The following is a 55309-nucleotide window of genomic DNA, read 5'->3' as shown; positions in this document are numbered from 1 at the left end:
TGCTGATACCGCCGGAGAAATCGCCGGCACGGAAGGCCGGCACCATGTCGCTTTCGATGATGAGCTTGGTATGCAGGTCGGTCAGCGTACCTTCCAGCCCATAACCGACCTCGATGCGCATCTTGCGGTCGTTCGGGGCGACCAGCAGGAGCACGCCGTTGTTTTCCTTCGCCTGGCCGAGTTTCCAGAAGCGGAACAGCCGGTTGGCGTAGGGCTCGATCTCCTCGCCGTCGAGGCTCGGGATCGTCGCGACGACGATCTGGTCGGAGCCTTTTGTCTCGAAGTCGGCGAGCTTCCGCGTCAGCGCCGCCTTGGTCGCGGCATCGAGGATGCCGGCATTGTCGACGACACGGCCGGTCAGGACGGGGAGATCGGCGGCGATGGCGAGTGGCAGGAAGAGGAAGCTGAGAATGACAGCCAAGAATGTCAGGCTGGCGTTTCTTGGCACCCCCCTCTGTCCTGCCGGACATCTCCCCCGCAAGGGGGGAGATTGGCTGTCTTCACTGACGGCTCTTTTCCTGTGATGTTGAAAATTGGCCAATCCGCCAAAGCAGCCGATCTCCCCCCTTGCGGGGGAGATGTCCGGCAGGACAGAGGGGGGTGTGAAGGAACACAAGGTCGACAATGACCAAGCTCACCATGCGTCCTTCACCCGCCCTGCTTCGTGCCGAAATCGACCTTCGGCGGCTGCATCTTGTCTTCGGCGACGGTGAAATTGGCAAAGGGCTCGTTGCCGCGGAACCAGAAGGTCGCCCACAGCACCGAGGGAAAGGTCCTCAGCGTCAGATTGTAGTCCCTGACCGCCTGGATGTAGTCGCGCCGCGACACCGCGATGCGGTTCTCGGTGCCTTCGAGCTGGGCTTGCAGCGCCAGGAAATTCTGATTGGCCTTGAGGTCGGGATAGGCCTCCGAGACCGCGATCAGCCGCGACAGCGCGCTGGTCAGCCCCGCCTGGGCATCCTGAAACTTCTTGAGGGCTTCGGGATCCTTCAGCGTTTCCGGTGTTACCGTGATCTGCGTTGCCTTGGCGCGTGCCTCGACCACCGCGTCGAGCGTATCCTTTTCGTGCGAGGCATAACCCTTCACCGTCTCGACCAGGTTGGGGATGAGGTCGGCGCGGCGCTGATACTGGTTCAGCACCTCGCTCCATGCCGCCCTGGCGTTTTCTTCCGCTGTGGGGATGGTGTTGTAGCCGCAGCCGGCAAGCAGCGGCAGCACGATCGCCATCATCAGGAAGGCGGGCAGCGTGCGGAACGTGGACGGCGAGGCAAGGCGCTGGGCAAACATGATGGGGTCCCTCGGTAGAAGTTGCACGCGAAGCATTACCACAATCAGCGCGCAAGAAAACCGCCCGGGCCGGCAGCCCTCGCCTGGCATGCCCAATGCCGCTGCAAGGCTCTGTGATTGGCCGTACGAACGCGATAAGGTCCTGCAAAACGGGACATCATCATGGCGGAGCACCAGGACAGCGAGAAGGAATCGCGCCGTATCCTCGAGCGCATCGCGCACGAGACGGATCCGGCCGGCAACTCGTTTGTGTCGCGGGCCGGGAAAGGCATGCACGATCACGTCACTGCGGCCGATGCCGATCGTGCCGATCCGATCGAGGTCTGGGGCACCCGCTTTGGCCGCACGCTCGGCCTGCTGCTGGCGCTGGGCCTGATGGTCTGGCTCGTGCTTTACGTCATCCGGGGCAGTTAGGAATCAAACGACAATGAGCGCCGAACAAACCGACGCGCCGCGTGCGGTCATCGTCATTTCCAGCCATGTCGCGCGCGGTTCGGTCGGCAACCGTGCCGCCGTCTTTGCGCTGGAGACCCTGGGTTTCCCTGTCTGGGCGGTGCCGACCGTCATCCTGCCCTGGCATCCCGGCCATGGCCGGGCAACGCGCATCGTGCCGCCGCTCGACCAGTTCAAGGCGCTGATGGCCGATCTCGAGCGGGCGCCATGGCTGGGTGAGGTCGGCGCCGTGTTGTCCGGCTATCTCGGCGAGGCCGGCCAGGCCGAGGCCGTCGCTTCGCTGGTCGCCGCGGTGAAAGCAAGGACGCCCGGCGCCGTCTATATCTGCGATCCGGTGATGGGTGATTCGGGCGGCCTCTATGTGCCCGAGCCCACCGCCATAGCCATGCGCGACCGGCTGATGCCGATCGCCGACATAGCCACCCCCAACCGCTACGAACTGGAATGGATGGCCGGCGCCGCGTTGCCCGACCTGAAATCGGTGATCGCGGCCGCACTCCACGCCGGGCCATCGACCATGCTGGTCACCTCGGCGCCGTCGATGATGACGGGCGGCACCGGCAATCTGCTGCTCGATAGCAGCCAGGCGCTGCTCGCCGAACATCGCCTGATCGACAAGCCGCCGAATGGCCTGGGCGATCTGACGGCGGCCGTCTATCTGGCACGTATCCTGTCCGGCCAGCCGCCGATCAAGGCGCTGCAATCGACGACGGCGGCGGTCTACGAGATCCTGGCGCGCACCGCCAAGCGCGGCGGCGACGAACTGCAGCTCGAAACCGATGCGCAGAGCCTGTCGCATCCGATGGCGATGGTCCAGCTTCGCCACCTCACGCATCCGGGGCGGGGCCGCCGGGCGTGACGTCGACTGAGGCCGTGCTTGTCGGCGTCGACGGCTGCAAGGCCGGCTGGATCGCCGTCCGGCGCGCTTCTGGCATGGCACCGTCGGTCGGTGTCTTTGCAACCTTCACTGCCCTGCTCGCATCGCTTCCCACAGATACTGTCATCGCTGTCGACATGCCGATCGGCCTGCCCGAGTTTTCGGGCAAGGGCGGTCGCGGCCCCGAAGCGCTGGTGCGGCCGCTGCTCGGGGCACGCCAATCCAGCGTCTTCTCGATCCCCTCCCGCGCCGCGCTCTATGCCGACACCAACGGCTTCACCACCATCGAAGCCTGGTATGCCGCGCACATCAGGGCAAGCGAGGTGGCTATGACCACATCCGACCCGCCGCGTGGCGTCTCGATCCAGGCCTTCGGCATTTTTGCCAAGATTCGCGAGATCGACGCCCTGCTGATCGCGCGACCCGATTTGCGCGGCCGCGTCTACGAATCACATCCGGAAGTCGCTTTCTGCCGCTTGAACGGCGATCAGGCCATGCAACTGCCGAAGAAGATCAAGGGCAGCGTCAATCCGGCCGGCATGACGGAACGCAAGGCTCTGCTTTGCCGGCATGGCTATGAGACGGGCTTTCTCGACCAGCCGCCACCGCGCGGCGCAGCCGCCGATGATTTCCTCGACGCGGCCGCAATGATGCTGATCGCCGGTCGCATCGCCAGCGGCGAGGCACGGCCGCTGCCCGACCAGCCGGGCCGCGACAGCTTTGGCATTCCTGTCGCCATCTGGGCGTAACGCTGTTGGCCAAGGTTGCGCTCGATGCATGGCATTTCTAGCCAGCCCTCATAATTCTGCATTGCTCGCGACCGGCTTTTGCCGCTAGAGCCTCTCTAGACCGCAACGAGCTGCCGCATCCAACCCGGAAAGGCTCCAGACGCCGCCCATGTCCCATCTCCCTGAACATCTTCTCGCCGGCTACCGCAATTTCATGAATGGCCGCTATCTCACAGAGAGCGGGCGCTATCGCGATCTCGCTCGGGAAGGCCAGGCGCCGGAGACGATGATCGTCGCGTGCTGCGATTCGCGTTCGGCGCCCGAGGCGATCTTCGACGCCGGGCCCGGCGAACTCTTCGTGCTGCGCAATGTCGGCAATCTGGTGCCGCCCTATGCTCCCGACGGCGAGTTCCATTCGACCTCGGCGGCGCTTGAATTCGCCGTGCAGAGCCTCAAGGTCAAGAACATCGTCGTCATGGGCCATGGCCGCTGCGGCGGCATCCGTGCAGCGCTCGACACCAACTCCGCGCCGCTGTCGCCGGGCGACTTCATCGGCAAGTGGATGAGCCTGATCGCGCCGGCGGCCGAAACCGTCTCCTCCAGCACCTTCATGACCGCGTCGGAGCGCCAGACCGCGCTGGAGCGCATCTCGATCCGCTATTCCATCGCCAACCTCAGAACCTTTCCCTGCGTCTCGATTCTCGAGGGCAAGGGGCGACTGTCGCTGCATGGGGCCTGGTTCGACATCTCGACCGGCGAACTCTGGACGATGAACAAGGAGACCGGCGATTTCGAACGGCCGGAGCTGGGATGAACACAGCGGCGCGCAAGGTGGTGAACATCAGGTCGGCCGCTTGGACGGCGGCCGCGCTGCTGATAGCGATTATTGCCGCCCGCGCCGATGATCGTGCTCTCATCAGCCGCTGGTATTCGGCGCTGCTGGTCGCCGACCGCACCGAACTGTCCGACCTGCTCGCCGACGATGTCCGCATCAAGCTGGACGACCTCGGCATCGTGCAAAGCAAGCAGGAATTCATCGCTTCGATCGACGAGTGGAAAGGTGCGGTTGCCGGTGCGGCAATCCGGCACAGGGTCGAGAAAAGCGAAGATGGCGTCACCACGGTGGTCGCCTGCTACGATTTCCCCAACAACGACATGCTGATGCACGAAACCTTCGCGGTAAGCGACAACCGCATCACCGCCAGTTCGCAAGCCACGATCGCCGAGAACTGCGACGGCTTCTGAGGCCGATATCGGCCAAATCCGCATATTGCGGGCCCGCCAGCCGCGCCCTACATCGGGTACCATCCACCTGCCTGCCCTCACCAGCGAAAGACTGTCCATGCCTTCCACGAAAGCCGTCGACCTCGCCGCCCATCCGCTGACCGCGTGGCAAGGGCCGCTCGGCCTGCCCGATTTCACGCGCATTGGTGACGGCGACTTCTCCCCGGTCTTCGACGCGGCGCTGAAGGCGCACGAGGCCGAGATCGAGGCGATCGCCGGCTGCAAGGATGCGCCGACCATCGAGAACACGCTTGCCGCGCTGGAACTCGGCGGCGAAGCGCTCGACCGCGTCTCGTCGATCTTCTGGTGCCGCGCCGGCGCCTACACCAACGAGACGATCCAGGCGCTGGAGCGCGACATCTCGCCGAAAATGTCCAGGCATTTCTCGGCGATTTCGATGAATGAGCGGCTGTTTGCCCGCATCGACGATCTCTACCAGCGCCGCGAGAGCCTGAAGCTCGACGCAGAGACCCTGCGGGTGCTGGAAAAGACCTGGAAGGGCTTCGTCCGTTCCGGCGCCAAGCTCGACGCCGACGGCAAGAAACGGCTGGCACGCATCAGCGAGGAATTGTCCTCGCTCGGCACGACTTTCGGCCAGAATGTGCTGGCCGACGAGCGCGACTGGGTGCTGTTCCTCGATGACGCCGACCTTGCCGGCCTGCCGGATTTCGTGAAAAGCTCCATGGCCGAGGCCGCCGAAATGCGTGGCCAGAAGGGCCGCTATGCCGTCACTCTGTCGCGCTCGATTTATGAGCCGTTCTCGACCTTCTCCGAACGCCGCGACCTGCGCGAGATCGCCTTCCGCGCCTTCACCATGCGCGGGCAGAATGGCGACACCACCGACAACACGAACGTGGTGCGCGACATGCTGCGCCTGCGGGCCGAAAAGGCAAAGCTGCTCGGCTATGCCTCCTTCGCCGCGCTGAAGCTCGACGACACCATGGCCAAGACGCCGAAGGCGGTACACGCGCTGCTCGATCCGGTGTGGGAGAAGGCGCTGGAGAAGGCAGCAAGCGACCAGATCGAATTGCAACGGTTGGCGACGGAGGCCGGCAGCAACGAAAAATTCGCTGCCTGGGACTGGCGTTTCTACCAGGAGAAACTGCGCGCGGAAAAATTCGCCTTCGACGAGGCGGAACTGAAGCCCTATTTGCAGCTCGACCGCATCATCGACGCTTGCTTCGATGTGGCGACACGGTTGTTCGGCATCACCTTCGAAGAGAAAAAGGGCATCGCGGCCTGGCATCCGGATGCCCGCGTCTTCGTGGTGAAGAATGCCGATGGCAGTGAGCACGGCCTGTTCCTGGCCGACTATTTCGCCCGGCCGTCAAAGCGCTCTGGCGCCTGGATGAGCGCGTTGCAATCCGGCTACAGGCTCGGCCACGGTGCGAGCCCGGTCATCTACAACATCATGAACTTCGCCAAGCCGCCGGCCGGCGAGCCGGCGCTGCTGTCGGTGGACGAGGCGAAAACGCTGTTCCACGAATTCGGTCATGCTCTGCACGGCATGCTGACCGACGTCACCTGGCCCTCGGTTTCGGGCACCTCCGTCAGCCGCGATTTCGTCGAACTGCCCTCGCAGCTCTACGAACATTGGCTGACCGTGCCGGCGGTGCTGGAAAAGCACGCGCTGCATGTGAAGACCGGCAAGCCGATGCCCAAGGCGCTGCTCGACAAGATGCTGGCCGCGCGCACGTTTGGCGCCGGCTTCGCAACGGTAGAATTCACCGCCTCCGCCTTGATGGACATGGCCTACCATGCACGGCCTGATGCCCCGCAGGAGCCACTTCGTTTCGAGGCCGAAACGCTTGCGAAGCTGCACATGCCTGACACCATCGCCATGCGCCACCGCACCCCGCATTTCGGCCATGTGTTTTCCGGTGACGGCTATTCGGCCGGCTATTACTCCTACATGTGGTCGGAGGTGCTCGATGCCGACGCCTTCGCCGCCTTCGAGGAGACCGGCGACCCCTTCAACCCGGCGCTGGCCGAACGGCTGAGGAAGCACATCTATGCCGCTGGCGGCTCGAAGGACCCGGAAGAGCTCTATACGGCATTTCGCGGCAAGATGCCGTCGCCGGAAGCAATGATGGTGAAGCGCGGGCTGGTGTAGCGCTGGGGGTCGGTTTGACCGGACTCGACCTGCTGCGGCAGAAGAAGGTTGGCGCTTCACGCGCGACGACCCCCTCTGTCGCCTTCGGCGACATCTCCCCCGCAAGGGGGGACATTACCCAGCCACCTTCCACGGATCCGCAATCCTTGGCCACACCGGCCGCGTCAGCTTCTTGTAATCGGTCACCGCCGGATTGCTGGGATATGAACTTGGCGCCGAGACATAGATGATCGCGGCGGCGATCGGCTCGAAGCCGGCGTAGAAATGGTTGGTCGACTTGATCAGCAGCACGTCCTTGGCCAGCGGATCGACGCCGATGTTGGAAAAGATATCCGGCTCGAAGGTCTGCGTGCGATTGGTGTTGAGGATGATGTCTACCTCGGTGCCTTCGAGGCGGACCAGCGCCGTCGGCCCGAGCGTCACCCGGCTTGGCCCGAAACTCTGCCAACCCTCCGGAACCGCCTTCAGCACGCGCACGCGCGCATCGATCGGCTCGCCGGCCTGCGGCCCGGCCTTGCCGCCGAAGCGCAGGTTGATGACCGCGCCCTCGCCGGCCGCCAGGCAGAAGGTGACGGCGATCGGATCCCAGATCGTCGCCACGGCGAATTTGTCCAGGCTACGCGCCAGCATCTGGCGCAGCACGAAGGTGCCGTCGCCGGGCACACCGCCGCCGGGATTGTCCCAGATATCGGCGATGACCACCGGCTTGCCCGGATTCTCGGCGCGCACGGCCAGCGCCCGATCGATGCCGTCGGCGGCGCTCAGCATCGTCATCGCCGTCTTTTCGCGCAGCGCGTAGAGTTCCCGCCCGAGCCGTTCCGCCAGCGCGTCGCCCTTGGCCTTGTCATTGTCGGTGACGACCAGGATGCGCGTGCCCATCTCGGCCACGTCGGCCGCCATGAAGCCGTGGATGACGGAGACCGACAGCACGCCGTCCTTGCCGTGCAGCGCCTTGATCCGGTCGACGAAAGAGCGCATCGGCTCGCGGCTGGTCGGCAGGACCTGGATCATGCGGCAATCGAAGGTCGAAATGACCGGCTTGATCTCGCCCCTCGCCGCCGCAAGCCCAAGCTCGACGACGTGTTCGCCGCGCTCGTAGAAATCGGTGTGCGGAAATTCGAGGAAGTAGGCGAGGATGTCGGAGGCCGCCACGCGCTTCGGTGTCAGATGGCTGTGCGGATCGAGTTCCACTGCGATCACCACCTCCGGCCCGACCATTGCGCGAACCCGTTCGAGCAGGTCGCCTTCGCAGTCGTCATAGCCTTGCGCCACCATGGCGCCATGCAGGCCGAGGATGACAGCATCGACCGGCAGCGCGGCCTCGAGCTGGCCAAGGATCTCGTCGCGCAGAACCTCATAGGTCTGCCGCTGCACCAGGCCGCCCGGCTCCGCCCAGGTTGCGGTGCCCTCGATGACATCGAGGCCTTCGGCCGCTGCCCGCCGGCGCAGCGCCACCATCGGCGAGGAGCACAGCGTCGGCGTGTCCGGATGTTTGCCGGGCCCGGCATAGAAGGCCATCTCGAACGAGGCCCTATCGGTCGGCACCGGCGAGAAGGTGTTGGTTTCCGTCGCCAGCGAGGCGGTGAAGATGCGCATGAAAGCTCCGTAGAAAGATAGCGGCTACTTGACCGCTCCGAGCGCCAGCCCGCGAACGAGATAACGCTGTAGCCAGATGAACAGGATGGCCACCGGCAAGGTCGCCAGCAGCGTGGCGGCCATGACGTGATGCCATTCGATGGTGTAGCGGCCGGCGACCAGCGAGAACACCTGGATCGGCAGCGTGTAGCTTTCCTGGCTGCGCAACATGGTGAGCGCCACGACGAATTCGTTCCAGGCATTGATGAAGGTGAAGATCGCCGTCACCGCGATCGCCGGCAGGCAGAGCGGCAGGAACACCTTGCGCAAGGTCAGCCAGCGGCCGGCGCCTTCCATCCAGGCCGCCTCCTCGAGATCGCGCGGAATGGTGTCGAAATAGCTCTGCAGCATCCACACCGTGAAGGCGACGTTGAAGGCCATGTAGATGAAGCCGAGCGCCGTCGTGCTCTCGACCAGGCCCCAGGCCGCCATCAGCCGGAACAGGCCAAGCACCAGCACGATCGGCGAGATCATCTGCGAAATCAGCAGGAACTGGCGCAAGGCGCCGTAGCCGGCAAAGCGGAAGCGCGACATCGCATAGGCCGCCGGAACCGAGATCAGGATGGCGCCGACTGTGGCGATCACAGACACGTAGAGCGAATTGAGCAGCGCCTGGCCGAAGCCGGTCGCCACCCACATGTCGGAAAAATTCGACCAGCGGAATTCGCTCGGCCACCAGGTCGGCGACAGCACTTCCTGCCTCGGCTTGACCGCGGTCAGGAACATCACCGCGAAGGGAAAGAGCGTCACCACGATCAGCGGCGCCAGCAGCAGCCAGGCGATGATGGAGCGCTTCAGCTTGCCCGTCATGAGCCGATTTGTCATGTGCGTTGCTCCCGCATCGCCAGCCGCACATAGATCATGGTGAAGACCAGCAAGATGGCGAACATCACCAGCGACACCGCCGATGCCTCACCCAGCTTGCCGATGCGGAAGGCCAGCTTGTAGAGATGGGTGACCAGGATGTCGGTCGAGTTGGCCGGCCCGCCCTGCGTCATCACCCAGATGATCGGGAAGGAATTGAAGACGTAGATGGTGTTGAGCACGATGGCGATGTTGATGAACGGTTTCAGGAGCGGAAAGGTGATTTCGCGGAACTGCTGCAGCGGCGTCGCCCCTTCGAGCGCCGCCGCCTCGTAGAGATCGTCCGGAATCGACGACAGCCCGCCGAGAAAGATCGTCGTCGTGAACGGCACCGTCACCAGGATGCCTATCAGCACCTGCATCGGGAAAGCGGTCTCGGCACTCGCCAGCCACTGGATGTTGTGGTCGATGAGACCGAGGCCGATCAGCGCCGAATTCAGCATGCCGCTTTCGCCGCTCAGCGCCCAGCGCCAGACCACCGCGGTCATGGTCAGCGACACCGCCCAGGGCAGCATGATGATGACGCGGGCGATGCCGCGGCCATAGAAATCGGTGTTGAGGATCATCGCCACCGGGATCGACAAGAGAAGCGCACCGCCGACCACCATCACCGTCCATTGGCCGGTGCGCCAGAGCGCGGCCGTGAAATCGGGATCGGCAGCGAGTGCCGCGAAATTGGCGAAGTCGTTGAAGTCGCGAAGCTGGCCGAAGCGGCTGACCTCATGCGTCGAGATATGGATCAGGTCCCAGACCGGCCAGAAGATGACCACCGCCGCCAGAAACAGGCTGGGCAAGGTCAGGAGATAGGGCAAGAAACGGTTTTGCATCGGCTGGCCTGCAACCTCGGTGCGCTGGATCAGAAGGTCTGCTTATGCGAATTTCGGATCCGCGGCACCGGGCCGGGAACCAAGGGGTGGCGCGCCCCGCCTGAGTGGAGCGCGCCACGGGCGCAGGGAGATACGCCCTATTTCTTCAGCACGGTGTTGGCCTTGGCGGCTGCGTCCTTCAAGCCCGCCTCGGGGTCGCCGCCGAGATAGATCTTCTGCATGGCGTCCGACGTGATCTGGGCAACTTCTTCCCAGCCCGGAATGACCGGCGCGAAGCGGGCGTCGGGCAGGAGTGCGGTGAACGCCGCCAGATCGGCATTGTTGACGTAGTAGTCCATCTTGGCCTCTTCCTTGTTCACCGGCAGGAAGCCTTCGCCTTGCGTGAACTTGGCGCGCTGCTCCGTGGTGAACAGGAAATCGAGCAGCTTCCAGGCTTCGTCCTTGTTCTTGGAGTTCTTGAACATGATGATGGAATCGGTCACGCCATAAGTGCCGCGCGCGCCGGTCGGTCCAGCGGGAATGGCCGCCACACCGTATTTCAGATTCGGCGCCTCGTCCTTGATCTGGTTGGACAGGAACGGTGCGGTGATCATCATTCCGACCTTGCCCTGCTTGAACAGGTTCTGCACGTCCTCGCGGTTGTTGGAGGTGACGCCGGGTTCGGTCAGGCCTTCGTCGATCATCGACTTGTAGAGCTTGGCGGCCTCAAGCGCACCTGGCGTGCTCAGGCCCGAAGTGCCGTCCTTGTTGAGGATTTCGGTACCCTGCGACCACATCGCATAATAGTAATAGACGTCGGTCTCGATCTCCTTGCCCTGCAGGCCGAAGCCGAACGTGCCGGACCCCAGCGCCTTGATCTTGCGCGCGTCTTCCTGCAATTCGGTCCAGGTTGCCGGCGGATTGGCGATGCCGGCCTTCTCGAACAGCTCCTTGTTGTAGTACATGGCGCGCGCCGAGGCCGCGATCGGCAGGCCGTAGGTCTTGCCGTCCATGATCGAGGGCGACAGGAAGGTGTCGATGAAGCGGTCCTTGAAGTCAGGCTTGATGTAGCTGTCGAGAGGCTCGGCGACATCCTGCTGGACGAAGTCGATCAGCCAGCGCGTGCCGATGATCGACAGATCGGCATTGGTGCCGGCGGTGATGTCGGTGGTCAGCTTCTGCAGCAGCACGTCCCATGGCACCACCTCGAACTTGACAGTGATGCCGGGGTTCGCCGCCTCGAATTCCTTCTTGACGTCGGCGAAATAGGGAGCAGTCTTGGCGCTGTACTCGGCCACGGTGACCCGCACCTCGCCCGCATCCGCCTGCGCCGCAATTGCCAGCATGCTCATTCCGGCCATCAGGCCGACAGTCCATTTTGCAAGGCTCATTTGATCTCTCCCATTTGATTTTGCGCCTGCGCGCTTCTTCGTGCCGGAGCAGAAGATTTATGTGACTTTCCTACATTATCGATGATTTGAAGGCTTGCAAGAAGATTATCCTGTTGCTTAATTACATTTACAGGCCTAGGCCTTATGCGATCTGTCAGAACTCCCGGAGGATGACGCACGGTGGTTTCGCAATCCGAGTTCGAAGGCAGGGCCGAGTTCGAAGGCAGGGCCAAGTTCGAAGGCCGGGCCGAGTTCGAGGGCAAGACCGTCGTGGTGACGGGTGCCGGCGGCGGCCTCGGCACGGCCATCGTGGCGCTGATGGCGCAAAGAGGCGCCAGGGTCGTCGGTTGCGATCAGTCAAGCGAGGCGCTGAACAGTCCGCACCTTGCCTCCCGCCACGTCTTCGATCTTCTCGACAAGGCATCGATAGCCACGGCGGTCGCCGCGATCCTCGACCGGGATGGCGTGCCCGACATTCTCGTCAACAATGCCGGCTGGACGCGCGCCGAGACGATTTCAGCACTCGATCCCGACAGAATAGAGCAGGAACTCGACCTCAACCTGACTGGCGTGATGAACTTCGCCGACCCGCTGGTCAAGGTGATGGCAGGCCGCGGCTCAGGCAGCATCGTCTTCATCTCGTCGGTCAACGCCATCGCGCATTTCGGCAATCCCGCCTATGCCGCCGCCAAGGCCGGCATCAACGCCTATGCCAAGGCGATCGCCGTCGAGCTCGGCCGCAGCGGCCTGCGCGCCAATGTCGTCTGCCCCGGATCGATCCGGACCGCCGCCTGGGACCATCGCCTTGCCAAGGATCCCGAAATCCTCGGCAAATTGCAGCGGCTGTATCCGCTCGGCCGCATCGTCAACGCCGCGGAAGTGGCGGAAGCCGTCGCCTTCCTTGCGTCCGATCGCGCATCGGGAATAACAGGCGTGGTGATGCCCGTGGACGCGGGGCTGACCGCCGGTTGCCTGCCCTTCATCGACGACATATTGGGAGCGTGAGCATGACCGACGTCGAGTTCCGCGGCCTGTCGAAATCCTTCGGGCAGCACAAGATCCTCGAGAACATCAGCCTCGATATCAAGAGCGGCGAGTTCGTCGTCCTGGTCGGCCCGTCCGGCTGCGGCAAGTCGACCTTGCTGCGCATGCTGGCCGGCCTGGAGACGATCACCTCCGGCGACCTGTTGATCGGCGGCGTGTGCGCCAACGCGCTGCCGCCGCAGCAGCGCAACATCGCCATGGTGTTCCAGTCCTATGCGCTGTTTCCGCATCTGAAGGCATCAGACAATATCGGCTTTGGCCCGAAGATCCGCGGCGAGACGCGCACGGTGATCGATGAGAAGGTCAAGAAGGCGTCCGGCGTCCTTAATCTCTTCTCCTATCTCGACCGCTATCCCCGCCAGCTGTCGGGCGGCCAGCGCCAGCGCGTCGCCATGGGCCGCGCCATCGTGCGCGAACCGTCGGTGTTCCTGTTCGACGAGCCACTGTCCAACCTCGACGCGCAATTGCGCGTGCAGATGCGCGTCGAGATCAAGGCGCTGCACCAGCGCCTGAAATCGACGATCGTCTACGTCACCCACGACCAGATCGAGGCCATGACGATGGCCGACCGCATCGTCGTGATGGACCGCGGCAGGATCCAGCAGGTCGGGGCGCCGCTGGAGCTCTATGACAGGCCGGCCAACAAGTTCGTCGCCTCCTTCCTCGGCTCGCCGTCGATGAGCTTTGTGTCCGGTTCGCTCAAGGCGGCAGCTCAGAAAACCTGGTTCGAATCGGCCGGTGGCGGGCGGCTTGCGCTTGCCGGCAAACAGGTGCCGGCGGACAGCGCGGTGGAGGCTGGCATCCGGCCCGAGCATTTTATCATCGGCGAGGCTGTCGATGCGATGGCGATCAGGGTGGATGTCGTCGAGCCCACCGGCTCCGAAACACATGTCTATGGCGCTATCGGTGCTGATACGGTACGCGCCGTGTTCCGCGACAGGGTGCCGGTCAGGCCGGGAGACCTGCTGCCGGTCTCTGTCGACCCCGGCAACATCCATCTGTTCGACAAGGCGACGGGCCTGCCTCTATGAAAATAGCAGCATGAAGACGCCGGCCGACATCATCACGCGCCTGCAGCTGATGTCGCAGGACGGAACCAAGTCGGATCGCAAGCTGGCCGGCTTCGTCCTGGCAGACCTCGATTTCGTTTCCAAGGCGGCGATTTCGGAAATTGCCGCGCGCGTCGGTGTCAGCGAGCCAACGGTGACGCGGTTCTGCCGCAACCTCGGCTGCGAGGGCCTGCGCGACTTCAAGTTCTATCTGGCGCAGGCCATCGCCATCGGCGGCCAGTATCTGTCGCCGGAACCGTTGAGCCGCGATGCCCGCGAACAGCGCATCGCTTCCGCGATCACCGAAGCGGCGATATCGGCCATCCAGCGCGCCAGCGAAAACCTCGACATGACGACGCTGGTCGCCGTCGCCGCACGCATCGCTGTTTCCGGTAATGTGCTGTGCATCGGCTCCGGTGGCATTTCGTCCATGATGGCGACCGAAATGCAGAACCGGCTGTTCAGGCTTGGCGTGTCGGTGCTGGCGCAGATCGACGGACAGTTGCAACGCATGTACGCCGCCGTCGCCACCCCTGACACCACGCTGATCGCCTTCTCTGTCTCCGGCTATGCGCGATCGGTCATCGATGCGGTGCAGGTCGCCCAGCAATATGGCGCCACCACGATCGCCATCACCCCGCCGGACTCCGCACTCGCCAAGGTCGCCGACACGGTCATCCATTTCCAGTCGCTCGAGGACGGCAATATCTACAAGCCGACATCGTCGCGCTATGCGCTGCTGTCGATCGTCGACATGATCGTCACCTCGGTCGCCGAGACGCGCGGACCAAGGGTTCTGGAGAATCTGCGCCGCATCAAGCAGAGCGTGAACACGTTGAAAGTCGACGATCCGCGTTTGCCATTGGGCGATTGAACCCTCCGACAAGGACATCAGGACTGATGGCCGAGCGCCTCGATGCTATTCGCCAACGTCGCCGGATCGCCTTCAATGCGCACGGTCTTCAGCCGCGCGGTGCCGCCGGCGACAACCGAGACAGCGGACCCGGGCACGCCCAGAGCCTTGGCCAGCAGCTTTTCGAGCGCATGATTGGCGTTGCCGTTTTCCGGTACGGCGCGGACGCGCGCTTTCAGATGGCTTCGCCCGTCCGCCGTGGCCTCGAAGCCTTCGAGCCTGTCCAGCGCAGCTTTTGGCGTCAGCCGGACAAACAGCTCGGCGCCGTTTTCGCGCAGGCGAAACGGCGTGCTCATAAGGTCATCCTGCTCACAGGATCAGAGGCGCCACCGTGGTGAGCAGAAACTGCCGCAGGAAGAACAGGATCAGAAGCAGGATGATCGGCGAGATGTCGATGCCGCCAAGGTCCGGCATGAAGCGGCGGATCGGCCGCAACGCCGGCTCGGTCAGCCGGTAGAGCATGTTCCCGATGCTGCCGACGAACTGGTTCTTCGAATTGACGACGTTGAAGGCGTAGAGCCAGGAAAAGATCGCCGAGGCGATGATGATCCACCAGTAGAGGTCAAGCGCCATGACGATTGTTTGAATGAGGGCGAGCATGCCGGTCTCCAATTGTTGCCGACATGTAGCCATTGCACGCGAAACCGGCAAGGGCCGCCTTTCTGTGGGGCGCCAATACCGGCTCGGTCTGACCTGTAGGGCGGCATGTCGCCGACACCCCAACGAAGGCGCGAATACACAAAACCGGCAAGGGCCGCTATCCGCCGGCGCCAACTCGACGCTTGACGGCACTGGATTTCGGCAAACCTCTGCCTTGACAGGAAACCGCGTCGCCCGATAAATGCGCCCATCCGCTGGACGGGGCTGTAGCTCAGCTGGGAGAGCGCGTCGTTCGCAATGACGAGGTCAGGAGTTCGATCCTCCTCAGCTCCACCAGTGGAATAATTCTCCACTCTCCGCGCCAGATGCAGTCCGCGACGCTCGTCCCGGCTTGCCCCCGCGGGTGGCATTTGCTGTGCCAGCGCGCCTTAAAAGGCCGCGGGTGCACCGCCTGTTTTCGCGATATCCGGTAAGACTTTTGTCAATTGGACTTATGGCGGAAGCGCTCACTGATTGTTTCCGTTTTTTTTGGAAACCGCCCCACTAAATTGACGCCACCAAATCAGTTTTTCTGTGCGTTGTGACCAGGGCGTTTCGGCTGGGGCGGCCGGAGACGCTATATGGATTTCGAGTCGAAATGAAAAATCCGCCTGCGGAAGCAAAGACGTGTCAATTCGCGAGAACCTCGCTGCAAACCTTAGACGGCTGTGCAAGGACCATGCCTCCGTAAGTGCGGTATGCCGTGAGCTGCACATCAATCGCACGCAGTTCGAACGCTACCTGCAAGGGCAGACCGTTCCCAACAAGGCCACCGCCAAGCTGATATGCGATTACTTTCGGATCGACGAGGCCGAACTGTACCAGGATCCCGGCGCACCCGAGCCAGCGATGCGTGGCCTGCCGCCGGTTTCCGAGAGCCTGTTCAACCAGATGATCCGCCCTCCCAGTCCTTCGATCGCGGGCGGCACCTATTTCACCTATTTCTCGATCCCAGGCCGCCTCGACCTCCTGATGCGCTCGGTGACCTTCGTGAGGCGCGAAGCCGAACTGGTCACCTTCCGAAGGGTCACCGGATGGTCGGAGCGCCGGGGATCGACCTGGGCACGGGCGCGCGGCAATCACTATGGCGTGGCGATCTCGCGGCTGAACTGGATTTATTTCAGCGGCATCAATCGCCGCCAGACCGGAGAGCCGTCGCTGATCTCCGTGCAATGGGCTCCCATCTCCGAACCGGTGCTGATGGGCAAGGCCATGCTACTGACGGAGGCCGGCCCGGCATTCGTGTCCGTCATCATGCGGCGCGACATCGCCAACATCCACCCAAGGGATGCCATCAGCATGGCGCATGTCATCAATCTCGACGATCCGGGCGTCGATCAACTGGTTGTCAGCCTCACCCGGGATGGGTTGGGCTAACCCCTCGGATCGCCGTGTCTTACGCCGAATAAGAATAAGCGTACGCCGATAAAGCGTATGCCAACGATTGTCTACTCTGTATCTGAATAAAATCGATATTTTACACTTTAATGCCAGGAAAGATAATCCACGGGTCCGTCTTAGGCTCGTGGTTTTACTATAATTTTAACAAACCATTAACTCTTCCGACCTTACCTTTCTTCACGCGGATCCCGTTCTGGGGGTCTTTCAACGGATCCCAAATCGGGGTCAGGAAAGGGATGAAAATGGCCAAGAAAGTGACCAATGCTCCGAAGCTGACGATTGCCGCCGGCACACAGACCGTCTTTTTTTCGCAGGGCATGCACTACAACAAGCGCTGAAGCCGTTCTGCGCCGACGAGCGTCTTGCTTGTCGGCGCCTCGGCTCCGCAGATGGCAACCAGCTTCATGAAAATGCGCTCTTCGAAAACGCTTGTTTTCTACCCCGGACCGAACAAGGTCACGGCATGCAACTTCCTGACCAGAAGCGTGTTTGAATGCAGCCCCGAGATGGTCGGCCTTCTCGCATCGTGGGACAAATGGGCATCGACGGCGGACATTGCCCGCGCCCATGGATGGTCGAAGTCCGAGTTGAAGGCTGTCGTTCCCCAGTTGCTCGATTTCTCTGCGCTGGTCACAGCCGGATCGCCTCTCGCCGAGCAGGAGGAACAGTTTTCAGGACAATGGAGTTGGGGGCTTCCGACGGCGCTGATGCATTTCTGCGTCCAGGACAGCGAATACATGACCATCGAGCAAGCGGAAGAGCGGCAGATAGAACGCGCCGGCCATACGCCGCAGCCGAACCTCATGCTCAAGAATTCCGCGGGCGCCATCCAGCTGCCGAATGCACTGGAAGACAATGAACTTCTCAGCTTGATGGCGCGGCGCCGCACCAACCGCACGGCGGCTCAGCCCACCATCACGGCCAAACAGCTTTCCGATTGCCTGTTCGCAGGGCTCGGCATCATCGGCGAGACCGCCAATTGCGTTGGCACCCTGCCGCTCGGCATGACCCCTTCAGGCGGCGCGCGAAATCCCTATGAGGCCTATGTGGTCGCGCTCGGCGTCGATGGCCTCGAACCCGGTGTCTATCACTATTCCGCCGCGGATCACGACCTTGGCAGGATTTCTGCAAACCATCTGCCGAAGATCTCCGAACTGGTCGGCGGACAGGAGTGGGCCGACGCCATGCCGTGCCTGGTCCTGCTTTGCGCCAGGCTCGATCGCACGATGTGGAAATATGAGGACGCCAACGCCTATCGTGTCGTGCTGATCGAGGCCGGCCATATCGGCCAGAACATCATGCTGGCGGCGACCAACCATGGCCTGTCGGCATGTCCGACAGCCGCGCTCAGTCATTCCGCGATCAAGCGGCTGCTTGGTCTCGACAGTTTCACCGACGCACCGATCTATGCCTTGACCCTCTCGACCCCGGAAAGAGATCCCTCGACGGCGGGCCAATCCATCAATTAGTCGACCAACTATGTGCATCGCGGCCAGTAACGCGTTCCCTAGGTATAACCAGAGACAGGAGCAGCACGTGCCAAATCAATCCTTACGCCAGTCGGAAATCGATAGTCTTCAATATATTTCGTCGATGACCAATGAGCTCGTGCAAATGGCCGAAGCCAGCCGTTTTCCGATGATCTCCTATCTGCTCGGCATGGCCTATGCAGAGGCCTTCGACGTTCTTCGCGGCGCACGGCCGGCCAGGCATGCGCAGCTCAGCGGCAACCCGCTGCACCCCAAGGCGCAGGCAAAAGACACTCGGGCCGTCCAGCCACGGAGAGCGTAGCGACATGCAATCGTCAGCCGCATGCGCGGTGGCCGGCTCGACCTCCCCAAACCGGTGGGAGACACTGTGCGCGTTGCAAAGCCTGCTGCCCTTGCTGAAGAAGGCCGCGACGGACCTGCGCCGCGCCGACATGGTCTACTGGTTCGAGCAGGCCGATGCCGAGGTCGCCAACATCATCAGGGGCCACCCCTCCGATGCAACCGCCATCCCGGCCCTGATTGCATCCTGCCCGCAGGACCGGCGGTCGGTCGCTCAAGCTTGATGCATGTCGCCCGCCCAAACGCGACGCGTTCATTGGCGCCGCTGAAAATGCTCCGATCACCAGTTTTTCAATTTCGGACCGGAACCTATTGCGCGTCTGGAATGCCAAGGGGGACCTGCACATGAACATGATAGCCAACATCAGAAGCGTCGATGCCAGGGAAAGCATTTTCAGCCGGCTCGACGTCTTGATCGCCAGGCGGCCGCCGTCGCCTGACGCCGCGCGGATCGAGGCCCGCCAACTCGTCTCGATGGCGATTGCCGACAGCTGCCAGGCCGACAGTCTCTGGGGTACAGTGGACGCTTTCCACGCCCATTTCGACTTCATGATGCAGACCGTCGAGATCAACGGCGCCGATGACCCGGGCCTCGGGCCCTTGCGCACGAAATGCCGATTCTATCTCGAACAGGTCGAGGCCCTGAGCCTGTCACTGGCCTATTGACAGGCCGGCCCGATCAAGTTCGGCTCTAGAGCAATTCTAGGGAAAGCGCTACGCGCTTTTCCCGGGAAAGGCGCGTAGCGCTTTCCCTAGAGAATTGCGTCAAAACAAAGAGTTAGAGCAGCTCGCCGTTTCCGTGAAACGGTGAATGCTCTAGTTGCGCAGGCTGAACACGAACGGCGCTGTACGGCTCAGACGCGAACCAAGTTCCGGTGGCGGTGCCGGCACCGTGGCGCCTTGCAGCACGGCGAGCGCCGCACGGTCCAGATCCGCATCCCCCGAGGAACGAGAGAGCCTGGCGGACAGGACCCGGCCGGACGAGTCGACCGTGAAGGCGACATACGGCCTGCCTTCGACGCGTCGGGCCTTGGCAGAACTGGGATAGCGCGTGTGCCGCTTGATCCAGGCACCCAGACGGGAGTCCCATTTGCTGGAGTCGCCGGAGCGAGACGTCGATTCGGCCGACTTCGGCGCGGCGGTCCTGGCCGCGGGCCGTGCGTCGGCGCTGGTGGCGGTTGCCGTCTTCGGCGGGGCTGCCTTCTCCTTCTTAGGCCGCGGCTTGGGCTTCTCGAGAGGCTTTTTCGCCTTGGCCGCGACCGGTTTCTTGTCTTTGACAGCTTCGACCGGTTTCGGCTGCGGCAAGGGAATGACGACGTCGGGCGTGACAGCCTCGGCAACATCGGGGACGACCTCATCCGGCGGCGGCTGATCGACCTCTTCAATCGTTTCGGTCTGGGTGGGTTGGGTCTCGTCTGGCGCGACCGCTTCCGGCGGCTCGACAACCGGCTCCGCCTTTTCGACCGGTTCTTCAGGTGTCGGCTCGGTCGTCGGTGTCGGTTCGGTCTGATCTGGCGTCACCGCATCCAGCGCGGCGACCTGTTCTTCCACGGCCGGCATCACCACCATCGGTGCCATCTCGATCATCTGCGCGGGGGGGGGACCGCCATCCGCTTCGGTGACCATTGTGAGGTTCTGCACTGCATAGGCGACCGCGACATGGGCTCCAAGGACCAGCGCGGCAGCACCGGCCCACAAGCCAAGGTCGCGCCAACCGAAGCGCGACAACTGGACCGAGGGCACAGCGACCGCCTGCGTCATGGCGTCGGCGCACCCGTGGCTGCGGGCGCCGGAGAATTGGACGCGGGAGCCGTCTCCAGGCCGACCAGCGCGATCTTCAGATAGCCGGCACCGCGCAATAGGTTCATCGCCTCCATCAGGTCGCCATAGGCGACCGCCTTGTCGGCGCGCAGGAAGATGCGCGTCTGCTTGTCGCCCTTGGTCTTGGCGTCCAGCGTCGTGGCGAAAGCCGGGCGCGGCACGCTGTCATTGCCGATCGCCAGCGTCAGATCGTCCTTCAGCGTCAGGAACAGCGGTGTCTCGGGCCTCGGTGCGGGCGTTGCCGTCGAACCAGGCAGATCGACATTGACATCCACCGTGGCCAGCGGTGCCGCGACCATGAAGATGATCAAGAGCACCAGGATGACATCGATGAACGGGGTGACGTTGATCTCGTGGCTTTCCTCGAGATCATCATCCATGGCCTGTCGGATTCTGCTTCCCATGGCGCCTACTCCGCCGCCAGTGGCGTTGCCGGCGCAACGGTGCGGAAGTCCAGGTCGCGGCTGACCAGCCGTTCGACCCCGGCGGCGGCATCGGCGAGGATCTGCCGATAGCCGGCTATCGAGCGGGCAAAGACGTTGTAGATGACAACGGCCGGTATGGCCGCGACCAGGCCCATCGCGGTGGCCAGCAGCGCCTCGGCGATGCCCGGCGCGACCACTGCGAGATTGGTGGTCTGCGCCTGCGAGATGCCGATGAAGGCGTTCATGATGCCCCAGACCGTACCGAACAGGCCGACGAAGGGCGCTGTCGAGCCGATCGTCGCCAGCACGCCAGTGCCGCGCGACATGCGCCGCGCCGCCGCCGCCTCGATGCGCGACAGGCGCGACGTGACCCGTTCCTTGAGGCCGTCGCCCGAGACATGATCGAGCGCGCCGGCCGAGAGTGCGGTCTCCTCCTCGGCCGCCCGCACCAGCAGCGCGCCGGGACCGCCGCTGCGGTCAAGGGTACGGCTGGCCTGCTTCAGCGTGGCGGCCTCGCTGATCGCCCGCACGGCGCGACGGATGCGCAGTTTGCCGCCGAAAAGCTCCAGCGACTTGGCCAACCATATCGTCCAGGTGACGAGGGAGGCAAAGGCCAGCCCGATCATCACTGCCTTGACGACGATATCGGCCGCCATGAACATGCCCCATGGCGACAGGTCATGCGGCAAGGTCATCTCCATCGCCGTCGAAGGTCCGGTCTCGGCCGGCGCGGCCGTATTCGGCTGCGTGCCTGGCTGCGAAGGCGCCATTGTGGCCGGCGGAGCGACTGCCGGTGCGGCGGGTGCGGGTGCAATCGGCGCTGGGGCTGCGGGCACGGCGGGGGTTTCGATCGCCGGCGCGGCACCGGCGGGTTGCTCCTGGGCCATCGCGCTGCCGGCCGACAGGATGACGGATGCGACCAACGCCGCCAACAAACCAGTTCTCGACAACAGCTTCTTCCTTGTTCTCACAGCGGCCTGCCGCCTTTTATTTCCCGCCGCCGCATCAGATATTGTCACTGCACATAGCCGACAGGCTGGCCGGTGACGGGGTGCGCGAACACGCCCATCTCCACACCGAAAATGCCTTTCAGCACATCGCTGCGCATGATTTCGCCGGGCGTGCCGCGCGTCAGCAGCTTGCCGTCCTTCAGCGCGATCAGTTCGTCGCAGTAGCGCGCCGCCATGTTGGGATCGTGCAGCACGACGACGACACATAGGTCGCGTTTGCGGCTGAGCTCCTTGACCAGCCCGAGCACCTCGACCTGATGGGCGATGTCGAGTGCCGAGATCGGCTCGTCGAGCAGCATGACGCCGGCGTTCTGCGCCACCAGCATGGCGAGCCAGGCGCGCTGGCGCTCGCCGCCCGACAATTCGTCCACCAGCCGGTCGGCAAAACCCTCCATATCGGTCAGGGCCAGCGCCTCCTCGACATGCTGCCTGTCCTCGGCGCGGAAACGGCCAAGCGCGCCATGCCAGGGATAGCGCCCGAGCGTCGCCAGTTCGCGCACGGTCAGGCCGGTCGCCGCAGGCGTCGTCTGCGGCAGATAGGCAAGCGCGCGGGCAAATTCGCGGGCACCCCATTGCGGCAACGGACGCCTGGCGAAAGTGATGGCGCCTGAACTCGCCGGCTGCTGGCGCGCCATGAGCTTGATAAGCGTCGACTTGCCCGAACCATTGTGGCCGATCAGCCCATAGACGCGCGAGCGCTCCAGTTCGAGCGAAACCGGACCGAGCAGCGTCCGCTCGCCGACGGCAAAGCGTACGGCATCGATATGGAAGGCAGTCTGGGCATCAATTCCAGCCATGCTCATGGCTTTTCTCCAGTGCGGCCGCCCGCATTTCCAGATCCGGCTTTCGACAGGTCATGCCCGGTTGACTATGAAACATGACCTTACTAGTCAACATTGAAGATGACTGCAATGATCAACAAATCGTCGCGACCGGCGATATCGGCACGGAATTGGGAAATAGGAGGCGCACCGGATGATTTCAGGACATGGACCGATTTGGCAGAACCGGATGGCGCGCAAGCGCCTGCTGATCGCAACGGTGTCGCTGCCGGCCCTGCTTGGCTGCGGCCATGCACTGGCCCAGGAGACGGTCACCACCACCCTGGACCCGATCAACGTCCAGGAACGTGTCGAAAGCGCATTCGGGCCGGTTAAGGGCTACGTTGCCACCAAGGGCTCCACCGGCACCAAGACCGACACGCCGCTGATCGAGACGCCGCAATCGATATCGGTCATCACCAGGGACCAGATGGAAGCGCAAGCCGTCGACAGCCTGAACAGCGCGTTGCGCTACACACCCGGCGCCACCGGCAATCTCTACGGCACCGACAATCGCGGCCTCGGCCTGCAGTTGCGCGGCATTTCGAACGCCAGCGGCGTCTTCTACAGGGACGGGCTGCAGCTCAAGGAGAGCAATTTCACCCTGTTCACCGCACTCGATTCCTATGGCGCGGAACGCTACGAGGTGCTGCGCGGACCGGCGTCGGTGCTTTATGGCCAGGCAAGCCCCGGCGGCATCATCAACTATGTCAGCAAACGGCCAACCGAGGAAAACCTGCGCGAGGTCGAATTCGGTGGTGGCAGCTTCAACCGGTATGAAGGCAGGTTCGACTTCAGCGGTGCCGTGAACTCCGACAAGTCGCTGCTGTTTCGCCTCACCGGTGCCGCTCACATGGGCGACACGCAGACCGATTTCGTCAAGGACGACCGCATCTTCATCGCGCCGGCGATCACCTGGCAGCCAGATGCCGACACCAGCCTGACCATCCTCGCCAACTATCAGCGCGATCGCTCGGGATGGGCGATGCAGTATCTGCCTGCCTACGGCGCGGTCATACCGGGCAAGGACGGCAAGTACCTGCCGAACAGCATGTTAGTCGGCGAACCCGGCTTCGACTCCTACAACAACGACCAGGCCTCGATCGGCTACGAATTCGATCACCGTTTCAACGAAACCTGGCAGGTTCGACAGCATGCCCGCTACGTCCACCTTACCCACTCCGAGGAAGGCGTCTTTGGTGGCGGACTGACGGACTCGAACGGCCTGGAACCTTCAAGCGGCGACTACTACCGTTATGCAGATGCCGGTGGCACCAAGCTCAGCGGCGTCACCATCGATAACCAGGCACAAGCCGATTTCGACACCGGGCCGCTTGCCCACACGCTGCTCGTCGGCCTCGACTACAAACGCTACACTTACCGCGACTATGCCTCGGAAGGGACCGTCGAGGACGGTTTCAACGTCTTCGATCCGATCTACGGCTACAAGATCGGTGATCTGACGCCCTATACCGATACCGACACCACCCAGCAGCAAGTTGGCCTCTATGCGCAGGATCAGATCAAGCTCGGCAACTGGCGGCTGACCCTTGGCGGCCGCCAGGATTGGTCGGACGCCAAGGTCTACGACAATCTGGCCGGTGGCTACATTCCCGAGCAGAAGGACAACGCCTTCACCAGCCGGGCGGGGCTCGTCTACCTCGCCGACAACGGGCTTGCGCCCTATGTCAGCTATTCCGAATCGTTCCAGCCGGTGGCGGGCGCCGACAGCGACGGCAATCTGTTCGTGCCCGAGACCGGCAGACAATACGAGATCGGGCTGAAGTACCAGCCGACCGGCTGGAATTCCTTCATCACGGCCTCAGTTTTCGACTTGACCCGGCAGAATGTCGTGCGTTCCGGCAATGAGGGCTCACCCAACGATCTGTTCCAGACCGGGGAGATCCGTTCGCGCGGCGTGGAACTGGAAGCCGTGGCGAGCCTGGATGCGGGCCTCGATCTGAGAGCGGCCTACACCTACCTCGACACCAAGATCACCAAGGCGACCGCTGTCGAAGACGTCAACGGCGTCTGGGTCAGCAACGAAGGCAACATGCCCTTCGGCGTGCCGGCCCATTCCGCATCGCTTTGGGCCAATTACACCTTCATGAGCGGCAAGCTCGAAGGTCTCGGCCTGGGTGCCGGCGTCCGCTATGTCGGCTCGACCTATGGCGACGACGCCAACAGCTTCAAGGTTCCGTCGGTCGTGCTCGCCGACGCGGCGGTGCATTACGCCTGGCAGAACGCCACGCTCAGCCTCAATGCCAGCAATCTGTTCGACAAACGCTACGTCGCCTCCTGCTTCTCCTCGGGCTTCGGCTGCTTCTACGGCGAGGGCCGCAGGATCAACGGTTCGGTGAAATACACATGGTAGAAGCAAGGTGGCGGGCCGACCCAAAATGGCGGCGCTGACACGGCGCCAGTATCTTGCCGGCCTCGCCGCGACCGGCCTCGCCTTGCCGGGCGGCATGGCACGCGCGGCACCTGCCCGCGTCGTCTGCCTGGAATGGACATCGGCCGAAATCGTGGTCTCGCTCGGCCTGTCGCCGCTCGCCGTCGGCGACATCAGGGGTTATGGCGATTGGGTGCAGGGCCCGGCACTGCCGCAGGCCACCGTCGACCTGGGATCGCGCGGCGAACCCAATCTCGAACTGCTCAGGGAATTGCGACCCGACCTGATCGTCGGCGCCTATGGCTATGGCTTGGACGAGAGCAGCTTCACCAGACTGGCGCCGACCTTCAACGTTCCGTTCTACAGCGGCAAGGCTCCACCTTACGCGCAGGCGCAACAGGTGACGCTGCAGCTTGGCGACATGCTTGGCCGTGGGGCGGAAGCAGAAAACCTTGTCGGGCGCATCAAAGCCTCGATCGCGCACGCCCGCGCCAGGCTGGAGCGGGCGGTGCAAAAACCGGTCTGCGTCGTCAGCATGTTCGATGATCGCCATGTCCGCGTCTACGGCGCCGGCAACCTGCTGCAGGATGTCCTCGACCGGCTCGGCCTCGTCAACGCCTGGACCGGCGCCACCAATGAATGGGGTTTTTCGACGGTCGGCATCGAGGAACTGGTCGCCGTCGGCGAGGCGCAGCTGATCTCGCTCGATCCTATCCCGCCGCACATCAGGATCAGGATTGCCCGCAGCTCGCTCTGGGCCAATCTGCCCTGCGTCCGGAACGGCCAAGTGCGGACCATTCCGCCGGTCTGGCCGTTCGGCGGTCTCACTGCTGCCGCGCGTTTCGCCGAATTCGTGGCAGCGGCATGATCGCCCAGGCAATGTCCCTGCCGCGACAGAGCGACGGCATCGGCGCGCTTATCCTGTTGGTAGCCGTGCCTGCGGGGCTGGCGCTGATGCTGACCGTCTTCGATCTCATCCACCTTCTGCCTACGCACCTGTGGTGGCAGGCGCTCACCGCCCCCGACACATCCGATCCAGCGCAGTTGCTGTATCGCTATGCCTTCCTGCCGCGTGTCGCTGTCAGCATGCTGGCCGGCGCTGCACTTGGTCTCGCCGGTGCCATCATGCAGCATGTGCTGCGCAATCCGCTGGCCGAGCCGACCACGATCGGCACCAATGCCGGAGCGAGCCTCGCTCTGGCGGCCGCCACTCTTTACGCGCCGTGGCTGCTGGAAGGTGGGCGCGAAGGCGTGGCGCTGGCCGGCGGCGCGCTCGCCACATCAGCCGTTTTCGCACTGGCGCGCGGGCGCAGCTTTTCGCCAGTGTCGATCATCATCGCCGGCCTCGTCGTCAGCCTCTCTTTCGGCTCGGCCGGCGCGCTGCTGATGGCGCTCAACCGCGAATACACCGAGGAGCTGTTCATCTGGCAGAGCGGCTCGCTGGTGCAGAATGGCGACGCGGAGGTCGTTGCTCTGGCGCCGTGGCTGCTGGCCGGCATCTGCGCCGCGTTCCTGCTCTGGCGACCCCTCCGGCTGCTCGATCTCAGCGACGACGGCGCGGCATCGCTCGGCACCCGGCCGGCCGTCATCCGCCTTGCCGGCATGGCTGTCGCCGTCTCGCTCAGCGCGCTGGTCGTCGCCGAGGTGGGCGTCATCGGTTTCGTGGCGCTCGCCGCCCCGGCGCTGGCGCGGCTGGCCGGAGCGCGCACGCTTGGCCGCCGCCTGGTCTGGTCGCCGCTGGGCGGCGGCACCCTGCTCTGGCTCACCGACCGTCTGGTGCAGCATCTGCCGTTCGCCGGCGAAATCCCCGCCGGCACCGCGACCGCTTTGCTCGGCGCGCCGCTGCTGCTGTTCCTGTTGCCGCGAATGCGAACCACTCCCGAAAGGCAGACCGACATGGTGTCGTCGGTACGCCTGCCGTCAAACGGCCTGCCGTTGATCGCGGGCCTGCTGGCGCTCATCCTCGCGGTTGTTCTCGCCATCGGCTTTGGCCGTGGCGCAAGCGGTTGGCACTGGATCGCATCCGAGGATTTGACCGAGCTGCTTGCTCTGCGAGCGCCTCGCGTCGTCGTCGCCCTGTCGGCGGGCGTCCTGCTCGCCGTCGCCGGCACGCTGATGCAGCGCATGACCGGCAACCCGATGGCCGCGCCCGAGGTCCTGGGCATTTCCGGCGGCGCCTCTTTCGGCGTGCTGGCGCTGCTGTTGCTCAGCGACGGCTTCAACCGCGCGGCAATGCTCGGCGCCGCCCTCGCCGGCGCCATGCTGGCGCTGACGATCGTTGTTTTGACCGGGCGGCGCAATGCCCTGTCGCCGGAACGGCTGCTGCTTGCCGGCGTCGCCGTTGCGACGGTCGCGTCCGCCTTCGCCGCGCTGCTTCTGGCCAGCGGCGATCCGCGCATGGACTTCCTGCTCACCTGGCTGTCGGGATCGACCTATCGCGCAACACCCAATGATGCCCTCACCGCCGCAACGGTCGCGGTCGCCGTCCTCGCGCTGGCGCCGCTGACCGCGCGCTGGCTCGATATACTGCCGCTCGGCGAAACCGCCGCGCGTGGCCTTGGCCTGCGACTGGGACGTGTTCGCGCCACATTGCTTGCGCTCACCGCATTAGCCACCGCAACCGCGACATTGGTCATCGGCCCGCTGAGCTTCGTCGGCCTGATGGCGCCGCACCTCGCACGCATGCTCGGCTTCCGCCGCGCCGTGCCGCAGCTTCTGGCCTCGGCCATGACAGGCGGGCTGATCCTCGTTGCCGCCGACTGGGCAGGGCGGACGCTGATCTTTCCCTGGCAAGTGCCGGCCGGCCTCATCGCCGCCTTCGTGGGCGGCCCCTATTTCATGGCGCTGATGTGGAAAGGCAGGCAATGAAGTCGGCCCTGGCATATTGCCGGCCCTGCCCTGCCGATTGTAAGCAGCGCCCATCGATGGCGGCCGGCGCCCTCGCCGCGTCCATCAAGACAGCTTGCGGTTCACCTCGATGATCAGACGTTTCCTTTCCTACTACGCGCCCTGGAAGGGGCTGTTCGCGCTCGACTTCTCCTGCGCGGTGCTGGCCGGTCTGCTCGAACTCGGCTTTCCCATGGCGGTCCGCACCTTCGTCGACCAGCTGCTGCCGCAGCAGGACTGGACGCTGATCATCATCGCCTCGACCGGGCTGCTGGTGATCTATCTGCTCAACACGGTGCTGATGGCGGTCGTCACCTATTGGGGCCACATGCTCGGCATCAACATCGAGACCGAGATGCGGCGCAAGAGCTTCGATCATCTGCAGAAACTGTCGTTCCGCTTTTACGACAATCACAAGACCGGCCATCTCGTCGGCCGCGTCACCAAGGATCTCGAGGAGATCGGCGAGATCGCGCATCATGGCCCCGAGGACCTGTTCATCGCCATCATGACCTTCGCCGGCGCCTTCGTGCTGATGTTCACGGTCAACATGCATCTGGCGTTGATCACGGCGGTGATCGTGCCTCTGATCGCCTGGGTGACGATGCGCTACGGCGACCGCATGGAGCGCAACTGGCAGGCGCTCTATCGGCGTGTCGGCGATTTCAACGTCCGCATCGAGGAGAATGTCGGCGGCATGCGCGTCGTCCAGGCCTTCGCCAATGAGGAGCATGAGCGCACGCTTTTCGCGCATGACAACCAGCGCTACCGCCAGACCAAGCTCGACGCCTACCGCATCATGTCGGCCAGCAATTCCCTGAACTATATGGGCATCAGGCTGATCCAGCTCGTGGTCATGATCGCCGGCAGCTACCTCGTCATTACGGGAGGCCTGAGCAATGGCGGCTTCGTCGGCTTCCTGCTTCTGGTCGGCGTCTTCGTGCGGCCGATCGAAAAGATCAATTCGGTGATCGAGACCTATCCAAAAGGCATTGCAGGCTTCCGCCGCTACACCGAGCTGCTCGACACCGAACCCGACATCGCCGACCGGCCTGATGCCGTTACCGCCAGCGGGCTCAAGGGCGACATCGAATATCGCGGTGTGAGCTTCGGTTATGGTGACGGCAAGCCGGTGCTCAGGGATATCGATCTCGCCATTCACGCCGGCGAAACCATCGCCTTCGTCGGCCCGTCGGGCGCCGGCAAGACCACCATATGTTCGCTGCTGCCGCGGTTCTACGAAGTCAGCGCCGGGCGGATCAGCATCGACGGCATCGATATCAGGGACATGACGCTCGCTTCGCTGCGTGGCCAGATCGGCATCGTCCAGCAGGATGTCTTCCTGTTCGGCGGCTCGATCCGCGAAAACATCGCCTATGGCCGTCTCGGCGCCTCCGACGAGGCCATCACCGATGCCGCGCGGCGGGCGCAGCTAGACGGCATGATATCGGGCCTGCCGGCCGGCTTTGACACGATCATCGGCGAGCGCGGCGTAAAATTGTCCGGCGGCCAGAAGCAGCGGCTGGCGATCGCCCGCATGTTCCTGAAGAACCCGCCGATCCTCATCCTCGACGAGGCGACGTCGGCGCTCGACACCGAGACCGAGCGCGAAATCCAGAAGTCGTTGGCCGAACTTGCCGAGGGCCGGACCACGCTGGTCATCGCACACCGGCTGGCCACGATCCGCGGCGCCGACCGCATCGTCGTCGTCTCGGAGTCCGGCGTCGTCGAACAGGGTTCGCACAGCGAACTGCTCCGCGCCGGCGGCATCTATCGGCGCCTGCACGACGCCCAGCATCTGGTGTCGTCGCGCTGATCCACTATGGTGGCGGCCCAAAGCAGGGAGCCCCGGATGATCAAGGCAACGCCCTTCGATTTCCCCTATGACGGCAGGCTGGTGGCCGAAAACACCGCGCTGATCGTCATCGACCTGCAGCAGGATTTCCTTTCGACATCAGGCTACTTCGCCAGGCAGGGCTATGACCCGTCGCCTCTAAGGGCGATCCTGCCGACGGTGAGCCGGCTGATCGCGGCCGCGCGCAAGGCCGGCGTCAGGGTCATCCACACGAGGCAGGGCTAGCGGGCCGATATGGCCGATATGACGCCTTACGAAAAATGGCGCCGCAAGCGCGCCGGTCTCGACGGCACCGATATCCTGCTGCGCTCGGGCACGGGGTTCCAGATCGTTCAGGAGATCGATGTGGCGCCGCAGGACATCATTGTCGACAAGACCTGCAACAGCGCCTTCATTTATACGGATTTCGAGCTTGTCCTGCGCGCGCAAGGCATCACGCATCTCATGTTTTCCGGATGCACGACGGATGTCTGCGTCCACACCACGCTGCGCGAAGCCTGCGACCGGAATTTCCAATGCCTGACGATCTCGGACGCTTGCGCCAGCGGCGACAGACAAGCGCACGAAGCAGCGCTTCACATGGTGACGGTTGAGGATGGCGTCTTTGGCGCGCTCGCTGATTCCAGCGCTGTCATTGAAGGCTTGTCGCGATTGTCGGGCATGGCGAGTTAGGGCGCCAAGATCAATGCCGGCGGGACAGCACCCCTCTCTGGCCTGCCGGCCATCTCCCCCGCAAGGAGGGAGATTGGCTGTCATCTCGGCTTTCACTAATCGCCAACGTGGCAAGACGAGCGCTGCGGGTGAAGCTGTCGATCTCCCCCCTTGCGGGGGAGATGTCCGGCAGGACAGAGGGGGGTGTGAAGGATCTCGGCGTTACCGGAATAGCTTTCATTCCGTAGGCCAGAACTCAGCCCGTTGCGCGCGTCTCCAATCCTGCACGAGACGCATATGCCCCAGGCTGGAATGCCTCGTGTTCGCGACGCGCCAGCGAATTGCGCAGCAGGGCGATGGTTTCCCGGCCGACCGTTGCGATCTCACGCGGCGTGTCGACGCCGACAATCATGAATTCATCGATCCCGAGGGCTGCATAGGCAAGCAGCGACAGGGCGGCCTGGGCTGGCGGCCCGGCAACATCGATCGCCTTGTGGCCGGAGGCGGAAGCACCTTGGTGAATCCCGACCGGAAGCGCGAAGCGCAGCTTGCCGGCCCGGCCATGTTCGGCGGCCGAGCGGCGCACCCGCTCCATCAATTGCCGGATCTCATCGATCGAGCCCGGTGCCAATTCAAAGACATCGGCATGCCGGCCGGCAACTTTGAGTGCCGTTCCGGACTGCCCGCCCATGCGGATGACCAGGTCGGCGCCGTGCGGTCCCTTGCGCGGCACGTAGCCGCCCTTGATGCTGTAGAACGTTCCTTCGTGGTCGAAGGGCCGGTCGTTCGACCACAGCCGCTTCAGCAACACCAGATATTCGTCTATGCGCTGCCAAATGACGGTGTGCCCGACCGGCCGTGTTTCGGCGTCGGCGTCGCTCAGCGGCTCGCTGATCATCCTCAGCGCCAGGCGTCCGCCGCTTTTCCTGTCGATCGACGCCAGTTGGCGGGCTGCCACGGTCGGTTCGACCACGCCCGCCCAATGGGTGAGCACGACTTCCAGCGACGAGGTGCGATCGAGCACTTGGGCCGCAAGATCCATGTTGGTCAGCAGCCCGGCCGAATCGTCGACGACGATCTTGCGGAAGCCGCCATCCTCGATCAGCCCGAGCTTGGTCGCGGTCTCGGCAAAGTCGTAGAAAAAGGGAACCGCGGCATCGGCGGTCTTACCCGGAATATGCGTGAACTCGATCGGCATTGCCATGTCCTCCGTTGTGTCGGGCGCGCGAAAGCACGCCGAGGATTCGGTTCATTCAACTCCGATTGCCTGAAAGCGGTGGGCAGCTAACCCCGGTCGATCTGACGACTCAGGGAATAAGGCCCAGAACAACTGCCCCGGTGAACACGAACGCAAGGGCAAAGACGAGATAGGCGAAAGCCCCGGCATAGGCCGGGCGAAAGGCCTGGGCATTGGCCGACCGCTGAGCGCTGCGATCCGTCTGGGCGTTCTGGATGTAGGACATATCGACCTCCGTCTCGGCGATTAATCTATAAAACTGGTAGACTTTGTCGATTGCTATTTTTGGGCTAAAGACAGAATAATTTTCTCCTATGATGCCGGAAGTTGGTAGGCACTTGCTTAGAGGGAGCGCTCGGACGGCCGATCCATATGGCGCGTCCGTTTTTTGCTTCTGCGTCCGAATGGACCTATGGCCTTGCCCTCGCTGCGCTCAATTCGTGGATTGGCCGCCCGGCACGGGCGCGGTAGCATCGCCCAACCAGCAAAGCGAAATCGTCACACAGGGGCAGAAAAATGGGCACAAGACTGGCCGGCAAGGTCGCCATCATTTCGGGAGGAGCGACGGGAATGGGCGGAGCGGCTTCGGAGCCGTTCGCCGCCGAAGGCGCCAAGGTGGCGATCATCGACCGCAACGGCGAGGCGGCCGCCGCAACCGCAGCGGCGATACGCGCGCGGGGACAGATAGCCGAGCATTTCATCGCCGACGTCTCCGACGAAGCCCAGGTCGAAACGGCGGTGAAGGGTGCTATCGAAAAACTCGGACCGGTCACCGTGCTGTTCAACCACGCCGGCACCATCGTCATCAAACCCTTCCTGGAGACGACGGTCCAGGAATGGGACTGGCTGCATGCCGTCAATGTGCGCTCGATGTTCCTGATGACGCGCGCCGTTTTGCCCGGCATGATTGCGGCCGGCGGCGGCTCGATCGTCTGTACTTCGTCGATCTCGGCGGTGGCGGCGACTCCCAACGAAGTGCTCTATGACACCACCAAGGGCGCTTGCCACATGTTCGCCCGCGCCATCGCCGTCGAGTTCCGCGACCGCAACATCCGCTGCAATGCGGTCTGCCCCGGCTTCATCCGCACGCCGCACGGCCTGCGCGAGGTCGCCGACCTCGGCAGGCTCGGCGTCGACGTCTCCGACGCGGCGCTGGCCGCGCAGCAGGGCCGCATCGGCGAACCGGAAGAGGTGGCGAGGGCAGCGCTCTACCTGGCCAGCGACGAGTCGAGCTTCGTCAACGGCACGCATCTGTTTGTGGATAACGGCTTTACCGCGATGTGAGACGCTCAAAGAAGGCGCGAACTTGGCAGGATGCGGGTTCCTCGCCCCCACGAATGGGGGGAGAGGTGGCTCGGCGAAGCCGAGACGGAGAGGGGGAATGGCTCGACCTTGCCTTGCTTCGGCGACAACTCGCCAGCGTCGCAGGCCTCTCTCCGACCGCTTCGCGGCCACCTCTCCCCGCTTTGCGGGGCGAGGAACCCAAGCTTTGCTACCGCTCTTCCCGCCGAAACGGCTTGAGCAGCGCCGACGGTGCCACCGCGTTGCGCGACATCACCGCCATGGCGACGATGGTGAAGATGAACGGCAGCATCAGGAACGCCTCGTAGGGGATGTGTCCGAGCCCGCTGGCCTGCATGCGCAGCTGCAGCGCATCGACGAAGGCGAACAGCAGTGCCGCACCCGCCGAGCGCCACGGATCCCAGCGGCCGAACACGACCAGCGCGATCGCCACCCAGCCGCGCCCCGACACCACGCCGAAGGTGAAAGCGTTGAACTGCGCCATCGACAGGAAGGCGCCGGCCAGCCCCATCAGCGCCCCGCCGAGGATGACTGCCTGGAAGCGCGTGGCGGTGACACTGACCCCCGCCGAATCCGCGGCGCGCGGGTTTTCGCCGACCATGCGCACCGACAGGCCCCATGGCGTGCGGTAGAGCACGAAGGCGGCGAGCGGAATGGCGAGGATCGCCATGTAGACCAGCGCGAACTGGTTGAACACCGCCGTCCCGAGCACCGGGATGTCAGACAGGAGAGGGATCGGCAGCGTCTGAAAACCCTTGATGCTGGGCGGCACTGATTGCTGGCCGAAGATCAGCCGGTAGAGGAAATAGGCGAGGCCCGACGAGAACAGCGTCACGCCGATGCCGCAGACGTGCTGGCTGAGGCCGAGCGCCACGGTGAACAGCGCATGCAGCGCGCCCATCAGCATGCCGGTGAGCACCGCCGCCAGCACGCCAAGCCACAGGCTGCCGGTGAGGCTGGCGGCGGTGAAGCCCGTCATCGCCGACAACAGCATGATGCCTTCGATGCCGAGATTGAGCACGCCGGCCCGCTCGGAAAACATTTCGCCGAGCGTCGCGAAAGCCAGCGGCGTGGCAATGCGGATGATCGCGGCCAGGAAGCCGACCTGGAATATTTGTTCGAACACCGCGCTCATCGGGCAACTCCGACGCGACGGATGCGATAGGCGGTGAACAGCAGCGCCACAAGCATGGCAAGCAATGCGGTGCCCTGGATGACGTCGCTGAGGAAGGCCGGCACGCCGGTCGCCCGCGACATCGCCTCGGCGCCGGTCATCACGGCGGCAAGGAAGATCGCCGCCGGCACGACGCCGAGCGGATTGAGCCGCGCCAGCATCGCAACGACGATGCCGGAATAACCGTAGCCCGGCGAGATGTCGCTCATCACCTGGAAATGCACGCCGCCGACCTCGCCGACGCCGGCCAATCCGGCCAGCGCGCCGGACAGCAGCGCCGTCGAGATCAGCACCCGCTCGACGTGGATGCCGCCATATCTGGCGGCTTCCGGGTTTTCGCCGGTGACCCTGATCCTGAAGCCGAGCGTCGTGCGCACGATCAGGAACCAGATCAGCGGCGCCGCGATCAGTGCCGCGACGACGCCGAGATGCAGCCGCGTGCCTTCGAGCAGCACCGGGAAATTGGCCGAATCCTCGATCGGCGGCGAGATCGGATAGCCGCTGAAACTGTCCTTCCACGGCCCCTCGATCAGCGCCATCAAGGCGTAATAGATGACCGAGTTGAGCAACAGCGAACTGACGACATCATCGACCTTGAATTTTACTCTGAGCGTCGCCGGCACCAACGCGACTGCGGCTCCCGCTGCGGCGCCCGCCACCGCCATCAAGACCATGGCGAGCGGCCCCGGCATTGGAATGGCGCCGACAAAGCAGCTGGCCACCGCGCCGGCAAGCAATTGCCCTTCGGCGCCGATGTTCCAGAATTTTGCTCGGAAGGCGACCGCGACCGCCAGTCCGGTGAAGATCATGGGTGTTGCACGCACCATCGTTTCGGTGATCGCATAGCTGTCGCCCAGCGACGCCGTGAACATCACGCCATAAGCTTCGAGCACGCCGGGGCCGGCCAGCGCAATAAGGCCGCTGCACAAGATGAGCGTTGCTCCGATCGCGAGCAATGGCAGAGCGAGGTTGAACCAGGTCGGCGTCGAGCTGCGGACCTCCAGGCGAAACATCAGCTGTGGCCCTCCGCCCCGGTCATCATCAGGCCGAGCCGTGCGATCGTTGCATCGGCGCTGTCGAGCGTGCCGACGATGCGGCCCTCATACATCACCGCGATGCGGTCGCAGAGCACCAGCAGTTCTTCGAGATCCTCGCCAATGACGACGATGCCGCAGCCCTTGGCGCGCATGTCGAGGAATTTTTCGTGGATGAAGCGGGCGGCTCCGATGTCGAGGCCGCGCGTCGGCTGCGAGACAACAAGCACCTTCGGATCGAAGGCAAGCTCGCGTGCCAACAACGCCTTCTGCAGATTGCCGCCGGACAGCGCCCCGGCGCGGGTCATCGGCCCGGGGCACCTGATATCATAGGCCTTGATCTGCGCCTCAGTGAAGGCGCGGATCGCATCGGGCTTGAGCAGGCCCCTGCTGCTGAACGCTGTGGTGCCGATGCGCGGCAGCACCATCGAATCGGCCAGCGGCAGATTGGTCACCAGTCCGGTCGTCATGCGGTCTTCCGGGATACGGCCAAGTCCGAGCGCCTGCACCTCGCGCGGCGAGAACCGCGAGACCTTTTGGCCGGCAATCGTCATCCGGCCGGCATCGGGCGCCCGCACGCCGGAGATCACCTCCGCCAGCGCCCGCTGGCCATTGCCCGACACCCCGGCAATGCCGAGGATTTCGCCGGCACGGACGGCAAGCGATACGTCGCGCAGCGCCGTGCCCGAATGATGCGAGGTTGAGATACCGTCGAGCGTCAGCACATCAGCACCCGGCGCCGATGGTCCCCGCGCCGGCGGCACGATCTCATGGCCGCACATCAGTGTTGCCATCTCCGAGGATGTCGTGTTGGCCGGGTCATCGACGCGGCCGGCAACGCGGCCATGCCGCAGCACCGTGCAGCGATGCGTCAGCGCCCGCACCTCGTTGAGCTTGTGCGAGATGAAGATGATGCCGAGACCTTGCGCCGCCATAGAACGCAACGCCGAAAACAGCCCGTCGACCTCGCTTGGCGCCAGCACCGCCGTCGGCTCGTCGAGGATCAGCAGCCTGGCGCCACGAAACAGCGCCTTGACGATTTCGAGCCGCTGCTGCTCGCCGACCGACAGCGCCGAGACCGGCAGGTCCGGGTCAAGCACCAGCCCATGCTGGCGGCCGATCTCGGCCAGCCGCGCCAGCCCGCCGGCGCGGTCGATCCGTCCTGTCTTGCCGGGAATGCCGATGAGCAGGTTTTCCAGCACCGTCAGCCGCGGCGCGAGGTGAAAATGCTGGTGCACCATGCCGATGCCGGCGGCCAGCGCATCGGCGGAACTGGTGATCCGCACCGTCTGGCCCTGGATGAGAATCTCGCCGGCGTCGGGCGCATAGGCGCCGAACAGCACATTCATCAGCGTCGTCTTGCCGGCGCCGTTTTCGCCCAGTAGCCCGAGGATCTCGCCGGGCGCGACGCTGAGATCGACGGCCTCGTTCGCCTTGACGGCGCCAAAGCTCTTGGTGATGCCGCGCATTTCGATGAGTGGGGCGGACAAGGATGCTCCTGCGGAGAGAGGCTCTGCTTCACCCTCCCCCTTGTGGGGAGGGTCGGCTCGCAGTCGGAGCGAAGCGGAGATTGCGAGACGGGGTGGGGATGCGCCCTACGAGGACCCCCCCCCCGCTCCGCTTCGCGGATCGACCCTCCCCCCAAGGGGGAGGGTAAAGAAATCAATCCGAAACCGGCGTATTCTCGTCCACATCCACCCGGAAATTGCCTTCCAGAATCTCCGCCTTCTTCTTTTCGACCAGCTCCTTGACGTCCGCCGGCAGCGTCTTGTCGAACTTGTGGTAGGGCGCCAAATGCGAGCCGCCCTTGGCCATGCGCGAGAAATCGCCATAGTCCTGCGCGGTGAAGACGCCGGCCCTGACCAGTTTGATCGCCTGCTCGACCGTCGGATACATGTCCCAGACCGGACCGGTGATGACCGTGTCGGGGCCGAGACTCGACTGGTCGGACATGTTGGAGATGGCGAGGATCTTCTTGTCCACCGCGGCTTCGATGACACCGAAGCGCTCGGCGTAGATGACGTCGACGCCGGCGTCGATCTGCGCGACCGCCGCTTCCTTGGCCTTGGGCGGATCGAAGAACGAGCCGATGAAGGCGACCTTCTTCTTGATGTTGGGATTGACCTCCCTGGCGCCGGCGAAGAAGGCGTTGACCAGCCGGTTCACCTCCGGAATGCCCATCGCCGCGACGGCGCCGATCGTACCCGACTTCGACATCTTGCCAGCGATCATGCCCGAGAGATAGGCGGGCTCGTGGATCCAGTTGTCGAACACCCCGAAATTGGGTTCCGCCGGGCCGGCGCCGGAGCCGAACAGCCAGGCGGTCTTCGGGAACTGCTTGGCGGTGCGGCGCGATTCGCGCTCGGCGGCGAAGGCGTCGCCCAGCACCAGTTGGTAGCCGCCTTGCGCATATTCGCGCATGACGCGGCTGAAATCGGCGGTCTGCACCTTCTCCGACCATTTGTATTCGATGCCGAGTTCCTTCTCGGCCTTCTGCAGGGCGACATGGATCTGGTTGTCCCATGGCTCCTCGATCGGCGTGGCGAAGATCGCCGCCACCTTCAGCTTCTTGTCCGCCGCGAAGGCGGCGCCCGGCAGCATCGTTGCCGCCAAACTAAGCGCGCCCAGCTCCAGTACATTGCGTCGCGAAAGCCCTTCGCGTTTTATCTGCGATTTATTGTTCCGGTTTTCCATTGCATTCCCCTCTGTTCGACAGCCGTGTCGAGCCGGCTGTTCGTGAAAATGTCAGACGGGGAAGTATGGAACGACGCCAGACTTTTGTCCACGTGGTCAAATTTGAACCGCGCACCGGATTCTTGATCTTAGCCGGCCAAGCAAGGGCCGCCGATCAAACCCGTTCCAGCGCGATCGCGATGCCCTGGCCGACACCGATGCACATCGTGGCAAGCGCATAGCGGCCGCCGCGCTCACGAAGCTCCAGCGCCGCCGTGCCGGAGATGCGGGCACCCGACATGCCCAGGGGATGGCCGAGCGCGATGGCGCCGCCATTCGGGTTGACGTGCGGTGCATCCTCGGCAATGCCGAGCTGGCGCAGCACGGCGATGCCTTGCGAGGCAAAGGCTTCGTTGAGCTCGATGACATCGAACTGTTTTGGTGTCAGGCCAAGCCGCGCGCAGAGTTTTTGCGTCGCCGGCACCGGGCCGATGCCCATGATGCGCGGCGCAATACCGGCGGCAGCGCCGCCGAGGATGCGGGCGATCGGCGTCAGGCCATACTTTTTCACGGCTGCCTCGGAGGCAACGATCAGGGCCGCCGCCCCGTCATTGACGCCGGAGGCATTGCCGGCCGTCACCGTGCCGCCCTGGCGGAACGGTGTCGGCAGCCTGGCCAGCGCATCGACCGTCGTGCCAGCACGGGGATGTTCATCCTTCGAGACGACAACCGCATCGCCCTTGCGCTGCGGGATCGTCACTGGCGTGATCTCCTTGGCCAGCCGGCCATTGGCTTGCGCGGCGACCGCCTTGTCCTGGCTGCGCACGGCAAAGGCATCCTGGTCCGCGCGGGAGATGGCGAACTCTTCCGCGACATTCTCGCCGGTCTCCGGCATCGAATCGACGCCATACTGCTTCTTCATCAGTGGGTTGACGAAGCGCCAGCCGATGGTGGTGTCGTAAATCTCGGCATTGCGCGAAAACGCCGTGTCGGCCTTGGGCATGACGAAGGGTGCCCGGCTCATCGATTCGACGCCACCCGCGATCATCAGTTCCGCCTCGCCTGCCTTGACGGCCCTGGCTGCGATGGTCAGCGCATCCATGCCGGAGCCGCACAGGCGGTTGACGGTGGAGCCCGTAATCTCCTTCGGCAAGCCTGCCAGCAGCAGCGCCATGCGCGCCACGTTGCGGTTGTCCTCGCCGGCCTGGTTGGCACAGCCATAGACGACATCGTCGACAGCCTGCCAGTCGATGCCGGGATTGCGCTCGACCAATGCCCTCAGCGGTATCGCGCCGAGATCGTCGGCACGCACGGAAGACAGCGAGCCGCCGAAGCGGCCGATCGGCGTGCGGATGTAGTCACAGATGTAGGCCTCGGCCATGTCATGCAGCCTTTGCTTTTCCGGTTCCCTCATGCGCCGCCTTGGTGCGGGCCTGCAGGTCGCGCAATGTCTTGAGTTCGAGTTCGCTTGGCGCCGGCGTTTCGTCAAGCGCCTCGCCGAACTTAACCACCCAGCCACAGCTCTCCTGCACCTGCTGGCGGGTGACGCCTGGATGCAGCGACACGACGGTGAATTCCTTGCTCACCGGATCCGGGTTCCAGATGGCGAGATCAGTGATCAGCAAGGTCGGGCCGGCGGTGTCGATGCCCAGACGCTTTCGATGATCGCCGCCCTCGCCATGGCCGAAGGAGGTGAAGAAATCGATCTTCTCGACCATGCCGCGCTTGGTCTGCGCCATGGTGATGTAGATCTCCTTCGACGACGTCGCGATCTCTGGCGCGCCGCCGCCGCCGGGCAGCCTGGTCTTTGGGTGAAAATAATCGCCGATGACCGTGGTGTTGATGTTGCCAAACTTGTCGAGCTGCGCCGCACCGAGGAAGCCGATCGAGATGCGCCCACCCTGCAGCCAGTAGCGGAACATCTCCGGCACCGCGACGGTGGTGACGGCGGTTTCGCACAATTCGCCATCGCCGATTGACAGTGGCAGCACGTCGGGCGCGGTGCCGATCGTGCCGCTCTCGTAAATCAAGGTGATGTCGGGCGCATGCGTCAGCCGCGCCACATTGCAAGCGGCGGATGGCGCGCCGATGCCGACGAAACAGACATCGTCATTGCGCAGCGCGCGGCTGGCGGCGATCGTCATCATCTCGTTGGGGGTGAAGCCCTGATTGTCGCTCATGCCGCTTTCCTCAGATGCTCGACCCGGGCCTCGAAATCGCCGGCACTCTTCTCGATGACGTTGGCCCGCATCCACGCCTGGAATTTCTCGCGGTCGGCGGCGATTTCGTCCCATTCGAGATAGGCGGCATTGTCGCGCGCATAATAGCCATGCGCGTAGGACGGATGCGAGCCTCCGGGCACGACCGATATCGCGGCAATCGTCCAGCGCGGCAGCACGGTCAGGTTGGGGTGCAGATCGTCGAAATTGTCGACCACTTCCTCGACCGTCACCACCGCGCGTTCGGCCGCCAGCACCGCTTCCTTCTGGATGCCGATGATGCCTTCGACCAGCACATTGCCTTTCTTGTCGGCCTTCTGCGCATGGATGAAGGTGACGTCAGGCCGGATCGAAGGAACAGCGGCCAGCACCTCGCCGGTGAACGGACAGGTGACAGACTTGATGTTCGGGTTGACCGCCGCGAGGCCAGCACCGCGATAGCCGCGAAACACCGCGCAGGGCAGGCCGGCAGCACCCGCTTCATAGGCGTTGGCCATGCCGGCATGGCTGTGCTCCTCGATTTCAAGTGAGCGCGGGAAACCGTTCTCGATGGCATCGCGGGCGCGGCGCAGCAGGCCGACGCCGGGATTGCCGACATAGGAGAAGACGATCTTCTTCGCCATGCCCATGCCGATCATCTGGTCGTAGATGAGGTCCGGCGTCATGCGGATCAAGGTCAGGTCGCGAAAACCCTGGCGGATCGCCTCATGCGCCGCCGCCGTCGGGATCAGATGGGTGAAGCCCTCGAAGGCAGCCGTGTCACCATCTTTCAAATTCTCGGCCACGGCCTGTTTGAGCGGCAGGAACTTGACCATCGCATCGGCTCCAGGCTGAGAAAGTTCGTATTGCGAACATATGTTTTATATGCGATACTTTCTATGCTGAGCAGAGGCGTGGAGTCAATCCTGACGCCGATGTCGTTCTGCGGAGACAAGATGGACGAAGAGGCTGTTTCCCGTGATCATGTCGGCTCGCTTGAACGCGGCCTTGCCGTCATGGAGATCCTGGCCCGCCATCCCTCGGGCATGACGTTGACTGAAATGGCCGAGGAAGCGGGCCTGACCCGCGCCGGCGCCCGCCGCTTCCTGCTGACACTCACCGCCACCGGCTATGCAACACAGGCCGGCCGCGTGTTCTCGCTGTCGCCGCGCCTGCTGACGGTTGCCCGCACCTGGCTCGGCGGCGCCTCGCTATGGGCCTTCGCCGCCCCCATCATGCGCGCGGTCGCCGCACAGCTGAACGAGGCCTGCTCGGCAGCCATCCTGTCGGGTGAGGATGTCGTCTATGTCGCCCGCATTCCCGGCCGCCGCATTCTCAGCGTGTCACTCGATGTCGGCACCAGGCTGCCTGCCTATTGCACCTCGATGGGGCGCATCTTGCTCGCGGGCCTGACGCCTCAGGAATTGGACGCATTCCTCGACCAGGCGACCATCGAGAGACGGACGCCGAAGACGATCATCGACGTCAGGCTGCTGGCCGGCGCCATCGGCAAGGCGAAAGCGGACGGCTTTGCCATCGTCGATGAGGAACTGGAACTCGGCCTGCGCTCGATCGCCGTGCCGATCCGCGACCGGGCAGAGCGCACGGTCGCGGCCATCAACGTCTCGACGCAATCCGCGCGTTTTTCTGTCGCGGAGATGGAGCGGGAGATCCTGCCCGTGCTGCTGGAGGCCAGGCAGCGCATCGAGGATTTTTTCGTGATCTAAGTCGGCGGGACAGCACCCCCCTCTGGCCTGCCGGCCATCTCCCCCGCAAGGAGGGAGATCAGCTGTTATCTCGGCTTTCGCCAAATCTACACCGTTGTAGGGCGAGCGCAGCGCTGAACCTGCCAATCTCCCCCCTTGCGGGGGAGATGTCCGGCAGGACAGAGGGGGGTGTGAAGGATCGCTACGGGTACTATTTTGTGCCGTTGCAGCAACGCGACTTCAATGCTTGATCCGATCCCGCATCGCGTACCACAGCATGCCGAGCACATAGAGCGGCCCACGCAGTGCCGTCCCACCCGGAAACGGCATCGGCGTCAGTGTCGAGAACAAATCTAGCCGCGAGGCGTCGCCCATGATCGCTTCGGCCAGCAGCTTACCGGACAGCGTCGACAGGATGACGCCCTTGCCGGAATAGCCATGCGCGAAATAGACCTCGCCATAGTGCCCGACGTGCGGCAGCCGCGATGTCGTCACCGACACAAGCCCGCCCCAGGCATGATCGATGCGGCAGCCCTTGAGCTGCGGAAAGGTCTTTTCCATATGCGGCCGCACGAAGCCGGCGATATCGGCCGGCGGTGACGGCGTGTAGCGTTCGCCGCCGCCGAACAGCAGGCGGCCATCCGCAGACATGCGGTAGTAGTTGACGACGAAGCGCGTGTCGGACACCGCGACATTGGCCGGGATGACATTGCGCTTGCCCTCCAGCGGCTCGGTGGCGACGATGTAGTTGCCGACCGGCATGATGCGGCTGTTGACGCGCGGCTCCAGCCCGTTGAGCAGAGCGTCACCCGCCAGCACGACATGTCTGGCACGCACCGAACCCTTTGATGTCGAGACCCGGACCGAAGGCTCGCGCTCCAGCCGCACGGCGACCGAATTCTCATGGATGGTGACGCCCGCAGCAACCGCGGCGCGGGCGAGGCCGAGCGTGTAGTTGAGCGGGTGCATGTGGCCGCCGAGCGGCTCGTACATCGCGCCATGGTAGGGTGTATCGACCTTGGCTCGGGCTTTAGCCGCCGATAGGATTTCCGCATGCGGGAACTTCATCACCGTGGCCAGGCACTCGGCCTCTTCCTCGAGATCCCTAAGGTCGGAGCCGTTGACCGCGCCGACCAGATGGCCGGTCAGCCTGAGATCGCAGTCGATGGCATGCCGCTCGATAATATCGAGCACCAGCCCGCGCGCCTCGAAGGCAAGATCGAACAGCACCTTTGCCCGCTCCGGCCCGTAGAGTTTGACCAGTCCCTTGGCGCCCTTGCGCAGGCCGGGGATCATTTGGCCGCCATTGCGCCCCGACGCCCCCCAGCCGATCTTGCCGCCTTCGAGCAGCACCACCTTCAACCCACGCTCGGCGGCGTGAAGGGCGGCGGACAACCCTGTGCACCCGCCGCCGACCACCACCAGGTCGGCATCGACATCGCCGGCGAGCGCCGGATGGTCCGGCGCTGGATTGGCGGTGGCGACATAATAGGATTTGGCGATATCGAGGCCCGAATTGAAGCCCGTTGAACTGCAAGCCATAGTCACACCTTCAGCAGAAGGTGGTCGCGTTCCCAGCTGGTCACCACGCCCTGGAAAAGGTCGAGCTCGACGCTCTTGACGCGCAGATAGGTCTGGAAGAAATCCTCGCCCAGCAGTTCACGCACCGGGCCGCAAGCCTCGAAACGATCGAGCGCCTCCTCCATGGTTTTCGGCAGCGTGCTCTTGATCTTGTAGGCATTGCCCGACGCTTCGGCCGACCGCGCCAGTCTCTGTTCGACGCCGAGATAGCCGGCAAGCAGCGAGCCGGCTATCGCCAGGTAAGGATTGGAATCCGCGCCCGGCAGCCGGTTCTCGACCCGCCGCGCGGAGCGGCCGCCGGCCGGCACGCGCAGGCCGCAGGAACGGTTGTCATGCGACCACTCGATGTTGGCCGGCGCGCTGTGGTTCGGCCTGATGCGGCGGAAAGAGTTCACGTTGGGCGCAAACAGCGGCATGATTTCCGGGACATATTTCTGCAGGCCGCCGATGAAATGGCCGAACATTGCGGTGTCGGCATCGTCGCTGCCGGCAAACAACGTCCTGCCGGCCTCGTCGATGACCGACATGTGCAGATGCATCGAGCTGCCGGCCTGTGCGGCGATCGGCTTGGCCATGAAGGTGGCCTGCATGCCGCTTTGCTGCGCGGCCTGTCGCGTCAGCCGCTTGAACAGCAGCACCTTGTCGGCCAGCGGCAGCGCATCGCCATGCAGGAAGTTGATCTCAAGCTGCGCCGTACCTGATTCGTGGATCAGCGTGTCGAGCGGCAGTCCGGCCGCCGCAGCGTAGTCATAGATGCGGCGGATCACCGGCTCGAACTCCTCGAGCGCGGCCATGTCATAGGGATGCTGCACTGTCTCGGCTCGGCCGTTGCCACCGACTGGCGCGGTCAGCGGACGGTCCGGATCGGGATTGGGCGCGGTGAGATAGAATTCCAGCTCGGGCGCCACCACCGCCCGCCAGCCACGCTTGGCGTAGAGATCGAGCACGGCGCGCAGCACATGGCGCGGCGAGGCCATCCAAGGCCGGTCGTCCATATGGAAGGCATCGGCAAAGACATAGGCCTTGCCGGGAGCGGCACCCGGCGCCAGGCAGAGCGTCGATACATCAGGCACCATGCGCATGTCCGGATCCGAATAGGCAAAACCCTCGTCGATCGAGCCGGAGTAGCGGCCGTCGATGCTGACCAGGAAAGCGCTGCTCGGCAGATAGAGCGCGCGGTCTTCAAGCGCCTGGAGGAATTTGGCCGTAGGCAGCGCTTTGCCGCGCAGGACGCCATTCATGTCGGGCACCAGGCACTCGACTTCGTTGATGCCGTGCCGGACCAGCCAGGCTTTGGCATCGGTACCGCTGGAGAGCGAGATGTTCGTGTTGTTGTCAGGCATTTCGTTCACGTCCGTATCAGAGAGAGTATGGTTTGCGCGGCCGCATCCGTTCCAGGTTTCAGCGCCATTTGGGCTGCATTGTCCTTGAGGCGGGTGCGCATGGCATCGTCGGCCAGCAGGCCGAGAATGGCTCTCTCCAACACTCCTTCGGTCCAGGCGTCACGGCCGATATGGTCTCCGACACCGGTCTCTCCGGCGCGCCGCGCATTGTCGTGCCCATCCCAGCAATAGGGCATGATCAGCGACGGCACGCCGAAGCGCAGCGCCTCGCAAAAGCTGTTGTTGCCGCCATGATGAATGAACAGATCCGACTTCGCCACGACCGAGGGCTGCGGAAACCAGGCGTCGAGATAGACATTGTCGGGCACCGCGCGATAGGCGTCGCGCAGGCCGCCGGCATTGACGATGAAGCGGGCCGGCAGCCTGTCGAACACCGCCAGCATGCGCTCGATCAGCCCGACATCCATGGCGCCGAGGCTGCCGAAGCTGACATAGACCAGCGGCCCGCCATTGCGCGGAAAAACCGGCACCTCGAACGGCCCTTCCGAACGCACACAGCCTTCGAGATAGACGAAGCGGGCCGGGTCGAGCGGCTCGGCGCGCTCGCGGCGCACGATCGAAGGCGTCAGCAGCAAATTGAGGTCGGGCGACGTCTCCAGGAACAGGCCCTTCGGCAGCGGCGCCAGGCCGGCATCCATCCGAAAGCGGTTGAAGCGGTCATGCGCCGGTGCCGAGGCCGTGAGATAGCGGGCCTCGAACGCCGCGCGTTGCGGGTCGTCGGCGCCAAGTCCCGACAGATAGGGTGGCACATTGGCATCCGGAAGCTCGGTCTCGGCGCAGGAGACGACGCGCACCCAGGGGCAGCTGGCGGCGGCGATCGCCGGGAACATGATGACATTGTCGAGCACCACCGCGTCCGGCTTCAGCCGCGCCAGCAATTGGCGCAGCGGCGCCTCGGCATTGACCGCGGTGTCGACGATGGCCTGCCAGGTCGGCGCGACATAGGTTTCCAGCTGGTCGATCGGGCTCAGCCGGAAATGCGGCAGGTGCCGGCGCACGAAAGCCTGCCAGTAGCTCTGGCGTTCGCTGTCGCTCAGCGGCTCTTCTGTCGGCAACTGGTATTCCTGGAAACCATAGTCGGCAAAGACGCCGGAAAAGCCGGCATGGCAGATGAAGACGGGCCGAGCGCCTCTCGCGCGCAACGCCTGCGCGATGCCGACGCAATTCAACGCCGCGCCGAAGCTTGCTTCGGGGAACAGCGCGATGGTCGGGCTGGCTTTACGCGTCAATTAATCCTCGTCAATCCGGCCGGCTGATCATGCCGAACAGGGCAGGCGCCCCGCGACTGGCCGCTTGCGGTCGCTGGTTGCGGGAGAGCCGCAGGTGGATGCGCAGTAGATCGGCAGCCACCTCATACTGCAGGCTTTCAAGATGGTCGAGTATAACAAGGTGTTCGCGCAGCGATTGCCGCAACCGGAAGACGTTGACGCCGGCATAGATGCCCGGCAGCCGGCGCAGCCTGAGGTGATCGGCGAGTGCGTCGGCCACGAAGCGGTTGGCGCAGCCTTCGGCGAGCATGCCATGAAAATCGATGTCCAGCCGCTGGAACTCGCGTGTGTCGAAGGCGGCGTCCGGCAGCGCCACCAGCGCTTCCATGCCCTGGCGCAACGTCGCCGCCCGCGCGCCATCCAGCCGGAAACCCGGCGTCAGGATGGCCGCGGGCTCCAGCAGCAGACGGAATTCATAACTGTCGCCTTGCGCCTCCGGATCGTCTGGCGTGCGTCGAAACAGCCAGGACTGGCCGGGCGCACGGTCCAACAAGTTCTCTTCGGTCAGTTTGTTGAGCGCTTTTAGTACCGTCTTTCGGTCGGAACTGTAGCGCCGCATCAACCCCGCAACGGTCACTGTCTGGTCCAGCCGCCGCGCCGACCGGTCGCGCAGGATCGCCTCGGCCAGCTCGTCCTCCTCGGCAGCGGGCAATTCCGTGGCGACCGAAGCCTGCGCGGTGAGGTCGATGGCCAGATGATACCCGGAATCCGCCTCCCAGCGTACGACGCCTCGCTCCGCAAGCAGGCCGAGCGCTGCCCGCACCGGTGTGCGGGAAACATTGCACAGCGAGGCGATCTGCTGCTCCGGCAAGCGTGCGCCGGGCCCAAAGCCGCGCTGCCGCGCCACATCCAGGATGCGCTGCGCCAGATCGAGATGGTTGGTGCGAGGTCGTCTGGCTACGGCTTGCATGACTGGTCCAGTGGAAAACGACATGACCGCATTGATTTGACCGATCGCCCGCACGGACGCAATCGGCCAGTTTCCTCGGTCGCTTGACAAATTATGGATTGACGTACTTTTTTCTGCAATAGTACTGTCAGGACAATCGGCGAGAAAAAGACCGAGGGAACAGGATCGAGGCAGCGGCAAGGTCGCAGGCGTTGGTCCGGCGAATGAAATTTGACGATCAACCGGAATGGGAGTCTGTCATGACCGCTACCAGCCTGCGGCGCCGTGCGCTGAAAACATCTTCGCTCGCACTTGGCCTGGCCTTGGCGCTGTCCGCGCCGGCGATGGCTGCTGATCTCGTCATTTCCAACTGGGATGGCTACATGGCGCCCGACGCGATGGCCGCCTTCAAGACCGCGACCGGCGTTTCGGGTGAGGTGGTGGTGCACGCCACCAATGAAGAGATCATGGGCAAGCTGATCGCCGCCGGCGGCAAGGGCTATGACGTGGTCTTTGTCTCCTCGCCCTTCGCCGAGGTGCTGAACAAGCTCGGCCTGACCGAACCGATCGACCACACCAAGATACCGAACCTCGCCAACCTCTATCCGGAAGCAACCAAGCTGCCTCACGATGCCGGCAATGCATTCTCGGTGCCCTACACCTGGGGCACCACCGGCCTCTGCTATCGCTCGGACCTGATGAAGGTCGCACCAACCAGTTGGAGCGACCTGCTCGCGCCCTCCGACGAATTGAAGGGCAAGACCACCATGCTGGCGACCGACCGTTGGCTGCTGGCCGCCGGCCAGCTCGACAAGGGCTATTCGGTCAACGAAACCGACCCGGCCAAGATGGCTGAGGTCAAGGATCTGCTGATCTCGGCCAAGAAGACCCTGCTCGCCTATGACGACACCACCTTCTATTCCAAGCTGGTGTCCGGCGAGGCGCTGATGGTGCAGGCCTGGGACGGCTGGTGCAATTACGGCATCGCCGAAAAACCCGAGATCAAATACGTCATTCCCAAGGAAGGTTCGGACCTCTGGGTCGACACGATGGTGGTGATGAAGGCCTCCGCCAACAAGGACGCCGCCTTCCAGTTCATCAACTTCATGCTCGACGCCAAGAACCACGCCTGGGCAGCGCAGAACATTGACTACAAGGTGCCGAACAAGCCGGCCATGGAAAGCCTGCCTGCCGATTTCCTGGCCAAATTCCCCAACATGGCGATGCCGGTGGCCGACCTCGTCAAGTTCGAGCAATTGCGTGACGTCGGCGACGCCCAGCGCGACTATTCGAAGATCGTCAGCGAGATCAAGGCGGCGCAGTAGGGACTGTTCCAGCAGCATCTTGGAATCAAGCTTGCGTTCCGTGTCGCCCCCCTCTGGCCTGCCGGCCATCTCCCCCTCAAGGGGGGAGATTGGCTGTGGCATTGCTTTCGCCAATCTTCGATTTTTCAAAGTAAGCGAAAGGTTGGAACTGCCGATCTCCTCCCTTGAAGGGGGTGAGAAGTGGTCCGCGCAACGGACGGAAAGCCAATTGCTTGGCTTTCCGAACGACGAACGCCCGAAGCGAAAGCGAAAGGCCGGGTCCGGCAGGGCAGAGGGGGGCACTTCGTGAAGCACCTACCCTCTCGCTCCTCCTTGCTGATGGCCCCGGCGCTGGTCTGGCTGACCGCACTGATGGTGGTGCCGTGCGCGCTGGTGCTGGCGCTCGCCTTCTTCCGGCGCGGTATCTATGGCGGCATCGAATACACCTTTACGCTGGAGAATTTCGGGTTGGTCTTCGACCCGCTCTATGCCGGCATCTTCCTCAACTCGGCGCGCATCGCCGGCACCGCGACGCTGATCGCGGTGGTGATCGGCTACGCCGCCGCCTATGCGATATCAGCGGCACCCCGCCGGCTGCAGCCGGTGTTCCTGTTCTTCGCCGTGCTGCCCTTCTGGTCCAACTACCTGATCCGCACCTATGCCTGGATCGTGCTGCTCAACCGCGAAGGATTGATCACCCAGTTGCTGCGCTGGTTCGGCTACACCGGCGAGCCACCGTCGATGCTCTACACCGAAGGCGCCGTTATCGCCGGCCTGATCTACAACTATTTGCCCTTTGTCATCCTCGCCTGCTACGCGCCACTGTCTCGCCTCAACCCGGAACTCGCCGAGGCCTCGCGCGACCTCGGCGCCTCCGCCATGACCACATTCCGCCGTGTCATCCTGCCGCTGACCGTGCCCGGCATTGCTGCCGGCGCGGTGTTCGTCTTCGTGCTGTCGATCGGCAATTTCGTCACGCCCGCGCTGCTCGGCGGCGGCCGCTTCCAGATGATCGGCAACCTCGTCTACGACCAGTTCCTGACCGCCAACGACTGGCCGTTCGGCGCCGCGCTCGCGATGGCGCTGATCGCCATCATGCTTCTGGTGCTGATGGCGCAGGCGCTCGCCGCCAATCGCGCCTCGGGCCACGCCGCGCAAGCCGGCGGAGACACCGATGGCTGAGCGCTCTCCCGCCACGCGGCGCACGCTCTGGCTCGTGCTCAGCCTCGTCTTCGCTTTCCTCTACATCCCGATCGCCGTGCTGGTGGCGCTGTCCTTCAACGAAGGCGGGCTGCCGACGGCATGGTCGGGCTTTTCGCTGAAATGGTATGCCTCGCTGGCCGGCAATTCGGCGATCCTCTCCGCTGCGCTCAACACGCTGATCGTGGCGCTGGTCTCGACCGCGATCGCCACTCTGCTCGGCACGCTGCTGGCGATCGGCATCGAGATGCGCCGGCAATATGGCAGGGGACTCGAAGCGCTGATCTTCGCACCGATGATCATTCCCGACATCGTCCTGGCGATCGCGCTGCTTTCGTTCTTCTCCATGCTCAACCTGACCATGGGCCTGCACACCATCATCCTCGCCCATGTCGTCTTCAACCTTGCCTTTGTCTGCTCGGTGGTGCGCGCCAGGCTGAAGAGTTTTGATTGGTCGATCGTCGAGGCTTCCGCCGATCTCGGCGCCTCCGCGCTCACCACCTTCAGGCGGGTGACATTGCCGGTCATCGCGCCGGCGGTGATCGCAGGCGCGCTGCTCGCCTTCACGCTCTCGGTCGACGAGTTCATCATCGCTTTCTTCACCGCCGGCGCCGGCCGCTCCTCGACGACGCTGCCGATGCAGATCTACGCGATGATCCGCTTCGGCATCACGCCGGAGATCAACGCACTGGCGACCATCGTCATGGCGGTCTCGATCACCGCGCTGACCCTGTCGCAGCGGCTCAACCGTGGGATCATAGGCCAATGAGCGAACCGCGCACGCTGCTGGCCATCGACAAGGTGTCGAAGAATTTCGGCCGGGTGACGGCTGTCGACGGCATCTCGCTCGACATCCGCGAGAATGAGTTCTTCGCACTGCTCGGCCCGTCGGGCTGCGGCAAGACCACGCTGCTGCGCATGCTGGCCGGCTTCGAGACGCCTAGTGGCGGGCGCATCCTGCTCGACGGTCACGACATTGCGAAAACCCCGCCCAACAAGCGGCCGGTCAATCTGATGTTCCAGTCTTACGCGCTGTTTCCGCATATGAGCGTCCGCGCCAATGTCTCCTACGGCCTGGAGATGGAGCGCTTGCCGGCGCCAGAAATCCACTCCCGCGTCGACGCCATCCTGGCGACAACCGAGCTGGTCCCCTTCGCCGACCGCAAGCCGGAGCAGCTGTCGGGCGGCCAGAAGCAGCGCGTCGCGCTCGCCCGCGCGCTGGTCAAACGGCCCCGTCTGCTGCTGCTCGACGAGCCGCTTGGCGCGCTCGACAAGAAACTGCGCGGCGCCATGCAGCTGGAATTGAAGCGCCTGCAGCACGAGGTCGGCATCACCTTCGTCATCGTCACCCACGACCAGGAAGAATCGCTCGTCATGGCCGACCGCATGGCGGTGCTCAAGGACGGCAAGCTGCTGCAATGCGACACGCCGCACGCGATCTATGAGCATCCGGCCGACCGTTTCGTCGCCGACTTCATCGGCGTGATGAATTTTGTGCCGGGCAAGGCCGCCACCGATGGGGTTGTCGCCGCGAATGGCACGCGGATATCCGGCAAGGTTCCTGCCGCGCTCTCCATCGGCGCATCCGCTGTCGCGTCGGTGCGGCCCGAACGCATCCGGCTGTTCCCGTCGGGTGAAACCGCCAACCGCACCACCGGCACGGTCGAGGCGCTGGCCTATCAGGGGCTCGACCTGCAGTTGCATGTCCGCACGGGCCTGTCGCCAAAGCCGTTCCTGGTGCGCGTCACCGCTGATGCCGCAGACCGCCGGCCGGTCGCATCGGGCGATCAGGTCGAACTCGGCTGGGACGCCGCCGATGTCAGAGTTTTCGCAGAATAAAGGAGAGGCCTGATGGCGCAGAAGACGATCGCGTTTTTTCCAGAAGCAGCTTATGGCCCGGCGCTCAATTCCGTCGGCATCGCCCAGGCGGTCGAGGCACGCGGCCACAAAGCGGTGTTCCTGTCAGATCCCGGCTTCGTCGACGTCTACAAGGGCTACGGCTTCGAGGCCCATCCGGTGAACCTGTCCGAGCCGATGCCGCCAGAGCAGATGGCCAAATTCTGGGAGGATTTCATCAACGGCCACATCCCCAACTTCCGCAAATCGCCCTACGACCAGGTCGACAATTACGTCAAGGATTGCTGGACGGCGATCGTCGACAGCGCCAAATGGGCGCAGAAGGATCTGCCGCACGTTCTCTCAGCCATCAAGCCGGATGTGATCTGCGTCGACAACGTCATCCTGTTCCCGGCTATCAAGCAGTACGGCAAGCCGTGGGTGCGGGTCATTTCCTGCTCGGAAAACGAAATCGAGGACGAGGACATCCCGCCGCATCTCTCCGGCTGCGGCGAAAACGACCATGCCGGGCATCAGCGCTACCGCGACCATTTCAACGCGGTGATCGAGCCGATCCATGAGGACTTCAACGCCTTCCTGACTGCCAACAACGAGGCGTCCTATCCGATCGGCCAGTTCTTTGAGGCCTCGCCCCATCTGAACCTGCTGCTCTATCCCGAAGCGGCAAAGTTCAAGCGCCGCCATCCACTCGACCCGGCCAAGTTTCAGTACCTGGAAGGCTGCGTGCGGCAGGAGAAGCCTTACACGGTGCCGACCTTCGCTGAAAATAACGACGGGCCGCTGCTCTATGTCTCCTTCGGCAGTCTCGGCGCCGGCGATGTCGAGCTGCTGAAGCGCATCATCGCGACGCTGGGCATGACGCGCTACCGGGCGCTGGTCAATGTCGGCGGCTACAAAGACCAGTACACGGACGTGCCCGGCAATGTCATCGTCGAGAGCTGGTTCCCGCAGCCTTCGGTCATCCCGCAGGTCGACGCTGTTATTCACCACGGCGGCAACAACTCGTTCACAGAGTGCCTCTATTTCGGCAAGTCGGCGATCATTATGCCCTATGTCTGGGACGGTCACGATACGCCACCCGCGTCGAGGAGACCGGCCACGGCTTCGGCATGCCGCGCTACGACTGGACCGATGCCGAGCTGGTTGCCATGATCGAGGCCTGTCTGACCGACCCGAAGATGAAGGCAAAGCTGGCCAAGACATCGGCACAGATGCAGGGGCAGAATGGGCCGGAAAAGGCGGCGGGTTTGTTGGAGGCGCTGCTGTGATTGAAGTCGTTGATACGCCGAGCCTGAGCACCCCCCTCTGGCCTGCCGGCCATCTCCCCCGCAAGGGGGGAGATTGGCAGCTTCGCCACAGGGTCTCACTCTGCAATCCCGGTGATTGGCGAAAGTCGAGACGACATCCGATCTCCACCCCTGCGGGGGAGATGGCCGGCAGGCCAGAGGGGGGTGCCCTGGCGCAGCATATGAATAGCAACCATCGCGCAGAAGCCTCCGCATGACCTCCTCCGCACCACACCTCCACCACGCCTCCACCCGAACCGATCTCGTCGACTGGGGCGCCCAACCCGACGCATTGTCAGGCACTTCGCACTCGACCGGCAGGCTCGTGCACAAGGGCCCGAACAACCAGCCGGAATCCGGCATTTGGGTGTGCACGCCGGGGCGCTGGCGCCTCAATATCCCGCGCGACGAATTGTGCCATTTCGTCACCGGCCGCGCGACCTACCGGTCAGATGTCGGTGAGCTGATAGAAATCTCCGCCGGGACTGTGGTCATGTTCCCGGCTGGCTGGACAGGCGAATGCACCGTGCATGAGACCATGCGCAACGTCTACATGCTGGCCTGACCACGGAGCTTAACGACATGCCGACACCGCACTGGCCGAAGGCCTCGAGCGTGGAACTGGAGGACTGGGGCGCGGGCAGCAACACGCTCTCCGGTTCGCCGCGCGCCTCGGGCAGGATCCTGTCCCAGAACCCGGACGGATCGAGCGAATGCGGCCTGTGGTCGTGTACGCCGGGCACGCGCAAGGTCACGTTTGGCGCCGACGAGTTCTGCCATTTCCTCTCAGGCCGTGGCAGCTATATCCATGACGACGGCGAAGAGATCCCGGTCGAGGCCGGCACGCTTGTGTTCTTTCCCGCCGGCTGGACCGGCATCTCCATCATCACGCAAACGCTGACCAAGGCCTTCATGTGCCGGTGAGCCCCCTTTTCAAGGAAATCGATATGACCACACCCATCATGAAATCCCCGCTCACTATTACCGACCTCGTCGACTGGGGTGTCATCCCGACCATGATCGAGGGCCAGTCCCACACATCGGGCAAGCTGCTGCACAAGGGGCCGGAGGGCCGCTCCGAATGCGGGCTTTGGGTCTGCACACCAGGCAAATGGCATTGCCATGTCACCCGCGACGAGTTCTGCCACTTCCTCGAAGGGCGCTGCACCTATGTGCATGAATCCGGCGAAGTCATCGAGATCGAACCGGACACGGCGGCCTTCTTCCCGCAGGACTGGAAGGGCGTCTGCACCGTCCATGAGACGATCAAGAAGGTCTACATGATCCGCTGAGCGGATCCGAGAGGATGTCCATGGATTTCTCCCCTGACCGGCCGACCTTCTTCGTCAATCCGGATTACCAGCCGATGGCCGGCGCGAGCAAACCGGTGATCGATCCGGCGACGCTGGAAACCGTCGGGGCGATCGCTGCGGCCACCGACGGCGAGATCGATGCCGCGCTCACGGCGGCGACCAGGGCGCAGGCCGCCTGGAAAAAGTTCGACGCCAAGAGCCGCGCCAAGCACCTGCATGCCGTCGCCAACGCCATCGAGGCGGCGGACTTCACCCGCTGCGCCGAGCTGATGGTGCGCGAGATGGGCAAGCCCTACCCCGAAGCGATCGGCGAGATCGCCAACTGCGCGCCGATCTTCCGCTACTACGCCGAGATGGCGCGCGACGATGCCGGCAAGATCGCCGGCACGACACAGGCCGGTTCGTTCCAGTATGCGCGCTACGAGCCCTATGGCGTCTCCGTCCACATCATGCCCTACAATTTTCCGATCCTGCTGATGTGCTGGACGGTCGCCGCATCACTCGCCGCCGGCAATGCCTGCATCATCAAGCCGGCCGAGGCGACGACGCTGTCGACGCTGGACTACATGACCGTGTTCCGCTCGCTGCCGGAGGGGCTGGTCTCCTGCCTGCCTGGTGGAGCGACCACGGCGCAAGCGCTGATCGCCTCCGAACGCACCCACGCGGTTGCCTTCACCGGCTCGGTCGCCGCCGGGAAGGCGGTGGCGGTGGCCTGCGCCGAACGCATGAAGCCTTGCGTCATCGAGGCCGGCGGCGCCGATCCGCTTATCATCAGCCAACACGCGCCGCTCGATGTAGCGGCGGCCGGCAGTGTCACCGCGGCCTTCCACCTTACCGGCCAGGTCTGCACCTCGGCCGAGCGCTTCTTCGTGGTCGATGCCGTTCATGATCGTTTCGTCGCGCTGTTCGCCGAAAAGACGCGTGCCCTGCGCATCGGCAATGGCATGGACAAGACCGAGATCGGCCCGATGGTCAGCGAAGCCGCGCGGGCCAAGGTTATGCGTCTTGTCGACGATGCCATTGCCCACGGCGCCGAGGCGATCACCGGCGGACGCATCCCGCCTGCGCACAACACCGGCTGGTTCTACGAGCCGACGATCCTGACCGGCGTCACCCCGGACATGGCCATCGTGCGCGAGGAATGCTTTGGACCGGTCGCCGCCATCTGCCGGGTCAGGGATTTCGATGAGGCGATCCGGCTTGCCAATGACAGCCCGTTCGGGCTCGGCGCCTCTGTCTTCACCACCGATCTGGCCGAAGCCCACGAGGCGGCTGAACGGCTCGAAGCCGGAATGGTCTGGGTCAACAACCCGCTGATTGACAATGATGCCCTGCCCTTCGGCGGCTGGAAGGCCTCGGGCCTCGGCCGCGAGCTTGGCCGCCAGGGGCTGGATGCCTTCCGCCGCTCCAAAATGGTGATCATCGACCACAAACCGACAATCCAGGAATGGTGGTATCCCTATCCCGACAGCTGGTTCCGCGCGACCGGCGGCCGCAAGCACGTCTGAGTGTTTCGAACCTCGCCAGCTCCGGATGCCAGTCCATGGCCGGGAAAAAGAAAGATGCCGCCGGGCGAAGTCCGGCGGCATCTTTCTTCGATTGGCTACTGCCGTTTCAACGGCAAGTCGTTACGGCGTCGTTTCTGCTTCCATCGCGGCAGCCGTCTGGTCGATCTTGCCGGCAAGGACCCCTTGGGCCCAGGCCGTGACG

The 55309-nt window shown here is 63.9% G+C and carries 56 protein-coding genes, 1 tRNA gene and 1 pseudogene (2 of these 58 only partly in view); 32 read left to right on the top strand and 26 right to left on the bottom strand.

What is annotated here, in order from left to right:
* On the bottom strand, positions 1-448 hold the 5' portion of the coding sequence (locus NKJ37_RS03630; protein ID WP_352772736.1) for a TPM domain-containing protein. 368 nt of this gene lie to the left of the window's left edge; the window shows 448 of its 816 coding nt (coding positions 1-448); it begins with the start codon at positions 446-448; the stop codon falls past the left edge of the window.
* A gap of 200 nt (positions 449-648) precedes the next feature.
* Positions 649-1287 carry a LemA family protein gene (locus tag NKJ37_RS03625; protein WP_023811716.1) on the bottom strand — a complete coding sequence of 213 codons (639 nt, stop codon included), beginning with the start codon at positions 1285-1287 and terminating at the stop codon, positions 649-651.
* 162 nt (positions 1288-1449) lie between these two features.
* On the opposite strand from NKJ37_RS03625, the gene NKJ37_RS03620 reads away from it, so the two are divergent.
* From NKJ37_RS03620 to NKJ37_RS03595, 6 genes are all read left to right on the top strand, one after another.
* On the top strand, positions 1450-1701 hold the full coding sequence (locus NKJ37_RS03620) for a hypothetical protein (protein WP_352613036.1): 252 nt from the start codon (positions 1450-1452) through the stop codon (positions 1699-1701).
* A 13-nt stretch (positions 1702-1714) separates the two neighbouring features.
* Positions 1715-2599 (top strand): pyridoxal kinase PdxY, encoded by an 885-nt coding sequence (gene pdxY / locus NKJ37_RS03615; protein ID WP_127261498.1) that lies wholly within the window; start codon positions 1715-1717, stop codon positions 2597-2599.
* Complete coding sequence (locus NKJ37_RS03610; protein WP_352772733.1) at positions 2596-3366, top strand: DUF429 domain-containing protein; 771 nt, start codon at positions 2596-2598, stop codon at positions 3364-3366. Before pdxY ends, NKJ37_RS03610 begins: the two co-directional genes overlap by 4 nt.
* Before the next feature lie 148 nt (positions 3367-3514).
* The gene (locus NKJ37_RS03605; protein ID WP_023811712.1) at positions 3515-4159 is read left to right on the top strand and encodes a carbonic anhydrase; all 645 of its coding nucleotides are present in this window, start codon (positions 3515-3517) and stop codon (positions 4157-4159) included.
* On the top strand, positions 4156-4590 hold the full coding sequence (locus NKJ37_RS03600; protein ID WP_352772730.1) for a nuclear transport factor 2 family protein: 435 nt from the start codon (positions 4156-4158) through the stop codon (positions 4588-4590). The genes NKJ37_RS03605 and NKJ37_RS03600 overlap by 4 nt, the downstream gene beginning before the upstream one ends.
* 97 nt (positions 4591-4687) lie before the next feature.
* The gene (locus NKJ37_RS03595; protein WP_352772728.1) at positions 4688-6742 is read left to right on the top strand and encodes a M3 family metallopeptidase; all 2055 of its coding nucleotides are present in this window, start codon (positions 4688-4690) and stop codon (positions 6740-6742) included.
* Positions 6743-6856: 114 nt separating this feature from the next.
* Here the strand turns inward: NKJ37_RS03595 and NKJ37_RS03590 are convergent, their stop codons facing one another.
* The 4 genes from NKJ37_RS03590 to NKJ37_RS03575 all read right to left on the bottom strand — a co-directional run bounded on the left by NKJ37_RS03590 (position 6857) and on the right by NKJ37_RS03575 (position 11438).
* Positions 6857-8338, bottom strand: a complete 1482-nt coding sequence (locus NKJ37_RS03590) for a M81 family metallopeptidase (protein ID WP_352772725.1) — start codon at positions 8336-8338, stop codon at positions 6857-6859.
* Positions 8339-8362: 24 nt separating this feature from the next.
* The gene (locus NKJ37_RS03585) at positions 8363-9187 is read right to left on the bottom strand and encodes a carbohydrate ABC transporter permease (RefSeq protein ID WP_128304144.1); all 825 of its coding nucleotides are present in this window, start codon (positions 9185-9187) and stop codon (positions 8363-8365) included.
* 11 nt (positions 9188-9198) lie between these two features.
* Positions 9199-10068: a carbohydrate ABC transporter permease gene (locus tag NKJ37_RS03580; RefSeq protein ID WP_352772723.1), complete on the bottom strand. Its 870-nt coding sequence runs from the start codon at positions 10066-10068 to the stop codon at positions 9199-9201.
* Between the two features lie 137 nt (positions 10069-10205).
* The gene (locus tag NKJ37_RS03575; RefSeq protein ID WP_352676965.1) at positions 10206-11438 is read right to left on the bottom strand and encodes an ABC transporter substrate-binding protein; all 1233 of its coding nucleotides are present in this window, start codon (positions 11436-11438) and stop codon (positions 10206-10208) included.
* A gap of 270 nt (positions 11439-11708) precedes the next feature.
* Here NKJ37_RS03575 and NKJ37_RS03570 point away from each other — a divergent pair, with 270 nt between their 5' ends.
* Genes NKJ37_RS03570 through NKJ37_RS03560 form a run of 3 tightly spaced genes read left to right on the top strand, consistent with a single transcriptional unit; the run spans position 11709 to position 14405 of the window.
* On the top strand, positions 11709-12443 hold the full coding sequence (locus NKJ37_RS03570) for an SDR family oxidoreductase (protein WP_352677061.1): 735 nt from the start codon (positions 11709-11711) through the stop codon (positions 12441-12443).
* 2 nt (positions 12444-12445) lie between these two features.
* A complete protein-coding gene (locus NKJ37_RS03565; RefSeq protein WP_352772720.1) occupies positions 12446-13513 on the top strand; it encodes an ABC transporter ATP-binding protein in 1068 nt (355 codons plus the stop codon).
* Between the two features lie 10 nt (positions 13514-13523).
* A complete protein-coding gene (locus NKJ37_RS03560) occupies positions 13524-14405 on the top strand; it encodes a MurR/RpiR family transcriptional regulator (protein ID WP_013528979.1) in 882 nt (293 codons plus the stop codon).
* Between the two features lie 17 nt (positions 14406-14422).
* Here NKJ37_RS03560 and NKJ37_RS03555 read toward each other — a convergent pair whose 3' ends face one another.
* Entirely contained in the window at positions 14423-14740 is a 318-nt protein-coding gene (locus NKJ37_RS03555; RefSeq protein WP_023811704.1) for a DUF167 family protein, read from the bottom strand.
* Between the two features lie 13 nt (positions 14741-14753).
* Positions 14754-15044, bottom strand: a complete 291-nt coding sequence (locus NKJ37_RS03550; RefSeq protein ID WP_023811703.1) for a YggT family protein — start codon at positions 15042-15044, stop codon at positions 14754-14756.
* Between the two features lie 260 nt (positions 15045-15304).
* Between NKJ37_RS03550 and NKJ37_RS03545 the strand changes: the two genes are divergently transcribed.
* From NKJ37_RS03545 to NKJ37_RS03520, 6 genes are all read left to right on the top strand, one after another.
* Positions 15305-15380, top strand: a tRNA-Ala gene (locus NKJ37_RS03545).
* Positions 15381-15710: 330 nt separating this feature from the next.
* Positions 15711-16460, top strand: a complete 750-nt coding sequence (locus tag NKJ37_RS03540) for a helix-turn-helix domain-containing protein (RefSeq protein WP_352676960.1) — start codon at positions 15711-15713, stop codon at positions 16458-16460.
* A gap of 530 nt (positions 16461-16990) precedes the next feature.
* Positions 16991-17953, top strand: a complete 963-nt coding sequence (locus NKJ37_RS03535) for a SagB/ThcOx family dehydrogenase (protein ID WP_352772716.1) — start codon at positions 16991-16993, stop codon at positions 17951-17953.
* A 67-nt stretch (positions 17954-18020) separates the two neighbouring features.
* Entirely contained in the window at positions 18021-18275 is a 255-nt protein-coding gene (locus tag NKJ37_RS03530) for a hypothetical protein (protein ID WP_023811699.1), read from the top strand.
* Between the two features lie 4 nt (positions 18276-18279).
* Entirely contained in the window at positions 18280-18537 is a 258-nt protein-coding gene (locus tag NKJ37_RS03525; protein WP_081734866.1) for a hypothetical protein, read from the top strand.
* A gap of 121 nt (positions 18538-18658) precedes the next feature.
* Complete coding sequence (locus NKJ37_RS03520; protein ID WP_352772714.1) at positions 18659-18979, top strand: hypothetical protein; 321 nt, start codon at positions 18659-18661, stop codon at positions 18977-18979.
* Positions 18980-19129: 150 nt separating this feature from the next.
* Here the strand turns inward: NKJ37_RS03520 and NKJ37_RS03515 are convergent, their stop codons facing one another.
* From NKJ37_RS03515 to NKJ37_RS03500, 4 genes are all read right to left on the bottom strand, one after another.
* Positions 19130-20074 carry an energy transducer TonB family protein gene (locus NKJ37_RS03515; RefSeq protein ID WP_352772712.1) on the bottom strand — a complete coding sequence of 315 codons (945 nt, stop codon included), beginning with the start codon at positions 20072-20074 and terminating at the stop codon, positions 19130-19132.
* Positions 20071-20538: a TonB system transport protein ExbD gene (exbD, locus tag NKJ37_RS03510; protein WP_352442129.1), complete on the bottom strand. Its 468-nt coding sequence runs from the start codon at positions 20536-20538 to the stop codon at positions 20071-20073. Before exbD ends, NKJ37_RS03515 begins: the two co-directional genes overlap by 4 nt.
* Positions 20539-20543: 5 nt before the next feature.
* The gene (exbB, locus tag NKJ37_RS03505) at positions 20544-21509 is read right to left on the bottom strand and encodes a tonB-system energizer ExbB (RefSeq protein WP_352722569.1); all 966 of its coding nucleotides are present in this window, start codon (positions 21507-21509) and stop codon (positions 20544-20546) included.
* Between the two features lie 65 nt (positions 21510-21574).
* A complete protein-coding gene (locus NKJ37_RS03500) occupies positions 21575-22366 on the bottom strand; it encodes an ATP-binding cassette domain-containing protein (RefSeq protein ID WP_164762277.1) in 792 nt (263 codons plus the stop codon).
* Between the two features lie 214 nt (positions 22367-22580).
* Between NKJ37_RS03500 and NKJ37_RS03495 the strand changes: the two genes are divergently transcribed.
* The 5 genes and pseudogenes from NKJ37_RS03495 to NKJ37_RS03475 all read left to right on the top strand — a co-directional run bounded on the left by NKJ37_RS03495 (position 22581) and on the right by NKJ37_RS03475 (position 30195).
* On the top strand, positions 22581-24764 hold the full coding sequence (locus NKJ37_RS03495) for a TonB-dependent siderophore receptor (RefSeq protein WP_352772708.1): 2184 nt from the start codon (positions 22581-22583) through the stop codon (positions 24762-24764).
* Positions 24765-24789: 25 nt separating this feature from the next.
* The gene (locus tag NKJ37_RS03490) at positions 24790-25650 is read left to right on the top strand and encodes an ABC transporter substrate-binding protein (protein ID WP_352772706.1); all 861 of its coding nucleotides are present in this window, start codon (positions 24790-24792) and stop codon (positions 25648-25650) included.
* The gene (fhuB, locus tag NKJ37_RS03485) at positions 25647-27650 is read left to right on the top strand and encodes a Fe(3+)-hydroxamate ABC transporter permease FhuB (RefSeq protein ID WP_352442125.1); all 2004 of its coding nucleotides are present in this window, start codon (positions 25647-25649) and stop codon (positions 27648-27650) included. Before NKJ37_RS03490 ends, fhuB begins: the two co-directional genes overlap by 4 nt.
* A 109-nt stretch (positions 27651-27759) precedes the next feature.
* Positions 27760-29484, top strand: a complete 1725-nt coding sequence (locus tag NKJ37_RS03480) for an ABC transporter ATP-binding protein (RefSeq protein WP_352442124.1) — start codon at positions 27760-27762, stop codon at positions 29482-29484.
* A 36-nt stretch (positions 29485-29520) separates the two neighbouring features.
* Positions 29521-30195, top strand: a pseudogene (locus NKJ37_RS03475) (cysteine hydrolase family protein).
* 235 nt (positions 30196-30430) lie between these two features.
* Here NKJ37_RS03475 and NKJ37_RS03470 read toward each other — a convergent pair.
* Together NKJ37_RS03470 and NKJ37_RS03465 are read right to left on the bottom strand one after the other, a co-directional pair.
* On the bottom strand, positions 30431-31372 hold the full coding sequence (locus tag NKJ37_RS03470; protein WP_128304108.1) for an LLM class flavin-dependent oxidoreductase: 942 nt from the start codon (positions 31370-31372) through the stop codon (positions 30431-30433).
* 109 nt (positions 31373-31481) lie between these two features.
* Positions 31482-31637: a hypothetical protein gene (locus NKJ37_RS03465; protein WP_023811179.1), complete on the bottom strand. Its 156-nt coding sequence runs from the start codon at positions 31635-31637 to the stop codon at positions 31482-31484.
* 290 nt (positions 31638-31927) lie between these two features.
* Between NKJ37_RS03465 and NKJ37_RS03460 the strand changes: the two genes are divergently transcribed.
* Positions 31928-32695, top strand: a complete 768-nt coding sequence (locus NKJ37_RS03460; protein WP_352772704.1) for an SDR family NAD(P)-dependent oxidoreductase — start codon at positions 31928-31930, stop codon at positions 32693-32695.
* 208 nt (positions 32696-32903) lie between these two features.
* Here the strand turns inward: NKJ37_RS03460 and NKJ37_RS03455 are convergent, their stop codons facing one another.
* The 7 genes from NKJ37_RS03455 to NKJ37_RS03425 form a co-directional block, all read right to left on the bottom strand.
* Positions 32904-33848 (bottom strand): ABC transporter permease, encoded by a 945-nt coding sequence (locus NKJ37_RS03455; protein ID WP_128304109.1) that lies wholly within the window; start codon positions 33846-33848, stop codon positions 32904-32906.
* Positions 33845-34900, bottom strand: coding sequence for an ABC transporter permease (locus NKJ37_RS03450; protein ID WP_128304110.1), 1056 nt, complete (start codon positions 34898-34900; stop codon positions 33845-33847). Before NKJ37_RS03450 ends, NKJ37_RS03455 begins: the two co-directional genes overlap by 4 nt.
* Complete coding sequence (locus tag NKJ37_RS03445; RefSeq protein ID WP_128304111.1) at positions 34900-36411, bottom strand: ABC transporter ATP-binding protein; 1512 nt, start codon at positions 36409-36411, stop codon at positions 34900-34902. Before NKJ37_RS03445 ends, NKJ37_RS03450 begins: the two co-directional genes overlap by 1 nt.
* 172 nt (positions 36412-36583) lie before the next feature.
* Positions 36584-37615, bottom strand: coding sequence for a BMP family protein (locus NKJ37_RS03440; RefSeq protein ID WP_023811183.1), 1032 nt, complete (start codon positions 37613-37615; stop codon positions 36584-36586).
* Positions 37616-37769: 154 nt separating this feature from the next.
* Positions 37770-38975, bottom strand: a complete 1206-nt coding sequence (gene pcaF / locus NKJ37_RS03435) for a 3-oxoadipyl-CoA thiolase (RefSeq protein WP_352442123.1) — start codon at positions 38973-38975, stop codon at positions 37770-37772.
* Between the two features lies 1 nt (position 38976).
* A complete protein-coding gene (locus NKJ37_RS03430) occupies positions 38977-39774 on the bottom strand; it encodes a CoA-transferase subunit beta (RefSeq protein WP_352772701.1) in 798 nt (265 codons plus the stop codon).
* Positions 39771-40628, bottom strand: a complete 858-nt coding sequence (locus NKJ37_RS03425; protein ID WP_352772699.1) for a CoA transferase subunit A — start codon at positions 40626-40628, stop codon at positions 39771-39773. Before NKJ37_RS03425 ends, NKJ37_RS03430 begins: the two co-directional genes overlap by 4 nt.
* A gap of 120 nt (positions 40629-40748) precedes the next feature.
* Between NKJ37_RS03425 and NKJ37_RS03420 the strand changes: the two genes are divergently transcribed.
* Complete coding sequence (locus NKJ37_RS03420; protein ID WP_352442121.1) at positions 40749-41519, top strand: IclR family transcriptional regulator domain-containing protein; 771 nt, start codon at positions 40749-40751, stop codon at positions 41517-41519.
* 219 nt (positions 41520-41738) lie between these two features.
* Here the strand turns inward: NKJ37_RS03420 and NKJ37_RS03415 are convergent, their stop codons facing one another.
* The 4 genes from NKJ37_RS03415 to NKJ37_RS03400 are packed head-to-tail and all read right to left on the bottom strand — an operon-like array spanning position 41739 to position 46660.
* A complete protein-coding gene (locus NKJ37_RS03415; RefSeq protein ID WP_352750658.1) occupies positions 41739-43040 on the bottom strand; it encodes an NAD(P)/FAD-dependent oxidoreductase in 1302 nt (433 codons plus the stop codon).
* 2 nt (positions 43041-43042) lie between these two features.
* A complete protein-coding gene (locus tag NKJ37_RS03410) occupies positions 43043-44422 on the bottom strand; it encodes a glutamine synthetase family protein (protein WP_352772695.1) in 1380 nt (459 codons plus the stop codon).
* Positions 44423-44427: 5 nt separating this feature from the next.
* A complete protein-coding gene (locus NKJ37_RS03405; RefSeq protein WP_352442118.1) occupies positions 44428-45711 on the bottom strand; it encodes a glycosyltransferase in 1284 nt (427 codons plus the stop codon).
* Between the two features lie 10 nt (positions 45712-45721).
* Positions 45722-46660, bottom strand: coding sequence for a GntR family transcriptional regulator (locus tag NKJ37_RS03400; protein ID WP_023811191.1), 939 nt, complete (start codon positions 46658-46660; stop codon positions 45722-45724).
* A 239-nt stretch (positions 46661-46899) separates the two neighbouring features.
* On the opposite strand from NKJ37_RS03400, the gene NKJ37_RS03395 reads away from it, so the two are divergent.
* From NKJ37_RS03395 to NKJ37_RS03350, 10 genes are all read left to right on the top strand, one after another.
* On the top strand, positions 46900-47964 hold the full coding sequence (locus NKJ37_RS03395) for a polyamine ABC transporter substrate-binding protein (RefSeq protein ID WP_023811192.1): 1065 nt from the start codon (positions 46900-46902) through the stop codon (positions 47962-47964).
* A gap of 318 nt (positions 47965-48282) precedes the next feature.
* On the top strand, positions 48283-49125 hold the full coding sequence (locus NKJ37_RS03390) for an ABC transporter permease (RefSeq protein WP_352442154.1): 843 nt from the start codon (positions 48283-48285) through the stop codon (positions 49123-49125).
* Positions 49118-49912 (top strand): ABC transporter permease, encoded by a 795-nt coding sequence (locus NKJ37_RS03385; RefSeq protein ID WP_023811194.1) that lies wholly within the window; start codon positions 49118-49120, stop codon positions 49910-49912. Before NKJ37_RS03390 ends, NKJ37_RS03385 begins: the two co-directional genes overlap by 8 nt.
* Positions 49909-50982 (top strand): ABC transporter ATP-binding protein, encoded by a 1074-nt coding sequence (locus NKJ37_RS03380; protein WP_352442117.1) that lies wholly within the window; start codon positions 49909-49911, stop codon positions 50980-50982. The genes NKJ37_RS03385 and NKJ37_RS03380 overlap by 4 nt, the downstream gene beginning before the upstream one ends.
* Positions 50983-50994: 12 nt before the next feature.
* Positions 50995-52152 carry a glycosyltransferase gene (locus NKJ37_RS03375; protein WP_352772692.1) on the top strand — a complete coding sequence of 386 codons (1158 nt, stop codon included), beginning with the start codon at positions 50995-50997 and terminating at the stop codon, positions 52150-52152.
* Complete coding sequence (locus NKJ37_RS03370) at positions 52110-52268, top strand: hypothetical protein (RefSeq protein WP_352772689.1); 159 nt, start codon at positions 52110-52112, stop codon at positions 52266-52268. The genes NKJ37_RS03375 and NKJ37_RS03370 overlap by 43 nt, the downstream gene beginning before the upstream one ends.
* Positions 52269-52500: 232 nt before the next feature.
* A complete protein-coding gene (locus NKJ37_RS03365; RefSeq protein WP_352442115.1) occupies positions 52501-52851 on the top strand; it encodes a cupin domain-containing protein in 351 nt (116 codons plus the stop codon).
* Between the two features lie 17 nt (positions 52852-52868).
* Positions 52869-53210 (top strand): cupin domain-containing protein, encoded by a 342-nt coding sequence (locus NKJ37_RS03360; RefSeq protein WP_352442114.1) that lies wholly within the window; start codon positions 52869-52871, stop codon positions 53208-53210.
* Between the two features lie 23 nt (positions 53211-53233).
* On the top strand, positions 53234-53578 hold the full coding sequence (locus NKJ37_RS03355) for a cupin domain-containing protein (protein ID WP_136618026.1): 345 nt from the start codon (positions 53234-53236) through the stop codon (positions 53576-53578).
* A 20-nt stretch (positions 53579-53598) separates the two neighbouring features.
* Positions 53599-55107 (top strand): aldehyde dehydrogenase family protein, encoded by a 1509-nt coding sequence (locus NKJ37_RS03350; RefSeq protein ID WP_352772686.1) that lies wholly within the window; start codon positions 53599-53601, stop codon positions 55105-55107.
* A 120-nt stretch (positions 55108-55227) separates the two neighbouring features.
* Here the strand turns inward: NKJ37_RS03350 and NKJ37_RS03345 are convergent, their stop codons facing one another.
* On the bottom strand, positions 55228-55309 hold the 3' portion of the coding sequence (locus tag NKJ37_RS03345; RefSeq protein WP_023811201.1) for a hypothetical protein. 689 nt of this gene lie beyond the right edge of the window; the window shows 82 of its 771 coding nt (coding positions 690-771); the start codon falls outside the window, past its right edge — the gene reads right to left on this strand; the stop codon is at positions 55228-55230.

The sequence above is a fragment of the Mesorhizobium sp. M0140 genome, assembly GCF_040322475.1.
GTDB lineage: Bacteria > Pseudomonadota > Alphaproteobacteria > Rhizobiales > Rhizobiaceae > Mesorhizobium.
This window is presented reverse-complemented; position numbering and strand designations above follow the sequence as displayed.

What these genes read in the sequence shown, in the direction of transcription:
- NKJ37_RS03590 (WP_352772725.1), bottom strand. Translation starts at nt 8,338, where the DNA reads ATGCGCATCTTCACCGCCTCGCTGGCGACGGAAACCAACACCTTCTCG.
- NKJ37_RS03415 (WP_352750658.1), bottom strand. Translation starts at nt 43,040, where the DNA reads ATGGCTTGCAGTTCAACGGGCTTCAATTCGGGCCTCGATATCGCCAAA.
- NKJ37_RS03515 (WP_352772712.1), bottom strand. Translation starts at nt 20,074, where the DNA reads ATGACGCAGGCGGTCGCTGTGCCCTCGGTCCAGTTGTCGCGCTTCGGT.
- pdxY (WP_127261498.1), top strand. Translation starts at nt 1,715, where the DNA reads ATGAGCGCCGAACAAACCGACGCGCCGCGTGCGGTCATCGTCATTTCC.
- NKJ37_RS03380 (WP_352442117.1), top strand. Translation starts at nt 49,909, where the DNA reads ATGAGCGAACCGCGCACGCTGCTGGCCATCGACAAGGTGTCGAAGAAT.
- NKJ37_RS03400 (WP_023811191.1), bottom strand. Translation starts at nt 46,660, where the DNA reads ATGCAAGCCGTAGCCAGACGACCTCGCACCAACCATCTCGATCTGGCG.
- NKJ37_RS03600 (WP_352772730.1), top strand. Translation starts at nt 4,156, where the DNA reads ATGAACACAGCGGCGCGCAAGGTGGTGAACATCAGGTCGGCCGCTTGG.
- NKJ37_RS03365 (WP_352442115.1), top strand. Translation starts at nt 52,501, where the DNA reads ATGACCTCCTCCGCACCACACCTCCACCACGCCTCCACCCGAACCGAT.
- NKJ37_RS03550 (WP_023811703.1), bottom strand. Translation starts at nt 15,044, where the DNA reads ATGCTCGCCCTCATTCAAACAATCGTCATGGCGCTTGACCTCTACTGG.
- NKJ37_RS03595 (WP_352772728.1), top strand. Translation starts at nt 4,688, where the DNA reads ATGCCTTCCACGAAAGCCGTCGACCTCGCCGCCCATCCGCTGACCGCG.
- NKJ37_RS03355 (WP_136618026.1), top strand. Translation starts at nt 53,234, where the DNA reads ATGACCACACCCATCATGAAATCCCCGCTCACTATTACCGACCTCGTC.
- NKJ37_RS03580 (WP_352772723.1), bottom strand. Translation starts at nt 10,068, where the DNA reads ATGCAAAACCGTTTCTTGCCCTATCTCCTGACCTTGCCCAGCCTGTTT.
- NKJ37_RS03470 (WP_128304108.1), bottom strand. Translation starts at nt 31,372, where the DNA reads ATGCCGATCGAGTTCACGCATATTCCGGGTAAGACCGCCGATGCCGCG.
- NKJ37_RS03440 (WP_023811183.1), bottom strand. Translation starts at nt 37,615, where the DNA reads ATGGAAAACCGGAACAATAAATCGCAGATAAAACGCGAAGGGCTTTCG.
- NKJ37_RS03420 (WP_352442121.1), top strand. Translation starts at nt 40,749, where the DNA reads ATGGACGAAGAGGCTGTTTCCCGTGATCATGTCGGCTCGCTTGAACGC.
- NKJ37_RS03525 (WP_081734866.1), top strand. Translation starts at nt 18,280, where the DNA reads ATGCAATCGTCAGCCGCATGCGCGGTGGCCGGCTCGACCTCCCCAAAC.
- exbD (WP_352442129.1), bottom strand. Translation starts at nt 20,538, where the DNA reads ATGGGAAGCAGAATCCGACAGGCCATGGATGATGATCTCGAGGAAAGC.
- NKJ37_RS03535 (WP_352772716.1), top strand. Translation starts at nt 16,991, where the DNA reads ATGGTCGGCCTTCTCGCATCGTGGGACAAATGGGCATCGACGGCGGAC.
- NKJ37_RS03385 (WP_023811194.1), top strand. Translation starts at nt 49,118, where the DNA reads ATGGCTGAGCGCTCTCCCGCCACGCGGCGCACGCTCTGGCTCGTGCTC.
- NKJ37_RS03500 (WP_164762277.1), bottom strand. Translation starts at nt 22,366, where the DNA reads ATGGCTGGAATTGATGCCCAGACTGCCTTCCATATCGATGCCGTACGC.
- NKJ37_RS03450 (WP_128304110.1), bottom strand. Translation starts at nt 34,900, where the DNA reads ATGTTTCGCCTGGAGGTCCGCAGCTCGACGCCGACCTGGTTCAACCTC.
- NKJ37_RS03490 (WP_352772706.1), top strand. Translation starts at nt 24,790, where the DNA reads ATGGCGGCGCTGACACGGCGCCAGTATCTTGCCGGCCTCGCCGCGACC.
- NKJ37_RS03480 (WP_352442124.1), top strand. Translation starts at nt 27,760, where the DNA reads ATGATCAGACGTTTCCTTTCCTACTACGCGCCCTGGAAGGGGCTGTTC.
- NKJ37_RS03605 (WP_023811712.1), top strand. Translation starts at nt 3,515, where the DNA reads ATGTCCCATCTCCCTGAACATCTTCTCGCCGGCTACCGCAATTTCATG.
- NKJ37_RS03575 (WP_352676965.1), bottom strand. Translation starts at nt 11,438, where the DNA reads ATGAGCCTTGCAAAATGGACTGTCGGCCTGATGGCCGGAATGAGCATG.
- NKJ37_RS03455 (WP_128304109.1), bottom strand. Translation starts at nt 33,848, where the DNA reads ATGAGCGCGGTGTTCGAACAAATATTCCAGGTCGGCTTCCTGGCCGCG.
- NKJ37_RS03370 (WP_352772689.1), top strand. Translation starts at nt 52,110, where the DNA reads ATGCCGCGCTACGACTGGACCGATGCCGAGCTGGTTGCCATGATCGAG.
- NKJ37_RS03620 (WP_352613036.1), top strand. Translation starts at nt 1,450, where the DNA reads ATGGCGGAGCACCAGGACAGCGAGAAGGAATCGCGCCGTATCCTCGAG.
- NKJ37_RS03390 (WP_352442154.1), top strand. Translation starts at nt 48,283, where the DNA reads ATGGCCCCGGCGCTGGTCTGGCTGACCGCACTGATGGTGGTGCCGTGC.
- NKJ37_RS03430 (WP_352772701.1), bottom strand. Translation starts at nt 39,774, where the DNA reads ATGAGCGACAATCAGGGCTTCACCCCCAACGAGATGATGACGATCGCC.
- NKJ37_RS03360 (WP_352442114.1), top strand. Translation starts at nt 52,869, where the DNA reads ATGCCGACACCGCACTGGCCGAAGGCCTCGAGCGTGGAACTGGAGGAC.
- NKJ37_RS03520 (WP_352772714.1), top strand. Translation starts at nt 18,659, where the DNA reads ATGAACATGATAGCCAACATCAGAAGCGTCGATGCCAGGGAAAGCATT.
- NKJ37_RS03560 (WP_013528979.1), top strand. Translation starts at nt 13,524, where the DNA reads ATGAAGACGCCGGCCGACATCATCACGCGCCTGCAGCTGATGTCGCAG.
- NKJ37_RS03425 (WP_352772699.1), bottom strand. Translation starts at nt 40,628, where the DNA reads ATGGTCAAGTTCCTGCCGCTCAAACAGGCCGTGGCCGAGAATTTGAAA.
- NKJ37_RS03565 (WP_352772720.1), top strand. Translation starts at nt 12,446, where the DNA reads ATGACCGACGTCGAGTTCCGCGGCCTGTCGAAATCCTTCGGGCAGCAC.
- NKJ37_RS03555 (WP_023811704.1), bottom strand. Translation starts at nt 14,740, where the DNA reads ATGAGCACGCCGTTTCGCCTGCGCGAAAACGGCGCCGAGCTGTTTGTC.
- NKJ37_RS03585 (WP_128304144.1), bottom strand. Translation starts at nt 9,187, where the DNA reads ATGACGGGCAAGCTGAAGCGCTCCATCATCGCCTGGCTGCTGCTGGCG.
- NKJ37_RS03625 (WP_023811716.1), bottom strand. Translation starts at nt 1,287, where the DNA reads ATGTTTGCCCAGCGCCTTGCCTCGCCGTCCACGTTCCGCACGCTGCCC.
- NKJ37_RS03395 (WP_023811192.1), top strand. Translation starts at nt 46,900, where the DNA reads ATGACCGCTACCAGCCTGCGGCGCCGTGCGCTGAAAACATCTTCGCTC.
- NKJ37_RS03465 (WP_023811179.1), bottom strand. Translation starts at nt 31,637, where the DNA reads ATGTCCTACATCCAGAACGCCCAGACGGATCGCAGCGCTCAGCGGTCG.
- NKJ37_RS03495 (WP_352772708.1), top strand. Translation starts at nt 22,581, where the DNA reads ATGGCGCGCAAGCGCCTGCTGATCGCAACGGTGTCGCTGCCGGCCCTG.
- pcaF (WP_352442123.1), bottom strand. Translation starts at nt 38,975, where the DNA reads ATGGCCGAGGCCTACATCTGTGACTACATCCGCACGCCGATCGGCCGC.
- fhuB (WP_352442125.1), top strand. Translation starts at nt 25,647, where the DNA reads ATGATCGCCCAGGCAATGTCCCTGCCGCGACAGAGCGACGGCATCGGC.
- NKJ37_RS03375 (WP_352772692.1), top strand. Translation starts at nt 50,995, where the DNA reads ATGGCGCAGAAGACGATCGCGTTTTTTCCAGAAGCAGCTTATGGCCCG.
- NKJ37_RS03350 (WP_352772686.1), top strand. Translation starts at nt 53,599, where the DNA reads ATGGATTTCTCCCCTGACCGGCCGACCTTCTTCGTCAATCCGGATTAC.
- NKJ37_RS03410 (WP_352772695.1), bottom strand. Translation starts at nt 44,422, where the DNA reads ATGCCTGACAACAACACGAACATCTCGCTCTCCAGCGGTACCGATGCC.
- NKJ37_RS03460 (WP_352772704.1), top strand. Translation starts at nt 31,928, where the DNA reads ATGGGCACAAGACTGGCCGGCAAGGTCGCCATCATTTCGGGAGGAGCG.